Annotated in this window: 46 protein-coding genes, 1 pseudogene and 1 other annotated feature (1 of these 48 running past the window's edge); of the genes and pseudogenes, 5 read left to right on the forward strand and 42 right to left on the reverse strand. The window is 45.1% G+C overall.

Translation table 11 applies throughout. From position 1 onward, the window contains the following. From NSS82_RS25420 to NSS82_RS25435, 4 genes are all read right to left on the reverse strand, one after another. Positions 1-145, reverse strand: partial view of a methyl-accepting chemotaxis protein gene (locus NSS82_RS25420; protein WP_076272671.1) — the beginning only. It extends 767 nt beyond the left edge of the window; the window shows 145 of its 912 coding nt (coding positions 1-145); it begins with the start codon at positions 143-145; the stop codon falls past the left edge of the window. A gap of 756 nt (positions 146-901) precedes the next feature. After that, the gene (locus NSS82_RS25425; RefSeq protein WP_076272672.1) at positions 902-1,273 is read right to left on the reverse strand and encodes a hypothetical protein; all 372 of its coding nucleotides are present in this window, start codon (positions 1,271-1,273) and stop codon (positions 902-904) included. A 97-nt stretch (positions 1,274-1,370) separates the two neighbouring features. Further along, the gene (locus NSS82_RS25430) at positions 1,371-1,550 is read right to left on the reverse strand and encodes a YfhD family protein (RefSeq protein ID WP_036683923.1); all 180 of its coding nucleotides are present in this window, start codon (positions 1,548-1,550) and stop codon (positions 1,371-1,373) included. Positions 1,551-1,586: 36 nt separating this feature from the next. Beyond that, the gene (locus NSS82_RS25435) at positions 1,587-1,946 is read right to left on the reverse strand and encodes a hypothetical protein (protein ID WP_036683926.1); all 360 of its coding nucleotides are present in this window, start codon (positions 1,944-1,946) and stop codon (positions 1,587-1,589) included. Between the two features lie 285 nt (positions 1,947-2,231). On the opposite strand from NSS82_RS25435, the gene NSS82_RS25440 reads away from it, so the two are divergent. Continuing rightward, complete coding sequence (locus NSS82_RS25440) at positions 2,232-6,800, forward strand: S8 family serine peptidase (protein ID WP_081386610.1); 4,569 nt, start codon at positions 2,232-2,234, stop codon at positions 6,798-6,800. Positions 6,801-8,120: 1,320 nt separating this feature from the next. Here the strand turns inward: NSS82_RS25440 and dnaJ are convergent. The 16 genes from dnaJ to gpr form a co-directional block, all read right to left on the reverse strand. Continuing rightward, complete coding sequence (gene dnaJ, locus NSS82_RS25445) at positions 8,121-9,245, reverse strand: molecular chaperone DnaJ (protein WP_038572930.1); 1,125 nt, start codon at positions 9,243-9,245, stop codon at positions 8,121-8,123. 253 nt (positions 9,246-9,498) lie between these two features. Next, the gene (gene dnaK / locus NSS82_RS25450) at positions 9,499-11,346 is read right to left on the reverse strand and encodes a molecular chaperone DnaK (protein ID WP_036677488.1); all 1,848 of its coding nucleotides are present in this window, start codon (positions 11,344-11,346) and stop codon (positions 9,499-9,501) included. Between the two features lie 176 nt (positions 11,347-11,522). Further along, entirely contained in the window at positions 11,523-12,104 is a 582-nt protein-coding gene (grpE, locus tag NSS82_RS25455; RefSeq protein WP_036677491.1) for a nucleotide exchange factor GrpE, read from the reverse strand. Between the two features lie 48 nt (positions 12,105-12,152). Next, on the reverse strand, positions 12,153-13,184 hold the full coding sequence (gene hrcA / locus NSS82_RS25460) for a heat-inducible transcriptional repressor HrcA (RefSeq protein ID WP_036677493.1): 1,032 nt from the start codon (positions 13,182-13,184) through the stop codon (positions 12,153-12,155). Positions 13,185-13,287: 103 nt separating this feature from the next. Continuing rightward, positions 13,288-13,779, reverse strand: a complete 492-nt coding sequence (locus tag NSS82_RS25465; RefSeq protein ID WP_051490987.1) for an N-acetyltransferase — start codon at positions 13,777-13,779, stop codon at positions 13,288-13,290. Between the two features lie 93 nt (positions 13,780-13,872). Further along, positions 13,873-15,045 carry a radical SAM family heme chaperone HemW gene (gene hemW / locus NSS82_RS25470; protein ID WP_076105910.1) on the reverse strand — a complete coding sequence of 391 codons (1,173 nt, stop codon included), beginning with the start codon at positions 15,043-15,045 and terminating at the stop codon, positions 13,873-13,875. Positions 15,046-15,235: 190 nt separating this feature from the next. Then, positions 15,236-17,518: an FAD-dependent oxidoreductase gene (locus tag NSS82_RS25475; RefSeq protein WP_076272406.1), complete on the reverse strand. Its 2,283-nt coding sequence runs from the start codon at positions 17,516-17,518 to the stop codon at positions 15,236-15,238. Positions 17,519-17,537: 19 nt separating this feature from the next. Beyond that, positions 17,538-18,365 carry a carbohydrate ABC transporter permease gene (locus NSS82_RS25480; protein WP_076129699.1) on the reverse strand — a complete coding sequence of 276 codons (828 nt, stop codon included), beginning with the start codon at positions 18,363-18,365 and terminating at the stop codon, positions 17,538-17,540. 63 nt (positions 18,366-18,428) lie between these two features. Next, positions 18,429-19,313: a carbohydrate ABC transporter permease gene (locus NSS82_RS25485; protein ID WP_232061438.1), complete on the reverse strand. Its 885-nt coding sequence runs from the start codon at positions 19,311-19,313 to the stop codon at positions 18,429-18,431. 91 nt (positions 19,314-19,404) lie between these two features. After that, positions 19,405-20,709, reverse strand: coding sequence for an ABC transporter substrate-binding protein (locus NSS82_RS25490; protein WP_038572941.1), 1,305 nt, complete (start codon positions 20,707-20,709; stop codon positions 19,405-19,407). A 95-nt stretch (positions 20,710-20,804) separates the two neighbouring features. After that, positions 20,805-21,572, reverse strand: a complete 768-nt coding sequence (locus NSS82_RS25495; RefSeq protein ID WP_036677509.1) for a response regulator transcription factor — start codon at positions 21,570-21,572, stop codon at positions 20,805-20,807. Continuing rightward, on the reverse strand, positions 21,557-23,362 hold the full coding sequence (locus tag NSS82_RS25500) for a sensor histidine kinase (RefSeq protein ID WP_235219398.1): 1,806 nt from the start codon (positions 23,360-23,362) through the stop codon (positions 21,557-21,559). Before NSS82_RS25500 ends, NSS82_RS25495 begins: the two co-directional genes overlap by 16 nt. Before the next feature lie 105 nt (positions 23,363-23,467). Then, a complete protein-coding gene (lepA, locus tag NSS82_RS25505) occupies positions 23,468-25,282 on the reverse strand; it encodes a translation elongation factor 4 (RefSeq protein ID WP_036677511.1) in 1,815 nt (604 codons plus the stop codon). Positions 25,283-25,422: 140 nt separating this feature from the next. Continuing rightward, positions 25,423-25,908, reverse strand: a complete 486-nt coding sequence (locus NSS82_RS25510; protein ID WP_036677514.1) for a hypothetical protein — start codon at positions 25,906-25,908, stop codon at positions 25,423-25,425. A 35-nt stretch (positions 25,909-25,943) separates the two neighbouring features. Next, positions 25,944-27,284, reverse strand: a complete 1,341-nt coding sequence (locus NSS82_RS25515) for a stage II sporulation protein P (protein ID WP_036677516.1) — start codon at positions 27,282-27,284, stop codon at positions 25,944-25,946. Positions 27,285-27,440: 156 nt separating this feature from the next. Then, positions 27,441-28,442, reverse strand: coding sequence for a GPR endopeptidase (gene gpr, locus NSS82_RS25520; RefSeq protein ID WP_036677518.1), 1,002 nt, complete (start codon positions 28,440-28,442; stop codon positions 27,441-27,443). Between the two features lie 240 nt (positions 28,443-28,682). Here gpr and rpsT point away from each other — a divergent pair, with 240 nt between their 5' ends. Beyond that, positions 28,683-28,955, forward strand: coding sequence for a 30S ribosomal protein S20 (gene rpsT / locus NSS82_RS25525; RefSeq protein ID WP_036677521.1), 273 nt, complete (start codon positions 28,683-28,685; stop codon positions 28,953-28,955). Positions 28,956-29,113: 158 nt separating this feature from the next. Here rpsT and NSS82_RS25530 read toward each other — a convergent pair whose 3' ends face one another. The 6 genes from NSS82_RS25530 to NSS82_RS25555 all read right to left on the reverse strand — a co-directional run bounded on the left by NSS82_RS25530 (position 29,114) and on the right by NSS82_RS25555 (position 34,179). Then, a complete protein-coding gene (locus NSS82_RS25530; protein ID WP_036677523.1) occupies positions 29,114-29,614 on the reverse strand; it encodes a hypothetical protein in 501 nt (166 codons plus the stop codon). A 36-nt stretch (positions 29,615-29,650) separates the two neighbouring features. Beyond that, positions 29,651-30,670 (reverse strand): DNA polymerase III subunit delta, encoded by a 1,020-nt coding sequence (holA, locus tag NSS82_RS25535; protein ID WP_036677525.1) that lies wholly within the window; start codon positions 30,668-30,670, stop codon positions 29,651-29,653. A 276-nt stretch (positions 30,671-30,946) separates the two neighbouring features. Further along, entirely contained in the window at positions 30,947-32,209 is a 1,263-nt protein-coding gene (locus tag NSS82_RS25540) for an anti-sigma factor family protein (RefSeq protein WP_076272405.1), read from the reverse strand. Further along, positions 32,206-32,754, reverse strand: a complete 549-nt coding sequence (locus NSS82_RS25545) for an RNA polymerase sigma factor (protein WP_036677530.1) — start codon at positions 32,752-32,754, stop codon at positions 32,206-32,208. The genes NSS82_RS25540 and NSS82_RS25545 overlap by 4 nt, the downstream gene beginning before the upstream one ends. A gap of 308 nt (positions 32,755-33,062) precedes the next feature. Continuing rightward, on the reverse strand, positions 33,063-33,299 hold the full coding sequence (locus NSS82_RS25550) for a hypothetical protein (protein ID WP_038572950.1): 237 nt from the start codon (positions 33,297-33,299) through the stop codon (positions 33,063-33,065). Between the two features lie 238 nt (positions 33,300-33,537). Then, positions 33,538-34,179 (reverse strand): bifunctional 2-keto-4-hydroxyglutarate aldolase/2-keto-3-deoxy-6-phosphogluconate aldolase, encoded by a 642-nt coding sequence (locus NSS82_RS25555; protein ID WP_036677536.1) that lies wholly within the window; start codon positions 34,177-34,179, stop codon positions 33,538-33,540. A gap of 345 nt (positions 34,180-34,524) precedes the next feature. Here NSS82_RS25555 and NSS82_RS25560 point away from each other — a divergent pair, with 345 nt between their 5' ends. Then, positions 34,525-35,475 (forward strand): sugar kinase, encoded by a 951-nt coding sequence (locus tag NSS82_RS25560; RefSeq protein ID WP_036677538.1) that lies wholly within the window; start codon positions 34,525-34,527, stop codon positions 35,473-35,475. A 476-nt stretch (positions 35,476-35,951) separates the two neighbouring features. Here NSS82_RS25560 and NSS82_RS25565 read toward each other — a convergent pair whose 3' ends face one another. The 7 genes and pseudogenes from NSS82_RS25565 to NSS82_RS25595 all read right to left on the reverse strand — a co-directional run bounded on the left by NSS82_RS25565 (position 35,952) and on the right by NSS82_RS25595 (position 45,940). After that, positions 35,952-36,968 (reverse strand): LacI family DNA-binding transcriptional regulator, encoded by a 1,017-nt coding sequence (locus NSS82_RS25565; protein WP_036677540.1) that lies wholly within the window; start codon positions 36,966-36,968, stop codon positions 35,952-35,954. Positions 36,969-37,040: 72 nt separating this feature from the next. Continuing rightward, positions 37,041-38,159 carry a hypothetical protein gene (locus NSS82_RS25570; protein WP_076272404.1) on the reverse strand — a complete coding sequence of 373 codons (1,119 nt, stop codon included), beginning with the start codon at positions 38,157-38,159 and terminating at the stop codon, positions 37,041-37,043. Continuing rightward, on the reverse strand, positions 38,156-38,650 hold the full coding sequence (locus NSS82_RS25575) for an RNA polymerase sigma factor (protein WP_326058533.1): 495 nt from the start codon (positions 38,648-38,650) through the stop codon (positions 38,156-38,158). Before NSS82_RS25575 ends, NSS82_RS25570 begins: the two co-directional genes overlap by 4 nt. 178 nt (positions 38,651-38,828) lie before the next feature. Then, positions 38,829-40,934, reverse strand: a pseudogene (locus NSS82_RS25580) (glycosyl hydrolase 115 family protein). A gap of 874 nt (positions 40,935-41,808) precedes the next feature. Next, positions 41,809-44,484, reverse strand: coding sequence for a ComEC/Rec2 family competence protein (locus NSS82_RS25585; protein WP_076272403.1), 2,676 nt, complete (start codon positions 44,482-44,484; stop codon positions 41,809-41,811). Between the two features lie 113 nt (positions 44,485-44,597). Further along, on the reverse strand, positions 44,598-45,116 hold the full coding sequence (locus NSS82_RS25590; protein WP_036677545.1) for a deoxycytidylate deaminase: 519 nt from the start codon (positions 45,114-45,116) through the stop codon (positions 44,598-44,600). Between the two features lie 113 nt (positions 45,117-45,229). After that, complete coding sequence (locus NSS82_RS25595) at positions 45,230-45,940, reverse strand: ComEA family DNA-binding protein (RefSeq protein WP_076272402.1); 711 nt, start codon at positions 45,938-45,940, stop codon at positions 45,230-45,232. A 187-nt stretch (positions 45,941-46,127) separates the two neighbouring features. On the opposite strand from NSS82_RS25595, the gene comER reads away from it, so the two are divergent. Then, positions 46,128-46,979 carry a late competence protein ComER gene (gene comER, locus NSS82_RS25600; RefSeq protein ID WP_036677548.1) on the forward strand — a complete coding sequence of 284 codons (852 nt, stop codon included), beginning with the start codon at positions 46,128-46,130 and terminating at the stop codon, positions 46,977-46,979. A gap of 61 nt (positions 46,980-47,040) precedes the next feature. Here the strand turns inward: comER and leuS are convergent, their stop codons facing one another. The 6 genes from leuS to NSS82_RS25630 all read right to left on the reverse strand — a co-directional run bounded on the left by leuS (position 47,041) and on the right by NSS82_RS25630 (position 53,828). Continuing rightward, positions 47,041-49,491 carry a leucine--tRNA ligase gene (gene leuS / locus NSS82_RS25605; protein WP_076141550.1) on the reverse strand — a complete coding sequence of 817 codons (2,451 nt, stop codon included), beginning with the start codon at positions 49,489-49,491 and terminating at the stop codon, positions 47,041-47,043. A gap of 181 nt (positions 49,492-49,672) precedes the next feature. Continuing rightward, positions 49,673-49,935, reverse strand: a binding site (T-box leader). A gap of 72 nt (positions 49,936-50,007) precedes the next feature. Next, positions 50,008-51,075: an AI-2E family transporter gene (locus NSS82_RS25610; RefSeq protein WP_036677553.1), complete on the reverse strand. Its 1,068-nt coding sequence runs from the start codon at positions 51,073-51,075 to the stop codon at positions 50,008-50,010. 179 nt (positions 51,076-51,254) lie between these two features. Then, positions 51,255-51,464, reverse strand: a complete 210-nt coding sequence (locus NSS82_RS25615) for a hypothetical protein (RefSeq protein WP_036677557.1) — start codon at positions 51,462-51,464, stop codon at positions 51,255-51,257. Between the two features lie 14 nt (positions 51,465-51,478). After that, a complete protein-coding gene (locus NSS82_RS25620; protein WP_038572961.1) occupies positions 51,479-52,000 on the reverse strand; it encodes a PRC-barrel domain-containing protein in 522 nt (173 codons plus the stop codon). 92 nt (positions 52,001-52,092) lie between these two features. After that, positions 52,093-53,244, reverse strand: coding sequence for a cysteine desulfurase family protein (locus tag NSS82_RS25625; protein WP_038572963.1), 1,152 nt, complete (start codon positions 53,242-53,244; stop codon positions 52,093-52,095). Between the two features lie 128 nt (positions 53,245-53,372). Beyond that, the gene (locus NSS82_RS25630) at positions 53,373-53,828 is read right to left on the reverse strand and encodes a DUF523 domain-containing protein (RefSeq protein WP_036677566.1); all 456 of its coding nucleotides are present in this window, start codon (positions 53,826-53,828) and stop codon (positions 53,373-53,375) included. A 156-nt stretch (positions 53,829-53,984) separates the two neighbouring features. On the opposite strand from NSS82_RS25630, the gene NSS82_RS25635 reads away from it, so the two are divergent. After that, positions 53,985-54,653: an SOS response-associated peptidase gene (locus NSS82_RS25635; RefSeq protein WP_036677569.1), complete on the forward strand. Its 669-nt coding sequence runs from the start codon at positions 53,985-53,987 to the stop codon at positions 54,651-54,653. A 113-nt stretch (positions 54,654-54,766) separates the two neighbouring features. On the opposite strand, the gene NSS82_RS25640 is transcribed toward NSS82_RS25635, so the two are convergent. The 3 genes from NSS82_RS25640 to NSS82_RS25650 all read right to left on the reverse strand — a co-directional run bounded on the left by NSS82_RS25640 (position 54,767) and on the right by NSS82_RS25650 (position 57,633). Beyond that, positions 54,767-55,864, reverse strand: coding sequence for a glycosyltransferase family 4 protein (locus NSS82_RS25640; RefSeq protein WP_076272401.1), 1,098 nt, complete (start codon positions 55,862-55,864; stop codon positions 54,767-54,769). Between the two features lie 26 nt (positions 55,865-55,890). Further along, entirely contained in the window at positions 55,891-57,099 is a 1,209-nt protein-coding gene (locus NSS82_RS25645) for a glycosyltransferase family 2 protein (RefSeq protein WP_076105882.1), read from the reverse strand. A gap of 159 nt (positions 57,100-57,258) precedes the next feature. Beyond that, positions 57,259-57,633 carry a hypothetical protein gene (locus NSS82_RS25650; protein ID WP_036677578.1) on the reverse strand — a complete coding sequence of 125 codons (375 nt, stop codon included), beginning with the start codon at positions 57,631-57,633 and terminating at the stop codon, positions 57,259-57,261. Between the last annotated feature and the right edge of the window lie 38 nt (positions 57,634-57,671).

The following is a 57,671-nucleotide window of genomic DNA, read 5'->3' on the forward strand; positions in this document are numbered from 1 at the left end:
CTTTTTTATATCCCATGGAATTTGCAAAAACCTCATTCACATAAGCAACTCGGCGATCAAGGTCAAACCGGATAATGGCTAAATTTCTTTCTAAAGATCTAACAACAAGCTCATCAGTAACTCCTTGAGAGTGTACCAGCCCCATTCTAATTCCCCCTGAAAAAATTCATTACTTGATTGGTCGTAGTTAGTATATTCGAACAATTATACATCCTTAATTTGTAGTGTGATATTAGCTATTTTACTTAAAATATTTATAACATCTGCAGACGTTAATATAATTGAAAATAATGATAATTAGGGAAAACTTCCCTAATGATGTGCAAGATTCGAAGGTTGATCTATCTTTTAGGGAAATACTCCCCAAAAACTCATGAAATCAGGCTTTTTCTATCTTTTCGAGCGTTTTTCAGGGAGGTTTTCCCTAATTAATCATTTTCCAACCTCAATCATGCCGAAAATTATATCCAATTCCAACAGAAATGCATCTACAGCTACGTCGACTATGAGACGCCCAAATTCTTCTTAGCGGTAGCCTTACTTATAAGCTAAAAGCTTGCCCTAATTTAGTTCATTTTTCTGATCTCATAACAAAAAAAACCAGCTGCAAATATCAGCTAGGGTTCAACTCTCAATTTCATTTTCAAATTCTATCATTCTCAATCCCGTTACTAATTTCAATTTTCAGATTCCAACCACAAATCAACTTTATTTTACCACTATTTCAGTCGTTCCCTCGTTACGAGCACGCAGCAAAATATGGCAGTTCATCCGAATCAAATGCACTCCAGCCAGGCTGCGGTGCAGTAAGCTACGTCTACCTTCGCTTCATGCAGCAGTTGTCTGCGACCTGTGCGAATATATTCCTTCTCCCATTGTACGTACAGTCAAAAGTATCTTATTAATTGGATTTATAATCTTTTATTTTAATCCCCAAAACCATATCCTTCTGATATGCGTCAGCTTGCTTCAAACCAATAATCCTTGGGTCTGAAGGGTAGTGACGTTCAAGATATAACAAAAATGCGTGATGAAACCTAATTTCAGCATCCAATTTATTCAGTTCGTTCGGATGATTCTCTAGTTCGGTTAATTCTGCTTCCCATCGATACAAATCGCTCGCCTCAGAGCGCTCCATACGAACCTTCTCTGTCAGCTCCCGCAACTCACAATAGGCCCGTTTTACTTTTGGAGAGTACAACTGCTTCTGGTTCAAATAGGTTAATAGTGCGATCAATAAGGCTAATCCTGTCCACAAAATAACGTTATCCATCTTCTCCCCCCACACTTAAGCTCTTCGCCCTAATTATACATGCCCAAACACAAAAATACCCCACAAAGTGAGGTATCCGCCTTAGCTTTTTTAGCTGCTATTCTTTCTTCATAATCTCATTCAGCTGACGTTTGTCCGCTTCTTGTGCGCGATCCTGAGCTTCAATATCATCAAGATCGGCTTCCGCCGCCGAGAATTCTACATCCTCTGCTTTAGCTTCGTATAACATTTTCAATTTCTCCGTCTTGGAGAAGATTTGTGAGTTTTCTCTATCCATTGTTCGTCTCCTTTCTTCTTATTAATGAAGTGCCGATCAGACCATCCCGCCTGCTTCTTCAATTAAGCGCAGAGCCTGATCGTAGGACTCCGTATGCACAATAACCGTAAGCAAAATATCTCTCCCCGTTGGACCTCCGTTACCACCATGACTCATTCCGCTAGAGCTGGTGTCCGCAGCTGCAAGTATGCCTGTGTGTGCGTGCTCAGCAGTCATGGAGTCCATTCTGGCCACATTGCCTGTCACCGGATTTACCCCTGAGCTAAAGCTGGTACCTCCATATCTACTGAAGCGATCAATGGAAACTTCAATGGCCCGAAGTGCACGAAGCTTGCGCGCGACGCCTTCGGCTTCCTCTGGACTTTTAAAATATGCCAAAATATATCTTTCCGACATCTTATCCCCGCTCTCGCTTGAAATTCAGATATCTGTTGCATTCATTTATATTGTCTTAATTTCACTTGTTTTATGCTCTGATTTTCTTATATTCCACTTATCTACTGGGAATTCGACATTTTCCTCAACGCTTCGCTGCAATATGGTACTAAAGTTGTATATTCGATTTGAAGTTATAGCTGTAGAATAAATTTAATTTTCATAATTTTTTACATTTTATATGGAGGAGGAGAACCACAGACACACAATGCAATACAAAAAATTCATTTGGGAGGATGAACTTATTTGAAACGTACCTTTAAACACTCTATTCAAAGATTTGGTATTGGAGCGGCAAGCTTCGGACTGGCTGTGTCTGTTCTTTTTCCATCAGCTGCATTTGCGAACTCATCCCTTGAATCTTCAACCCTGGTTACGGATGTACAGTCTCAAAGTGTGACCCCTCATAACTATGCTGGAGTACTCAAAGGTTCAGCACCAGTTTCAGTGATTGTGGAATTGACTAATAAACCAGTCAGTGTGTATGTAAATGAGGCAAAAACTTATTCTTTACGATCCTCAGTCTCCTCACAACGCAGTAAAATTATCTCAGAGCATAAAAGCTTTATTTCCTCAACACAGAAAATCGATGCCGATATCGGTTTTGAATACAGTGAGATTTTTAACGGGTATTCCATTACACTGCCAGCCAATCAAGTAAACAAGCTGTTAGAGCTTCCAGGCGTTGCGGCTATCTATCCAAATGAAGAAGTACATGCACTAGCAGACAGTGTTGAAGTGGCGACATTACCTGTTACACGTTCCTATTCAGACAGCGGTAAGCTAATAGGCGCGGACAAACTACATGATTTAGGTTACACAGGCAAAGATGTACAGGTAGCTGTTGTCGATACTGGTATTGATAAGAATCACCCTTTGCTAAAAGATAATTATAAAGGCGGCTATGATGTATATGATCAGGATGACGATCCGGCTGAAACAGCCCCTGATGCTAACTTCCCTCCAAGAGCAGGTACTCCTTACGAAACCTCGCATGGTACACACGTTGCCGGGACAATTTTAGATGTGGCACCTGAGGTAGAATTGTATGCATATCGCGTACTTGGTCCCTATGGATCTGGTTCCACAGCAGATGTAATTGCGGGTATTGAGAAAGCGGTCGATGACGGAGCAGATGTTATTAACCTTTCTCTAGGCTCTAGTGTCAACCAAAGCTATTCCGCGAGTTCAATCGCGATAGACAATACCGTAAAATCGGGCGTGAATGTTATTGTTGCCGCCGGTAACGCTGGACCGGATGCAGGAACACTGGGCGAACCCGCTGGTGCCCAACTCGCGCTTAGTGTTGGAGCTTCTACTACTCCGATAAATACCCCTTTCTTTGATATTGGCGATGTTAAAAAGATTCCCGGGACATTAGCCAGTTACTCCCCAGATTTAATCGATAATATTGCTGGCAGTAAGATCGTTTTCGCTGGTCTTGGGAGTCCTTCCGATTACAAAAATCTGGATGTCAAAGATAAGGTAGTGCTTGTTGATCGGGGCTCGCTGAGCTTCTCAGACAAATCTCTTAATGCCAAAGTTGCTGGTGCGAAGCTTTTGCTGATTGCCAATAATGAGCCTGGTGAAATCAGCCCCACCCTTGGTGCGCCTGGGGATTACATTCCTACCTACGGAATCAGTCAAGCCGATGGCAAAAAAATAAAAACTCAGATGGCTGCGGCTAAAGATATAATCAGTTACTATATAGCGCTTGAAGTAAATCAGTTAGCAAACTTCAGTTCTATGGGTCCGGGGATGCCAGATTATCTAATAAAACCTGATGTTGTAGCGCCCGGAGTCAATATCAACTCGACAGTCCCTAGCTGGGATGGGAACTATGACCATGCTTTCGGCTTAAAAAATGGCACTAGCATGGCAACCCCACATGTTGTAGGAGCTGTGGCTTTGTTACTGAGTAAAAACTCTGATCTGAAGCCAAATGAAATTAAAGCCCTGCTGATGAACAATGCTGATCCTATTTTTAAACGTGATGGGAATTCTTACTCCTTGTACCAACAAGGTGCAGGTTTAATTAATCTGGAGAAGTCGATAAACGCTAAATCCATTGCTAAAGTCGGTGAGATCCTTAACAGCGGTCTTCCGGGTACTGTTGAAATCCCTTATTACACAGGTTCCTTATCCTTCGGCTTACAGCCAAAGGGTGTTACCGTAACGAAAGCTGTCTATGTAGAGGACTTTAAAGGGAATGGAGAAACATACACCCTTTCCACCAAATGGCTGACAGAAGCTCCTAATGATATTAGTATTGATTTTGCACCACACAGCGTTACCTCAGGTGTAGATCAATATGCACAATTTACACTCAATGTATCTAAAACAGCAAAAGAGGGCGCATATGAAGGCATCCTGTTACTTACCTCTGATACAGAAACCCTTCGTCTGCCATTTAACGTTGTTGTAGGTGACCAATTTAATGTAGCACCTATTAATCAGCTTTCTTTTGAAAGTCCACAAATTTCACCTAATGGTGATGGTCGCTCAGACGACACCACCTTTACCTTTTCTGTCAATGAAGAGCTGGAAAGCATAAGTTTCGTTGCCTCTTCAAAAGATGCTCCTGCAACAGTTTTAGGTGAAGTTTATGCGATCGATGAGAAGATCTATCGTGGTGTATACGAAGTTCCAAATTGGGATGGAACATTAACAGACCTGGAGACCTCCGCCAAGTCTACTTTAGCAGATGGTCACTACTACATCATTCCCGTGCTTCCCAATGGGCAACTGCTCGAGAAACAAAAGGCCGAGTTCACAATTGATACCGAGAAGCCGCTAGTTTCCGGCATCACCATTGAGGAGTATGAACGTGAAGCGCCAACCGATCCTGGCGTGGCACAAATTAGTGGTTTCATTGATGATGACCTAATGGCCTATTATATTTCTAATACAAACCCTATTGGAAACTGGTTTACCGTATATGCCGAAGGCAAACATTATGATGGGAATGCTTATAAATTTGGCGGTGTGATTGCAAATAACGGTGCCTTTACCATTGATGTTCCTGTTAACGAGGGGCTAAATGAGTACAAAGTCCATGTGGTCGATAAAGTGGGGAATGGTGCAGACGACGATGATTACGTTCAGCGGCTGCTTTATAGCACAGGGGACGGTACTTTCACAGTAACTCCGGCTCTTTCTGCATCCACCATTGAAGTAGGACAATCTGTGACCGTTGATTTAGATTATTCCGTGACAGACGAGGTTTATGGCGTCTATGGGGCTTCATTCGGTGTCATATACGATAATTCCCTTGAAACACCGGTAATCCAGCCAAGCGTACAGCTGGTTACGTATCAAGAGGAGCATTTCTCTAGTGTTCCACTTACAGAATATTCACAAACGTATGACCTTGGAGACGGCCACAAACTGACACAATATAGTGTCAATCTGTCAGGAGGTGCTTATCACGGCTCTGGCTCACTAGCCCAAATAACCTTCGAACCAGCAACAGCAGGAGATTATTCCTTTGAGCTATATGATGTCCAGATTTGGAATGATGCCACAACATCAACTATCCCATCTGGTTTGAGAACAGTAAGTGTAACTGTAAGCACACCTGAAAAACCGACACCGACACCAACGCCAACGCCAACGCCAACACCAACGCCATCAGCAACACCGACACCATCAGCAACGCCAGATCCAACAGAAACGCCAACACCGACACCATCACCTACGTCTTCTCCATCTTCTGAGACCTATGTATCTACAGCAACCAGCACTCCCACTCCTGGACCTTCTTTGAAATCTGGGAAGCTAGTAGAGACAGCTGATCCAGCTGGTGGTAAACCTTCAACGGTGTTTAACATCTTAGATGCTGCATTAACAAATTCGATCCAGAATGCAAAAGATAAGACTTCTGTACTTGATCTTAGCGATGTGAATTTCAATAAGTATAGCCAAGTCGTTATTACTCTTACCCCGGCGCAAGCCGAACAGTTGAAGAAATCGGAGAATGCACTCAGCCTTAACAGTAGTGGGTTCAATGTTCTTATTCCAGCGGCAACCCTTCCGGATTTCATTAGCAGCAGTGGTCTGTTGCTTACGATAAGTCTGGCTGATGCTAGCGATACAGCAGTCTTATCAGGAAGCTCAGCTGCGATCAATATTGGTTCTTCCATTCTGACCATTAAAAATGGTTGGACAACCGGAAAGCCGATTACCCTTCAGCTTAATCTAAAAGACAGCAGTCTACGTGATGCTCGAAAAACTGCCGCCTATGCAGAAACAAAGGATCATAAATGGTCCTATCTGCAACCTGGATCTTTCTCTAAAGAAGGTATTCTACAGTTTACTGTTACTAGCGACGGCTCTTATAGCGTTGCATTCCGTAATGTAAGCTTCAAGGATATCGGCACTCACTGGGCTAAAGGCGATATCGAAGTTCTTGCTGCTCATGGTATCATTGCCGGCAAAGGAACCGATGGCAGCTTCAAGCCTACTGACACCTTAAATCAAGCGGAGCTACTAACGCTCTTCGACCGTCTACTTGGAAAAGGTGACACTTGGAATACTCGTATCAAACAAAGTGGTTCACGTGATGTGCTGACTCGCGAAGAAGCAGCTCTTATCATTGCTGAAGCTCTAGGTGCTGATCTTACAGTAGCTAAGACTCCTTTGAGCTTTAAGGATGCCGACAACATCGCTGCAGAAGCACGTAACGCCGTAGCCTATGCGGTAAGCAAAGGTTATCTCAAGGGCGTTGGCGCGGACAACTTCAATCCACAAGGCACTCTGACTCGTGCACAGGCAGCAACGATTCTGAGCCGCGTGTTCGAGGACCTACGTTCTTAAACAGTATCTAGTTGAACTCTCAAAGAAAGCCCCAGCAGCCATTTGGCTGCTGGGGCTTTCTCGCTTTAGGTCACATCTACGGCGCATACGAGGCAAGGCAACTATCGGACACAGTTGCACTTAAATGCTGGATTATGCGACATTTGCCATGCTAACGGATCCCATAGTCGCTATTAGCACGAAAAACACCAAATATAAGCGCTTTTCTGGGCAATAGCTGCACTGGAGTCCGAAACTTCGCTCAAAAGGAGAAAAATGTGCAAATAGCGTCAACTGGGTCCGTATGCCTCCAGCGTCTTCTGGGTCCTATCCACTCAGATGAATATACTCAACGCTATCGGACACAGTTGCACTTAAACGCTGAATTATGCGATATTTGCCATGCCAATGGACCCCATAGTCGCTATTAGCACGAAAAACACCAAATATGAGCACTTTTCTAGGCAACAGCTGCACTGGAGTCCGAAACTTCGCTCAAAAGGAGAAAAATGTGCAAATAGCGTCAGCTGAGTCCGCAAGCCTCCAGCGTCTTCTGGGTCCTATCCACTCAGATGATTACACTCAACGCTATCGGACTCAGTTGCACTTAAACGCTGAATTATGCGACATTTGCCATGCTAACGGACCCCATAGTCGCTATTAGCATGAAAACATCAATTATGAGCGTGTTTCTGAGCAATAGCTGCACTGGAGTCCGAAACTTCGCTCAAAAGGCGATAAATTTGAAAATAGCGTCAACTGGGTCCGTAAGCCCACGTAGATAATTCAAAACAGATAGTGTGTTAAAAAAAGATGGAGACCAGTCGGGGGTTTCAAGGTTACAGGGTTCGGGGTTCGGGGGGGTTCGGGGTTCGGGGTTCGGGGTTCGGGGTTCGGGGTTCGGGGTTCGGGGTTCGGGGTTCGGGGTTCGGGGTTCGGGGTTCGGGGTTCGGGGTTCGGGGTTCGGGGTTCGGGGTTCGGGGTTCGGGGTTCGCGGTTCGCGGTTCGCAGTTCAGGGTTCGCGGTTCGCAGTTCAGGGTTCGCGGACGGGATACGGGTTCTGAGGTTCGGCGGGGTTTACCGGGGTTACCGGGGTTACCGGGCTTGCCGAGTTCACCACGAGCTGCCAGGCTTTTCCGGGTTTTCCGAGTTAGCCAAGCTCGCAAAATTCCCCAGGTTCCAGCATTACAGCTCAACCAAAGAATTGCATGGGGTCAGTTAACTGGCCCTGCTATAATCTCATGCTAAACAAAAACACAGAGCAGCGATCCCCCAATAACGGGAGGACCGCTGCTCTGCTGTCTTTTTTCTATTCATTTACTGAATGAATGAGTTAGGATATCAGTCCCCGCGAAACGCACGTTTCACACGATCAAAGAAGGACTGTTCGTGTTCATGTGTGTTTTCTCCGTTCAGAGAAGCGAACTGGCGTAGCAATTCTTTTTGCTCTTCATTGAGCTTGCTAGGTGTCACAACAATTACTCGTACATGCTGATCACCTTGGCCAGATCCACGCAGACGTGGGACACCTTTACCTTTGAGGCGGAAGAAAGTGCCTGTTTGCGTTCCGGCAGGAATCTTCAGCTTCACTTTTTCGGTTAAGGTTGGAATTTCAATCTCATCACCAAGTGCTGCCTGTGCAAACGTAAGTGGAACCTCGCACATAATATCATCGTTCTCACGCACGAAGAAATCATGCGATTTAACACGGATAACAATATACAAGTCTCCAGCAGGACCGCCGCGTAAGCCGCCTTCACCTTCGCCAGTCATGCGCAGCTGTGCACCGTCATCAACACCGGCAGGGATACGCACATGGATCTTGCGTTGCTTTTTAACTTTACCCTGTCCGCTGCAAGTTGTACATTTTTCCTTAATAATCTTACCTGTACCACTGCAATGTGAACAAGGACGACGATTACGCATCTGTCCAAGCGGTGTATTCTGTACGAATTCCTGTTGTCCACTACCATGACATACGGAACAAGTCTCTGGTTTAGTGCCCGGTTTAGCCCCGGAGCCGTAGCAGGTATCGCAAGTTTCTGTACGTGGAATAGTAATATCGGTTTCTTTGCCGAATACCGCTTCCTTGAATTCAATGGTCATGGTATACTGCAAATCCCCACCGCGCTGCGGTGCGTTAGGATCACGGCGTCCGCCGCCTCCGAAGAACATATCAAAGATATCACCAAGTCCTCCGAAGTCGCCACCACCGCCGCCTCCGAAGCCGCCCATACCTTGGTTAGGGTCAATATGGCCATATTGGTCATATCTAGCTCGCTGTTGTCCATCACTAAGAACATCATAAGCTTCTTTTACTTCCTTAAACTTAGCTTCAGCGTCATCTGCTTTATTCACGTCTGGGTGATATTGGCGCGCCAATTTCCGGTACGCTTTTTTCACCTCATCGTCTGAAGCATCTCTACTTAGGCCAAGCACTTCATAATAATCGCGTTTATCTGCCACTGCTTTCACCTCCGTGCATACATACTCAAATTCCTTATTACCTGTCAAACAAACCATTATACGATAAAACCTCAGGATCTGACCATCCAGATTCAGCGATGTTTATTCTTACAATATCAGAAGGCGCATTCGCAAAGAGTGTGCAATCTGATATTACAAAAGGAAAGTCAAAACACGGGATGACCCGGTTTTGACCTTCCCTTCTTAACTATATAAGAATTTATCAGTTTCCTATTACACTTATCGTATAAGGTTACCCTTGATTCTTATCTTCGTCAACAACCTCATAGTCAGCGTCAACTACATTATCTTTTTTAGGAGCGCCTTCAGCGGCTCCAGCGCCACCTTCAGCACCTTGCTCAGCTTGAGCAGCTTGTTCGTACAGCTTCATGGACAACTGTTGTACAATCTCAGTCAATGCTTCTGTAGCTGCATTGATTTCTTCAAGATTGTCAGTTTCAAGTGCTGCTTTAACTTTATCTTTAGCTTCATTTGCTTTTTCAACATCAGAAGCATCAGCTTTATCACCAAGATCTTTAATTACTTTTTCAGTAGAATACACGAGTTGGTCAGCACCGTTCTTCGCTTCTACCAGTTCTTTACGCTTACGGTCTTCCTCAGCGTGAAGCTCGGCATCCTTCATCATTTGTTCTACTTCTGCGTCGCTCAGGCCGCTGGAAGAAGTGATAGTGATTTTTTGGCTCTTGTTCGTGCCTTTATCTGTTGCAGATACATTTACGATACCGTTGGCATCAATATCGAAAGAAACTTCGATTTGTGGCACGCCACGTGGTGCTGGTGGAATCTCGTTCAGCATGAAGCGTCCCAGTGTCTTGTTGCCATTTGCCATTTGACGCTCACCTTGCAGCACGTGAATCTCTACGCTAGGTTGATTGTCAGCAAAGGTTGAGAATACTTGGGATTTGCTTGTAGGAATCGTAGTATTACGCTCGATCATCTTCGTGAACACGCCACCTGCAGTTTCAATACCCAGGGAAAGCGGAGTTACGTCAAGCAATACAACGTCTTTAACATCACCAGTCAATACACCCGCTTGAACAGCAGCACCAAGAGCTACTACTTCATCCGGATTCACACCTTTGTGTGGTTCTTTGCCAGTAAGCTTTTTGATAGCATCTTGTACAGCTGGGATACGTGTAGAACCACCAACCAGAACGATTCTAGTAAGGTCTGCAGGGGTCATGCCAGCATCAGACAATGCTTGACGAGTTGGTCCCAAAGTACGTTCTACCAGACCAGCAGTCAGTTCATCAAATTTCGCACGAGTCAAGTTGATCTCTAAGTGCTGAGGTACGCCGTCAACCACAGTGATGAATGGAAGCGATACAGTTGTTGTCAGTACGCCTGACAATTCTTTTTTCGCTTTTTCAGCTGCATCTTTCAAACGTTGTACAGCAGATTTATCTTTGCTCAGATCAATGCCTTGCTCTTTTTTGAATTCGGATACCAGGTAATCCATAACCACTTGGTCAAAGTCGTCGCCACCCAGCTTGTTGTCGCCGCTTGTAGCTTTTACTTCGAAGAAGCCATCACCAAGTTCAAGGATGGATACGTCAAAAGTACCGCCACCAAGGTCATAGACTAGAATGGTTTGATCTTCGGATTTCTCCAGACCATATGCCAAAGCTGCTGCTGTTGGCTCGTTCACAATACGCAGAACTTCCAAACCTGCAATTTTACCTGCATCTTTGGTAGCTTGACGTTGGCTGTCATTAAAATAAGCAGGAACAGTGATAACCGCTTGAGTAACAGTTTGGCCAAGATAAGCTTCTGCATCGGATTTCAGTTTTTGCAGAATCATTGCCGAAATTTCTTGTGGGGAGTAGTCTTTACCATCAATGCTTTCTTTGTGGTTAGTACCCATGTGACGTTTAACAGAGCTGATCGTACGATCAGGGTTAGTAATCGCTTGGCGTTTAGCCGTTTCACCGACGATACGCTCGCCGTCTTTCTTAAAGCCTACAACCGAAGGGGTTGTACGCGCGCCTTCTGGGTTTGGAATTACTACGGCTTCGCCGCCTTCCATAACGGCAACGCAAGAGTTCGTGGTTCCTAAGTCAATACCGATAACTTTACTCACAATAATTTGCCTCCTCTAAAGTTATATGGAGCCTAAGCTCAATAAATTTATAAAAATATCAAAAAAATTCGATTGATAATAAAACTATCCGGGCAACAGCCTGCAATCGGATAAATAGTAGGCAAAAGCACTGCTGCTTTATGGCGAGCAGAAACTGCCCGTCCTATATAGACAGACTACATGCTGACTTTGACCATGGCCGGACGAAGAACTCTATCTTTCAGAAGATATCCCTTTTGAACCTCTTCTGTAACGATACCCTCTTCGTACTCCTCGCTCTCAACCTGCATAATAGCCTGATGGTATTCAGGATTAAAAGGCTGTCCTACTGTTTCCATAGCTGTAAGCCCCTCAGCCTTCAATACTCCATCCAGCTGACGGAAAATCATATTAACGCCCTTCGCGAAAGCTTCGGATTCAGGATTAGCTGGAGTAGTGACTAACGCACGCTCGAAATTGTCCAGCACGGAAAGCAATTCCGTCAGGAGCTTGGAGGTAGCATATTGAGCCAACTCTTCTTTTTCCTTCTGGGTACGACGACGGAAGTTATCAAAATCAGCTTGTGCACGCAGTGCACGACCTTGATATTCATCAGCAAGATCCTGTAGGCGTTTCACCTCAGCACCTGTATCTGAAGCACCTTCACTAACGTTTTCAGCTGTAAATGAGTCGGCATCTGAGACTACTTCAGCCACAGGCTCCTCATTGATCAATTCCTCTTTGAATTCATTAGAATCTTGAACTTGTTCCTTTTTCAAGTTGTCTTCACCTCCTTAAAATCATTCACGAAATCATGTTGACTCTGTTCACTTATACCAGTGCGCCAGCATCGCTGTCAAATCTCGGGATAAAATGCCCAAGATCCCCATCACTCTTGCATATTCCATACGGGTCGGCCCAAGGATTCCAATGCTTCCTAGTGCCTGCCCATCAAGTGAATAAGTGGCGGTGATCAGACTACAGTTAGCGAACGCTTCGTGATTGTTTTCTGTTCCTATTCGTACTTGAATACCTGTGCCACCCACTGTAGGGGCCAGCATTTTGAGCAGTGTCGGTGTCTCTTCCAGCAGATCAAGAATACTCTTCACCTTGTCTACGTCTTTGAACTCAGGCTGTGTCAGCATATTCGTTGCTCCGCTGAGATAGATGCGCTGCTCTTGATCGCTTTCCAGCGCGGTGTCCAGCACCTGCATTAATTCTTCATAATGTGAGATGTGACGCTGCATTTCTTCGCCAAGCTCGGAATAAAGCCGAGTCTTCAGCTTATAGAGTGGTACATTGACCAGTTTACTATTCAGTAGGTTAACCACTTTCTCCATCTCGGAAACAGAAATCTCCGGCGGAATGTTCACCGTACGATTCTCAACTTGCCCCGTACTTGTGACGATAATGGCCACAGCGGTTGTATCATCTAGTGGTAACAACTGAAAATGACGCAATGAAGTATGAAAAACCTCCGGTCCCAGCAGGATGGAAGTATAATTCGTCATATTGGAAAGAATCATCGCCGCATGTTGGATTACCTGCTCCATTGCATTTAGCTTCTCGGCAAAAAAAGCGCGGATCGTGCCCATTTCTGCCGTTTCGGCGGAATTCCACGGTACCAAATGATCCACATAATATCGGTATCCTTTATGGGAAGGAATTCTTCCCGCCGATGTATGAGGCTGCTCGAGATAACCTAAATCCTCCAGGTCAGCCATTTCATTTCGAATCGTAGCCGGACTGTATCCTACATCTCCCCGTTTAGAAATGCTGCGAGATCCTACTGGCTCTGCCGATGAAATATAATCATCCACAATTGCATTTAGTATCATTCTCTGGCGATCAGTTAACATGTTATTCCCTCCTATCGGCTGTGGCTCCGATTCGTTAGCACTCGACTCAGATGAGTGCTAACCACTAATACAAAAATACCAAACTGACATTGACATTGTCAAGTCAGTTCAGTATCTTAAGCACTGCTATTTCATCGCAGGCATGCTGCTTTTTACAATTCACGCAATCTGTCCATACTTTTTCGGGGAAAATCTCTTTCTGGACGACTTCAAATCCATTTCTAAGAAAAAAATCAACAGCATAGGTTAGTGCCATTACCTTTGGGATTTTCTGGTTCCTAGCTTCCTCGACCAGCTTCGCCAATATCATGGAGCCTACGCCTTTACCCTTACCTTCATCATTCAAGCCAATCGAACGAATCTCTACGAGATCATTCCCGAGCTTGAAAAGTGAACCACAGCCTACGAATCTGCCTTCGATTTCAGCAACTACGAATTGATCGATCTGGCGTGTCAGCGCCTGCCGGGAACGGGGCAACATGATGCCTCGCTGTGCATACTCTTCTATCATTAGATACAATGGCTCAACGTCTTCTACCACAGCATTTCTACAAATCACCTGTGCGTCTCCCGCTGGAGACGAATGGCGAATCATTTCCGTCTTGGCAAGCACTTTGGTTCACCCCTCTGTTGATAATATGAATAAATATACAACAGAGTGAATTACAATTCAAGGGGTATTTTAAAATTAAACTTCTGTCAGGGCGCCTACAAATTCAGCAAAAACATCGTTCCCAAACAAGATTCCTTGCTTGCTGAGTCGGTAAACCCCTGCTTCTTGTTCCAACAGCCCTGCATGCAGCATTTTATGCAAGGATTTCTCGAATACTTCCTCTATTGAACGCCCGAATTGCGCCTGAAAAGCTTCATTAGAGACGCCCTCATGCATACGCAATCCGACCATCATAAAGTCTTCCATCGCTTCTGCTTCTGAGATTGGGTATGCATCCAATCGTGGCAGCCCTTTACGTGTTGCTTCTACATATGGATTTACGCCCTTAACATTAATATGCCGCTGACGCCCCACATATCCATGCGCTCCTGCTCCTAGACCATAATAATCTTCATTACGCCAGTAGGTGATATTATGGCGGCTCTCCATTCCTGGTTTCGCGAAGTTACTGATCTCGTATTGATTGTAACCAGCTTCCTTCATAGAGGACATCAACAGGAGGTACATTTGCAATTCATCTTCTTCATTAGGAAGAGGAAGTTTGTTCTTATTAAACAGCGTGTGAAAAAGAGTATTCTCCTCCACCTTCAAGCTGTAAATAGAATAGTGGGGTAAATCAAGCTCCAAGGCCTTACGAATACTTTCGCCCAGCATCTCTACAGTTTGGTTCGGCAAACCAAACATAAGGTCAACCGACAGGTTGTTAAGACCAACTGCACGTGCATTCTCTAGGCTCCGGTATACATCATCTACATTATGAATCCGGCCGATGCCTGTGAGCAGCTCGTTCTGAAATGCTTGAACGCCAAAGCTCACCCGGTTCACGCCGCCTTCTTTCATAACCGTCAGCTTGTCCAGATCCGTTGTTCCAGGGTTAGCTTCCATAGAGAACTCAATATCTTTATCCCAGTTTGGGAAATGCGTGCGAACAGACTTTAAGAAATAAGCCATTTCATCAGGTTTTAAAACAGTGGGCGTGCCTCCGCCGACGAAGATCGTTTTGATAACACCCGGAGGGGTGTTCTTGACGGTCTGCTCCATCTCCCGATCCAAAGCTTCGAGATAATCCATAACTGGCTGATCCTTGAGTACATAGGAATTAAAATCACAATAAAAGCACTTATTGGTACAAAAAGGGATATGAATGTATACAGCCTCAGGGGGACGGCCATTAGTCTTCGTTGTCATTAGCTGTCTCCTTTATATAAAAATATCGTTTGAATAGTGTAATCTAAAAAACAAGAAAAGGGAAGCCTGACGGCTTCCCTTCCCTTCGAGGGAGTTCATTTATAAATGCACTCTATTTTAAAATACATGAAAGTATAAGTTTTACGTTATCCTATATATTTTGTATTTCCAGCAGAAACGGATACCGTACCTATAAGGACGGCAAAACCGTTGCTTCTTGATAAATCCGCATTTCCACAAGTTCGGCATGTACTCCACCGTTAGTTTCATGAATAACGATCCGGACAGCATCTGTAAGGACAGGCTTCTCTAATCGATGAACATTCTTCCGGCGATGGTTGTCTTTGACACGGAGCATGACTTGCCACGCGCCATCAATGAGCAGCTCTACATCATAGTTCTTTACCAGTTCAGGAATCACTAGAAATGGCGTTTCATGGTGATGTAAGTTGATGAGATCTTCATTGACATCATCATTAAAGGTGAAATGAATTTCGGAGACTGGGGCAGCATCCGGGAGACGCGCCTCTACCCACTCCGATCTACCCGCGGTCATCGGCTCAGAAACCCAGCTATGCGGTCCCGCGAAAGGTCGAACATATCCATCAATGACTTTAGATGCAGCATATGCCGATGTTTCTACTGCAAAGCAGAAATGCCTGCGTACAAGTTGTTTCATGCTCCACTCTATCACCGGCTGATCTGGCTGATGATCCTCCAGCGCTGAATCAACAACGGATTTAGCACCTCGCTCAAATGTAATGACACCAGTGATTGGGGTTTCTGAAATATGCAATTGAAGGTGTTCATTAGCTCGAATAATAGCGAAGATATTACATTCGCCGATTGGACTACATTTCTCCTCTTGTATCGGAACTTCAATCCATTGCTGCTCTCCAGCCTGTACTGTTATAACATCAACCTGTTTGCACTCCGCCGGCACGTAATTTTCCGCGCGTCCAGTCGTCCAGATCTCCACGGTCAGCTGCGTCTGAATACTTGCTGACACAAGCAGCCTTAACCCACGGATACTTCCTTCAACCGGAAACAAAATCCCTACATCATGAGAAAGCTCATAAGCTTCGGCTGGGCGATCCAGCAGGATACCATTCATCGTGCTGGATACATGAATCTCGCTTTTTCTGGCGAGGTCCAGTGGATCTTCGTTACGTAATCCAATAATCGAAGCATCTTGCTTTAACATCACCTGTTGCAATTCATGCATATGCTGCTCGCGAATTTCACGTGGGGTCACACCTTTGATGACGGATAAAGATGCACCTGCTCCAGCTGCTTCACCCATGATCGCACAGGTTGCCATAACGCGTGTTGTTCCAAAAGCCACATGAGATGCACTGATATTACGACCCGCGAAGAATAGATTCCGCACATTCTTCGAATATAGCGAACCAAATGGAATATGGTAGATCCCGTCCGCATGCAGATGCTTGGAGCCACTCTCTTGTGCGTACATCCCCTGTGGTGGATGTAGATCAATCGACCAGCCACCAAATCCAATACGGTCTGCAAATTCACGCTGCGCGAGAATATCATTTTGCGTTAGAATCGTATCGCCAACAAACCGTCTGTATTCACGTTTACCCGGAATCGAGCCAACCCACTCAAGCGTCATATTCTCGGCATCAAAATGGCCTGAGTTTTTGATATAATCCCAAATCCCATAAATAACAGAGGATAGCTCATCACGTATACGTTCATTCTCATCCACCGTATCAAGCTCGCCGCCCCACTCAATCCACCAGTAGTGACAGCCTGAATCCCCACTCCGAATGACCCGGCGGATCGGGATAGACGTTGTTGTAATATCCTTCGCGAATGAGGGTGCTACATAACGTACCGGTTTTCCAGTATCCTGTGTATAGAATAATAATGTACTGCCTAATGTAATATTATCAGGCACTTCTGGTGCCCATTCCTCATTAAATTCATGACGGGCTTCACGTCCTAATCGGAAATCCGCTCCTGCTAGGAAGCCAACTAAACCATCACCCGTACAATCGATGAAAGCATCGCTCTCGAACGTGATTAACCGCTCAGATCCCATCATCCAGCCGGTCACACTCTGAATCGTACGCTCCTCTGCCTCACCTTCCGCTTCCGCTTCCACTTCACGTACATCGGTATTTAGGAACAAGCTGATATTCGATTCTGCCTTCACCGCTTCGAGCAAGGTTAGATCCCATAGATATGGATTCCCTTCCGGGTTCCGGTATTGATTCTCGATGAATAGCTCACCCATAATGCCTGTCTCACGTGCATAGCGATTTACACCATGTCCTGTTGCACCACATACCCAAACCCGAACTTCTGAACTCGAGTTACCACCAAGTACAGGACGATTCTGTACCAGTGCTACCTTTAACCCAAGACGTGCTGCAGCAATCGCCGCGTTCATCCCTGCAAGTCCACCCCCGACCACTGTCACATCGGATTTAACCGTTTCTGTTCTCATGTCAGTATCCCTCCTATAGTTAGCCTTTCACAGCCGAGCTAGAAATCCCTTGAATAATATATTTCTGACCTATGAAGAAGATAACAATCATTGGAATGATCGCAGCCGACGAAGCGGCCATCATCCCGTTGTAATCCACATTGTTCTCAAGAATAAAATTCTGCAATCCAAGCGGAATGGTATATAGCTTAGGGCTCTGCAAAAATACAAGCGCATTCTCATAATCATTCCATTGCCAGGAGAAATCAAGAATAGCAAACGTAGCGATTGCCGGCTTCGCTAATGGCAGAATTAAGCGGAAAAATATTTTGTAATGCCCGGCTCCATCCAGAAAAGCAGATTCCGTGATTTCCTTAGGAATGCCCATGAAGAACTGCCGAAGCATAAATACACCGAAGATCGAGAACATGGCTGGAAGGATTAGGGCCAAGTGCGTATTGTAAATCCCAACCCAGTTAAACATGATGAACTTAGGAACAAAAAGTACCTGTGGTGGAACCATCATCATGGATAGATATATGACAAATAGGCCATCCCGCCCTTTAAACGAAGTACGTGAAAATCCGTAAGCGGCAAGGGCAGATAGAAACACAGCTCCCGCAGTTCCAATAATCGATATCTTAAGTGAATTTAAATAATACGGAACAAAATCATAACTTCCTGTCCACACCCGAATATGATTGCTCCAGTTGAGAGATGAAGGCAGCCATTCGTTAAACACCTCGGCAGGTGTCTGAAAAGATGTGCTGAGCATCCATAGAAAAGGCACAATCATAAATAGTCCTAGAACAAACATGATGATCGTTACTGGCAGCTTCACCTTCATGTTTCCTGCTTTTTCATTCATACCGCCTGCTCCTTTAATTTATGGTTTCGGGGTCTCCCGCAAAGCTCCACTTTGTAGGGTTATTTAGTAATGAACCCAGCGCTTTTGGCCGATCCACTGAATGACTGTAATGACGAGAATGACGGCGAACAAGAACCATGAAATGACTGAAGCGTATCCCATATCGTAATAACTGAATGCTGTTTTATAAACGAATAGTGATAAGACCGTCGTACTTCCGCTAGGTCCTCCAGCCGTAATGGCTTGAATAATCGAGAACGATTTCATCGTCATAATTAATCCGGTAATCATTAATAAAAAAGTTGTTGGACTAACAAGAGGCCATACAATTTTCCATGTTGTTTTGAATGTGCTTGCACCATCGATCCGGGCAGCTTCTAGTTGTTCTGTCGAAATTTCCTGTAGTGCTGCTAAATATATGATCATATTGTAGCCAAGCATCAGCCAGATCTGTACGATATCAATGGCATACATTGCGGTTTCCGTATCTGCAAACCATCCTGGCGGCGATGTTATGCCAATCCAGCGAAGCAGTTCATTGATGGGTCCCTGTGAAGGCTGAAATAGCAGCATCCAGACAAATGCAACGGCTACTCCACTAGAGATATACGGTAAGAAAAACATTCCACGTAATACGCCTTTAAGATACACACTGCGGTTGAGAAATAGCGCCACAATAAAAGCGAGCACCATCGATACTGGAACCGATATCAGGAATATCACCGTATATTTGATCGAGGCATAGAAATTATCGTCATGGAACAACCGTTTGAGATTATCCAGCCCGGTAAATTGCCAATTCGGATTTGAAAATTGATAATTCGTAAACATCAGGACAAAGGAAAAGATTGCAGGAATCACAAAGAATAAGAGAATACCAATCATATTCGGGAGAATAAAAGTCATGCCGATCCAGCCTTGTCTGTCCATCCAGCTTCTCCGCTTCACGGTATCGCCGCCTTTCGTATGCTGAAAAATGGGTACACGAAAGAGAAGAACGAAGAATTCTTCCTCCTTCTCTTTTGTGCTAGCTATTTCTTTATTTCATTAACTCTTGCGAACGGGTTTGCATATTTTTCATCGTGGTATCAATATCTTGCTTATTTAAGAAGTATTTTTCATACTCTTCTTTACGTGCATCAATGGCTTGTTGAGGTACATTTAGCTGGAAGGATGGGAATTTGCCGAATACAATATTATTCATTGAATCTGTATCATATTTGTCTTCTACACCATTCAAGAGAAGGCTCATCGCTTCCTTACTGTCTACACTCTTAGAGGCTGGAATACGACCCCCGCTTGCCATTGGCAGCATACCGCCATCCGCATACCATTTTGCGAACTCCCAAGCTGCATCCAGGTTCTTGGACTTTGCATTAAGAGCAAGCATGTCACCCACACCGCCCGAATATTTATAATCCTTTTGATCCTTATTCACTTTTGGAATAGCGGCGAACGCGGTTTTGAAATCATGCGGATAGTCCTTCAAGTTGTTCGCATTTCTAAAAATAAACTCACCGGCTGCCAGCATTGCCGCTTTGCCTTGCAGGAACATGGTATCAACCGGCATTTTACTGGTCAGTTGCTCCCCATATTCCGGTGTGGATTTGTCCACGAACATCATGTTATGCAATATTTCCAGGTGCTGTTTCCAGAGATCATTCCCAAAGTTTGAGGTACCATCCGCCTGTTTCACACCCATTCCAGCCAGCGTACCGTCCATCGTTGTTGAGAAGGAGGAATCTGCCTGCAATAATCCGTACACACCAGGCTTCGTTAGCTTCTTCGCATACTCCTCAAGATCTGACCAAGTCCAGTCCACCGCAGGAATCGGTAATCCTGCTGCATCCAGCATATCTTTGTTCAACCATACAAACGCCATGTTTTTCTTTGTAGGAATCCCATAGTACTTATCATTGATTTTCCACATTGCTGCGTCCTCGCCGATCTGGCTGTCGATGTCATAGTCTGTTTTCGTGCTTAGATCCAAGGCAACGCCTGCATCCATACGTTTCTGTAAATGAGCAAGATCGTAGTTCATGAAAAGGTCTATGTTTTGATTGGTCATTAAGGCAGTGTCCAGCTTTAAGTTGCCTGCATCGTCATTTACATTACGGATATACTCGACCTGAATGTCTGGATGATCTTTATTCCAGTTATCAATTACAGCTTGAGGCCCGGCTTCTGCAGGAACTGCCCCCCACATAGTGAGCTTTATTTTCTCCTTTGCTGTTTCTCCATTTGCACTGCCCTGAGCCTCATTACTTCCACCACTCCCACAACCAGCCAGCATCGTACCTGCTAATAAGACAGAAAGCACTGCAGGATACCACTTTTTCTTCATAGATAGCTTCCCCCTTGGAAGGATTATGTGTTGTGCTCTACATCTATAACTTTATCATCAGAGCGGATTTTGGGGGATGAACTACATTTGGGAACTTATAGAACGTTTTTTGGTTCTTTACGGAATTCATTTGGCGTGACACCACACCACTTTTTGAAGATTTTTATAAAATAATTATCGTTCTCAAAGCCTACCTGCTGCCCAATCTCGCTAATCGTTAGCTTCGTTTCTGCAAGCAGCATTTTCCCAGCCTGAATCCGACGCTCTTGAATATAATTGGTCAACGTTTTCCCTGTCTTTTTCTTGAATAAGTCACTTATATAGCTGGCATCCATCCGGATCAACTCTGACATGGATTTGAGCGAGATGTCCTCAGCATAATGTTCTTCAATATAAGCTATAATTTTGTTCATCTCCACGTGATCTGTCGGTCCCGTTTGTTGCTTCTCCGGAAACCATTTATCGGCTTTCTTCATCTTCACCATTCGCTCCAGCTCGGCCTGAACCTTACCCATGGTCTGCTTCAAACCTTGGAGATCTAAAGATAACTTCAAAATGTAATCCGAAGCCCCAAATACGAGCGCCTGGCGGGCGTATTCAAATTCACTCAATGCGGTCAACATTACAAACCGGCATTCGAAGCCTTCCTCTCGCGCAATTTGAAGAAGCTTCACCCCATCCATCACCGGCATATTGATATCCGTCACTACCACATCAGGCTGAAGCTCACGAATCATTTGCAAGCCTACTTCTCCATTCTCCGCCTCACCTATAATTTCAAACGGGATTCCAGCCTTTAAGAATAGCTTCCGTATACTTTTAACCGCAGGTTGTTCATCATCCACAATTAACGTTCTCCACATGTGAGCTTACCTCCATCGTAAGGTTTTGAAATAAGGAATGGAAAATGGATGATCACTTCAGTTCCTGTATCCGAAGATACAATGTCCATACCTGTCCGTTGATTCTTGAACAACAGCTCTAAGCTCTCCCTAATATTCTGAACACCGATTCCTTTACGTTTCCGTGTAGCCTTATTCAGCTGTGCTCTTTCTATCCCCATGCCGTTATCTCTAACCTGCAGGTACAGCTGTTGTCCAGTCACCTTAGCGGAGATATCAATTCTCCCTTGTTTTACTGACTGACCGAAGCCGTGAATCAAGCTATTTTCAATTAAGGGCTGCAGACAAAATTTAGGGATTAACGCGTATTGCAGCTCCTCGTTGATATCATATTGAATTTCAATCCCATGTCCAAAACGTTGCCGCTGTATCTCCATGTAAGATTCTATTAGTACGATTTCATCCTTTAACAGGATCAAATCCACTTCAGTATTTAAGGTTGTCTCCAATATTTTTCCTAGTGCAACACAAATTCCATAAATTTCATCATCATCTTTATCTAAGGCAATGCTCTTTATCGTATTCAATGTATTTAGTAGAAAATGCGGGTTCATCTGCGAAAGTAATACCTGAAATCGAACGAATTGCTTCTGTTTTTCTTCAAGCTGAAGACGCTGCAACAGCTCATTTAAATCATGAATCATTATATTGAAACTCTGAGTCAGGGCAAGAATCTCTCCCCGCCCTTGCTCGGGTAATTTCATTTTGAGATTCGTCTTAGCGGTCATTTCCATCTTCTTCTGTAGCTTCTTAAGCGGTACTGTAATCGTCGATGATATGAAATAAGTTAATAGAACAAATAGCAGCAGAATGATTCCAAATCCACCAAAAAACCGTCGTTTCTGCTTGTCTACTTCAAGAAAAAGCTGTGCTAGCTGCACCTTTTTAACAACATAGCCATTTAACTCCTCGATGTAGCTGTAGGTGTATAAGCTTTCCTCCTTCGGGTTGACAATGGATGCAGCACGCCCCGTCTGCCGCTGGTTGGCACTCTTCACAATACTCTGCGCAATATCAGAGGAAAAAGCCTCATCCTTAAGGGGATTAAGCATCACTCCCCCCAAGGCATCGAGTAGAAATAAAGCCCCTTCCTGTTTACTCCCTAACGTTGATCTAGTAAACCACTCCTCATAATCGATACTTAATCTTGCATAGGCATAAATATTCAAATCATTATCACGCATAACCTCATAGAGACTAAGCATTTTCTTACTTGTTGTACTTTCCCGGACCACATTATTCTTGTCATTCGGATTCCATATATATCGATTCGTTCCTTCTCGCTTCAATGCTTGAACCCAATCCTCCGATTGGATTTCGTCGTAGCTCAAAGTTTCCTTTGGCATAAAGGAAGTGTATGCGTTTCCATGAAGGTCGATTAAAGTATAATACACCGTCGCTCCACTCATGAAGAATGTATTTTCAATCGCTCCAAACTTGTTTTCAACGAGTTTTTTTCTCGTGATTTCATCAGATTGCTCGGGATTCTTCATTATCGATAAAATCGTCGTATCTTGTTCGAGTAATGACCCTGTTTTCATCACGAGACTCATGAGATCAACAAAACCATTCTTAATACCAATAAGCTGCTCTATGTTCTTCGTTTCCGCATTATCCTGCAGCATTCGTTCTGTCTCTTTAAAGTTATATAGAACGAGTATGGCAATGGGTGTTAGTACCAACAGCAAGAAAGCTAACAAAATCCGATTCTTAAAGGTACTTGGCGTAAGTTTCAAATATAATCGCTTCACGAGGACTCCCCTCACTTTGTATGTGCTTACAATCCTTCCCCCTATTGTAATCTGCTCCTGCTCAAAAAAATAGAGCCGGGATATTCTCCCGGCTCTACCTATTTTTTACTCGTCGATCTTCAGTACTGCCATAAACGCTTCTTGTGGTACTTCTACACTACCCACTTGCTTCATGCGTTTCTTACCTTCTTTTTGCTTCTCAAGCAGCTTCCGTTTACGGGAAATATCACCGCCGTAACATTTAGCAAGTACGTTTTTGCGCATCGCCTTAACGGTTTCACGCGCAACTACCTTCGTACCCACAGAGGCTTGAATTGGCACTTCGAACATTTGACGAGGGATAATCCCACGTAATTTCTCACAAATGATACGTCCGCGGTTGTAGGCACGATCGCGGTGAACGATAAAGGACAAGGCATCGACCTGCTCATTGTTAAGCAAGATATCCATCTTGACCAGATTCGAACGACGGTATCCGCAAATTTCATAGTCGTAAGAAGCATATCCTTTCGTACCGGATTTCAACTGATCAAAGAAATCATAAACGATCTCTGACAGCGGAATCTCGTACGTAATCGTTACACGATTAGTATCTAGATATTCCATATTTACGAACTCGCCGCGTTTGTTCTGGCACAGCTCCATTACAGTACCCACGAAGTCGTTAGGCACAATGATCGCTGCTTTAACATACGGCTCTTCAATGTAGTCAATCGTACCGATCTCCGGATAATGTGACGGGTTGTCGATTTGGATCATTTCGCCATTGGTCAGCATAATTCGGTAAATAACACTCGGCGCTGTTGTGATTAGCGGCAGATTGAACTCGCGCTCAATCCGCTCTTGAATGATCTCCATATGCAAGAGTCCAAGGAAACCGCAACGGAAACCAAATCCAAGCGCGCTTGAGCTTTCCGGCTCAAAGCTTAGCGAAGCATCATTTAGCTGGAGTTTCTCCAAAGCCTCACGAAGATCGTTATAATCGGAGGTCTCAATCGGATACAACCCGCAATATACCATCGGGTTGATCTTACGGTAACCCGGAAGCGGCTCAGCAGTAGGATTCTTTGCGTCAGTGACAGTATCACCGACACGGGTATCTCCAACATGCTTGATCCCAGCTACGATAAAGCCAACATCACCGATGTTCAATTCATCGACAATGGTCATACGCGGCATAAATGCGCCAACTTCAATGACCTCGAAGGTCTTCTCAGTTGCCATCATCTTAATCTTCGAACCCGCACGGATCTTCCCGTCCATTACGCGCACATAGACGATAACGCCTTTGTAAGGATCGTAGTGAGAGTCAAAGATCAATGCTTTAAGCGGCTCTTCTGAATTACCGGATGGCGCAGGAACCTGCTTCACCACCTGCTCCAGAATTTCCTTGATTCCGATACCGGCTTTGGCAGATGCCATAACCGCTTCACTGGTATCCAGCCCGATAACATCCTCAATCTCCTGCTTTACCCGGTCAGGGTCAGCGTTTGGCAAATCAATTTTGTTGAGCACAGGTAGGATTTCCAAGTTGTTATCCAGTGCTAAATACACATTGGCCAGCGTCTGTGCTTCAATTCCTTGAGCCGCATCCACGACCAGCAGTGCGCCTTCACATGCTGCAAGACTGCGGGAAACTTCATAGGTGAAATCGACGTGCCCCGGTGTATCAATCAAGTTGAGATAATACTCTACACCATCGTCTGCACGATAGGTTAAACGCACGGCTTGCAGCTTTATTGTGATACCACGTTCGCGCTCCAGATCCATCTGATCGAGTACCTGTTCCTGCATTTCACGCGTGGTTAGTGCCCCCGTGTATTCCAAAATGCGGTCAGCTAGTGTCGATTTACCATGGTCTATATGTGCAATAATCGAGAAATTGCGAATTTGTTGTTGTCTTTTCTGAACGTCAGTCATTCCTTACCCCCACAGACAGCCTGATATTAATCCACTTATTATAACAGTACAAGCTTACTCCATCAATCCCGCGCTGGCCCAAAACAAAAGAAACAGCTATACACGATCCCGTGAAATAACCGTTTCTTCTAAATTTGCTGTTAATTTTCTGCTGAAGCGAACAATGAAACTACCCAGCGGATTCCCTTCTGGGAAGCCTGCTGCAAGAGACCTGCCGTCTTATCTGCCAGAACATCGACTGTAGGCTTTTGCTCCTCAGGAATTAGAATTTGCTCCGGAGATTTCGTACTATAATCATCCACAACTTGCTGAGGAGGATCTGCGGCTGGCGTTGTATTGCTATTTTGAGGCAAAGGAGAAACAGCCGTATATGCACCTGTGACAGGATCGATTACCATTGGCACATATACATAAGTCTGCCCACCCTGTGTCACACCATTCTTTTGCAGTTGTGGCTGTGGCTGCATGCCTGTTACTTGACTGGTCTGCGTAGTCGGGCTGGCATTCCAGCCGGGTAGAATCTTAGAGACTGTTGACCCACCGCTTCCGCCGAACTGCATCCCTAAGAGGATGCCAATCCCTGCCCAAATCCCAACCATAACCAGTTTTTTTCCGAAACGCGACATGTACACCACTCCTTTTTGATCCTTGGTAATTTATTTTACGAAGCTCCGTTTGATTTCTTTGGTGTTGTAGTGGGATTCGCCACTTTTTCAGGTGCGTTCACCTTCTGAGCGTCATGACTGCTCCAGTACACATCAGCGATAGCATCTGCCAAAATATCAGCCGTCCGCTTTAATTCCTCAGCCGAGTTATCAATTCCGCCCACTTCAATCAAAACACTATTGGGAGACAGGGTCTGATTGTACTCTCCGTTGTTGCCTTTACCCGCAGCTTTTCCCCATATCCCACGAGATATTCCCGGGTAATTCTTTTCAAGCTGTTGATGAATCTTATTGGCAAACTCTTCGTTCTTCTTCCAGTCTTTATTTGCATGTCCAATGATAAAATAGACCTGTGCATAGCTTTTCCCGTCAATAACAGCTGTTGTTTTGCTATGACGCTGCGAATCACGGTGAATGTCGATAAAACTATCCATTTCCTCATTTGCGCTGAGTGCTGATTTAACCAAGATCCGGGAATATTTATAGGAAAAGTTCCAGTTATAGTCGGTGACTTTGGTCGGAAAATCTTCTTTGGCATGAACCGTACCAATCCCGAGCTGTTCCAGTCTTTTCGTAATATATGATCCTACCAGCATTACATTTTTAGTTGAAACTCCGGAGCTGGGATTTTCATTTGCTGCCCCTAACAGAGGATTGTAGGCTTCTCTAGGATGTGAATGATAGATTAGAATCCGTTTGATCGAGGTATCCTTAGTGCTGTCTGTGCCGCTTTGCGGATTACTCTTATCCGTCCCTTCCTCCGCCGCTGATGGATCAGGAGATGGTGCAACCGTCGCTTCAGGCTGCTGTGTTGTAACATCTTCTTGCTTGTCCCCTTCGTCCGGAACAGAAGTTTCCGCATCTCCACTACCCTCAGCCAGCTCATCAGTCCCAGGATGATAATCCACTGGTGCTCCTGTAGATCCACCTGAACCTTTCCGCAAAAGAAATGGATCATCCGCCGCCATCCCCGGCACTTCACGAGAGACTAGACTCTTAGGGTCACCTGGATTCACGCTGGTCAGCAACTGAAATACGAAAGAAGTTACCTTTTCACCTGAAAAAGCGGATGGCTCTTTACCCTGCGGTAAATGCGGCACCTCCATCCCCAGCAGCTCCATGAAAAAACCACTAGACAGGGAGGCGGCAAGCCCCTTCATTGAAGGAATGGGTGAAGAGCTAAGCTTCTGTCCGGCCAATCCACCGGCTCCAAGCAGCATAAAAAATACTAGTGAACCTCCGGCCAACAGCAGCATCGTTCTCCCCAGCGATAAAACATCCAGCATTTTTCCCCTTAAACGGCCGATGTTCCAAAGCTGAAACCATTTTTTATTCATTGTAGTTATGTCCTCCTCCAGCCCTCTGTAATCTCTTATACTCCAAATCTATGAGTGCAAGAGCAATACTAGAACCGAAAATGAGAGAATAGACATAAAGCCCGTACAGGATACCTTAATTCAGCATCCCGCCGGGCTTAACAAACCATAATTCAGTTAGTGGGTATACGCGCCAACATTCTCAGGATCAACCGCATCATGTAAAGCCGCATTCAAACCACTGGCCACGATATTCGCGATCCCTTCAATAAATTCATCGATTTCCTTGGGAGTGACGATCAAATCGTGCCCCAGGGGTTCAAGCACTTCCTTCACTAATGACAAGCGTTCCTGCTCAGAGATATCGTCCAGCATTCCCATGATTTCCTTAGTATGGTTTGCTCCTTGCCCGAAGTGATTTTTCATCATCTCCAGCACATTATTCACAATAGTTGATGCATAGCAGACAGTGGGCACTCCGATTGCGATACAAGGAACACCCAGAATTTCTTGGGTCAATCCACGTCGCTTGTTGCCAATCCCCGAACCGGGATGGATCCCAATGTCGGCAATTTGAATCGTCGTATTGATACGCTCCAGTGACCGGGATGCCAACGCATCTATGGCGATAATAAGCTCAGGTTTCGTGCGATCCACGATTCCCTGCACGACCTCACTCGACTCAATTCCAGTCAGCCCAAGCACTCCAGGAGCAATAGCGCTCACCTTACGATAACCAGGGGAGATCTGATCCGGAACCAGCTCATAGAACTGCCGTGTAATGAGTGAGTTCTCCACCACTAAAGGACCCAGTGAATCCGGTGTAACATTCCAGTTACCAAGACCAACAATCAACACAGATGCATCCTTGCCAATCCCAATTCTGATCAAAAAGTCCTCAAATTCGCGGGCAAAAACTTCTGCCACCTTTTGCTGCAAGCCTGTATCTCCGCCACGCAGAGCGGGTACCTCAAGGGTTACATAGTTGCCAATTGCGCGTCCTATTGCCTGTGATCCGGCAGCATTAGCTACACCAAGACGGGTCACTTTAATCCCATCAGACTCTTCCACTTCTTCGTTCACACCAGGGATTGGCGTTCGTTGTGGGCCTTGAGCCATTTCCTTTGCCTCTAACGCCAAATCGGTGCGCACAGAATATAGCTGCAGATCCGGTTCCATTGTGTACCAGCCTCCTAAAAGTTTTGTAAGCATACACTTCCATGAGTTCATCCTCATTTGGCAAGCTTCTGCCTATGCTCTTTTGTCGATAGTGTGCGAGAGAAAGCCAATGTTTATGCAGGATAAGGAGGTTTAATTTGAAAGCTTTAAGTATTGCTTTTTGCTACCGGTCATGCTAAACTATTTTAAGTTGTGAATCATTTGATAATGATTTCGAATGTCTTACAGGAGGTGAATGCAATGCCAAATATTAAATCCGCGGTTAAACGCGTAAACACGAACGAAAAACGCCGTGCACTGAATGCTTCCCAAAAATCCGCGCTTCGTACAGCTGTGAAAACTGCTGATGTAGCTCTGACTGGTACGGAAGTAGAAACTGCTCAAGCTGCTTTCCTAGCTGCTTCCAAAAAGCTGGACAAGGCCGTAAGTAAAGGTCTGGTTCATAAAAATGCGGCTGCCCGCAAAAAATCCCGCTTGGCGAAGAAATTGAACGCTCTTACGGCTCAAGCCTAAGACGACATTCATAATGAGCAATTGAAGAACCTGACCGCTATGCTTCATACGGTTAGGTTTTTTTGTGTCTATTAATTAATAATAAGTAGTGTTAGTTACTTTTAAGAGATGTGTGTTAAATGAAAGAAGACCACCTTAGAGAGGCGGTCTTCTTTCATTTATTTTTTCTCTTTTTTCATTTCATAATAGTTACCATCCCATAAGAAAATCATCGTTTGATCGTCTTTAACAATAAAACTGCTGCCGGGATTCGTCCAATTATTTATAGATACCGTCTTAACCGATTCCGTTTCGATCCCAAGGTCACTTAATTCATTTCTGTATTCGTTAAAAAAGTCATCCTTAGTGATGTTCTCTTCCTTATATTCAGGGCTCATAATTTCATCTTTATCAAAAGATGCTTTTTCTATCGAATAAGTTACTCGCATTCCAATAAGCTTTTCATCCTCCGCTGCCGAGACAGGTGTAGAACCTACTATACTTTGTACACTCCATTCACCAAAATAAGAAGGTGCATCTGCAGAGGTATTCGTATTCGTATTCGTATTCGCAGGCGACTCAGAGGCAGATCCTGACGATGAATTAGTATCCGTTTTGCCACAGGAACTAATTAGTAGAACGAGTAAAAGCAGTGCCGAATATTGAAATATTCTTTTCATAGTCAGATCATCTCCAATACTTTTTCCCTTCTTAGCTCAGACACCTAAACGCAGCATGAACAGCTCCAGCCCTAGCACTTTGTCTATAGCCCCTGTTTTCATTTTATAATCCAGATCCGCCAATGCACTTAAGATTTGCCGCAATCGTTCACTGGAGAACTTATGGGCCTGCTCCCCAGCAAGCTTAACCGCATAAGGATGCAATCCGATCTGTGACGCAATCTGTCCCTGCGAATAACTATGTGCTGATAAATCCTTAACCTGCAAAATAATGCGGAACTGCCGCGCAACCAGCGCTGCGATCTTGATCGGTTCCTCACGCTGCTTCAGCAGCTCATATAATGTATCAAGCGCCTTATCAAGACGCAGATTAGCGATATCCTCAACAAGCGTAAACACATTTTGTTCTGTTCCACGATGTACCAGACTCTCTACGGCCCCCGCATCCACAGTGCCGCCCTTACCAGCGAATAAACAAAGCTTGTCCATCTCTGCAGATAAACCTTGCAAGCCGGTGCCTGCATTCGTTATAAGAATTTCTGCAGTGCCAGGTGCCATTACACAACCACGCTCACGAATTCCTTTTTCCACCCAGCGCAGCAGCTCTTCTGCTCCCAGCGGATTAAAGGCTAATACTGTGCCCACTGATTTGACAGTCTTCACAATTTTTTTACGCTCATCCAGCTTATCATTATTCACCATAAAGACGATCACACTGAAGTCTACAGGATGCTGCAAATAGTCACTTAAAAGATCTATACGATGCTCCAGTTTGGCATTTTCTTTGCCCGCTGTAAATAACGAGGCATCCCGCACCAGCAATAGTTTACGTTCTACCATAAATGGCACAGTCTCCGCTTCTTCTACCACAGCCTGCACCGGCGTCTCAGAGAGATCAAAGGGAATAACTGCGAAATCACGATCCTCTTTAGCAATCAGCTGTTCTTCCAGCAGTGCCGTGAATTCATTCATTCGAAATTTCTCACTGCCATATAAAACATACAACGGTGAGATCTTCCCTTGTTTGATTTCTTTTATCGCCGTTTTGGCATCCATCCCGCCACTTCCTTTTCCATTCATCTAGCCCATTTTGTCCAGAGTTCTATTGTAGCAAAAAAAACTACAAAAATGCATGCAAAAACGGAGAAACTCTGGCAGCCATGGCCAAAGCCTCTCCGTTTAAGCGGCGCATCTATATAAACGACGGAGTGCGAAGCTCTAGAAACTCCACATCCGGCGGTCATACCGATGTTCTGCAAAACCTATACTTTCTAGTTCCTGTCCTGTTGATATAGTATATTCAGAAACTTCGAAAAAAGTTCCAACCCCACTTTAATTTGTTGAAGATGAGGTTGGAGTGTTCGTTGGGGTCGCTCCAGGGGATGCAGCCGGACTTGAAGAAGCAGTAGCTGCTTCCTGTACAGTGAACACCTTGGTTACATTCACACCATCTTTTTCAGTCACGTACGTAAACTTCGAGCTGTCCGCGGACCATTCACCAGAAATCCAATTTCCTTCGAGCGGATAAGAGTTTACGGCTAACCGTTCTTCCGCTGAGCCCTCTGGCGACTTCTTATAAATTACAAGCTGCAACCCAACAAATTCTATAGCATACTGACCATCAGGAGAAGTCCAAGTCTGCACATTAGGATCTTCAGAACTGCTTAAGCTCATAACTTCCCGTCCGTAGTCATAAGGAATCTTTAAAGAATCCTCCATCAGCGGAGCAGAATCGGCTGCGCTGTCTGAATTCATATCAGCAGTTTGCTCCTTATTATCCACCTTTAGCTGATTGCTACTGGCGTTGCTAGAATCTGAATTTTGAGATTTCGTGGCGACATCCTGCCTTGGCGGAGCAATCTTCTCTGTCGGTTTAGGATCTGCGCTTTGAGGCGGTTCAGTGATCGACCGCCCTCCAGCTCCCGCTCCCGCATCAGCTGCATCCGCCGGTGCACTTGGCATCGAGGCAGGGTCCACTGGTCCCGTCGCTCTATCTAAAGCGGCGTTATCTTCGTTCATCTCCGGTGCATCCGTCTTAAACTGCGCAGCGCCCTCGTTCTCTCCACCAGCGGCAGGAGAAGCTCCATCAGAGTTAGCAGTAATAGAAGCTTGCGATTCCATTGCTGTATCCTTAGTATCATCGCTGGCTGTTTTAGCACTATCCTGCATCCTTTGTTCTACTTCTGCCCCAGGCATTTTATCGGGCATATTAAATATTGCGATCCCTAATAGAACGGCAGCTGCAATAGCTCCAATGCCTGTCCGTGTTGCTATAGAGGTTCCCTTGGCAGGTTTACCGCGGGAGCTTTCACGTGAAAATGGGACAACAACCGGCTCCTCAGATCTCACAGCACTTTGTTCACGACTGCTTCGATCCAATTCTGCAAGCTGAGGTAAAATAGAGTCAACCAGACTAAACGGGGGTTTCACGTCTGGCAACTGCTCCAATTCATTGGAGAGAAGTGTCAGGCGCTCAAAGACTTCCGCGCAGGAAGGACAATTATCGATATGACGGAACATTTCAATAATCTCATCTTGACTCAAATCTTTGTCTAAATAGCGGTGCATCCATTCCATCACCTCCGCGCATTTCATCCCGATACACCACCTTTCTGGTACTCCTGAAGTCTATTCTGCAGTTGCTGTCTAGCCCGAAATAAGTATGATTTCACTGTATTCAAGGGCAAATCCAGACAATCTGCAATCTCGTTGTAAGAAAAATCCTGTAAATAGCGCAGGACGATGACTGTCCGATGATGCTCGGGCAATTGATCAATTGCTTCACGTATATCCTCAGCTAAATAAGAGGATAGAACCTCACGTTCCACATTGTGTTTATCCTGAAACACCATTTCATGTTCATCAATAGAAACTGTAGGTTTAGTTCTTCTGAATTTATCAATGCAAATGTTAGTGACGATTCGCTGAACCCACGTTTTGAACTGGGCCTTCTCCTCATATGAGCCGATTTTTGTATAAACCCGGATCAAGGCTTCCTGAGATGCATCTAACGCATCTTGTTCATTATGCAAAATGTAGAAGGCCGTTTTATATACATGTCCTTCAATTTCTCGCAATAGGGTGATTAGAGCGTCGCGATCGCCCGCTTGAGCGGCTCTGATGAGTCCCTGCTCCACCACGAAGGTTCCCCCTCTCTATGCAATCTTACTGACGCGCAAGACTGCGAATTTGTTGCAACCGTGTAATTAATATTTTTAGAATACCAAACTTTTCTTAGAACGTCATGTTAAGCCAGCCGTTACAACGCGTTATCCCGCATTGCACAGCCAATAATTCCTACTAAGCATACAGGGGAAACAACAATCATTCAAATACTCTTTTTCACTATCTTAGTAACAAAAATGACATCAAAAGAAACGGCCTATCCCCTTGTCGGAAATGAAGCCGTCTGTCTTAAATATTACCCTCCGGAATCGGGCAAGAAACTCTATTTATAGAGCGCAATTTTGCAGAGCATGAAGACCGCGTAGTTTTCCCTAGTCTCATCATCCACCACATAGGCTTCTCCATTCTCAAATAATTGAGGGTTATTGTAATTGCGCTCTAATCTGTAGATCTGCCCTTCCGTCACCTTACAACCATGGAATGCCGACTCAATTTCTACGTACTCAGCATCATCTTCATCCGCTGCTTGATACAGCTTTTTGTCATTATAAGCAGGCATATACTCACTCCCGGCTGGATAATAGATCCTGACGTTCAGTCCATGTATCACTACTCTTCTATTATATAGTTTATTATCTTTATCCCGATTCTATACTTTCTAAAAAGCATAGAATAAAAGGAATATGGACAGCTCAAAGAAAATCAACATAAAAAGGCTGCATGGCCAACATCTGTCAGCCACACAGCCTATAAATAAAAACGCGAATCTGGATTTCAATCTTCGTTCGAACTATACATTAAATCCCTTTTATCTCTTTAAACTTCGCCACATATTGGGCAGCAAGATCGGTAATCTGATCGTATCGGCCATTCTTCGCCGGTGCAGTCAAATTCCCCCCAATGCCCACAGCCATGCAGCCGTTTGCAATCCACTTCTCCATATTGTTCAAATCCACGCCACCGGTCGGCATAATATTCACATGTGGCATAGGACCTTTAACCGCTTTTACATAATCCGGACCGAAAGCACTGCCAGGGAACAGTTTAAGCACATCCACGCCGTACTTCAACGCTTCCTTCATTTCATTTAATGTCATGCAACCAGGCATATAGGGAATGCCGTAAAGATTACACATCTTAGCTGTCTCCACTTCAAAAGAGGGACTAACGACAAACTCTGAACCTGCAAGAATGGCTATTCTAGCTGTTAATGGGTCCAAGACAGTTCCGGCGCCAATCACCGCACGACTCCCGTACTCTGCAACCAATCTCTTAATCGCCACGTCCGCGTCTGGTGTAGTAAAAGTTACCTCAATATTATTTAGACCGCCTTCTATACAAGCAACGGACATCTTAAAAGCTTCCTCAGCACTTTCTGCTCGAATAACCGCTACAACCCCGACGGATGCCACATTCTGTAATACTTTCATTTTCTTCATCAGTAGACTCCCTTTCTCTTGGACGATCATAGATAAACAGGAAATACTTTTTTAGATAAACTATTTTATTAAATTTACTAATTATTGCGTTTTGTTCTATAAGGAAATAGTAATAACAATACGATTAACAGTCAATACATTTTTATTACATCAGAGGGAAATAAGTAATAAAATCTAAGAAAAACCTTTATAAAACAAGGGTTTATGGAAACATTATTTTCTTTTTACGAAAAAAGTTTTTTGGTTAACAATCATTATTTTATTGTACAAAACCGATTTATGTGATAATTTCAAATTACAAATCATTATACTGGGATAAAATCATTACCCTAGGAGGAACTAAAAATGAGTAAACAGCTGGATGCCGTCACTTTCGGGGAGCCGATGGCGATGTTTTATGCGAATGAGGCCGGTCCTCTGCATGAAGTATTTTCGTTCTCCAAAGCATTAGCAGGTGCAGAAAGCAACGTGGCTACAGGCTTGTCGCGTTTGAATCATCCTACAGGTTATGTTACGAAGCTTGGCGAAGATAACTTTGGCACATTCATTGCTCAGGCGATGAAGAATGAGAACATTAATACGGACAATATTACTTTTACTAAAGAGTATTCAACAGGTATGCTTATCAAATCGAAAGTGGTTACCGGCGATCCAAAGGTCGAATACTTCCGCAAAAACTCCGCAGCCTCCACGCTTAGTCTGGAGGATTTTGACGAGGCCTACTTCAATTCCGCAGGACATCTGCATGTTACAAGTATCTCCGCCGCTTTGTCCAAGAACTGTCTTGAATTTTCTATTCACGCTATGGAATTTATGAAGAGTAAAGGAAAGACGATCTCTCTGGATCCTAATCTGCGTCCTAGCTTATGGCCGGATACAGAAACAATGGTGAGTACCATTAATGATCTGGCTACACGCTGCGACTGGTTCCTGCCGGGGCTCGGTGAAGGTAAAATCCTTACCGGACTGAGCACACCCGAAGAGATTGCTGACTATTACCTGGAGCGTGGCGTAAGCTTAGTCGTCATCAAGCTTGGCCCTGAAGGCGCTTACTATAAATCCTCTGCTGGGGAAGGTTACGTGGACGGATTCAAGGTGGAGCAGGTTGTTGATACGGTGGGTGCAGGTGATGGATTTGCGGTTGGCGTAATCAGTGCGATGCTGGAAAAGCTTCCGATTGCTGAGGCCGTCAAACGCGGCAATGCGATCGGTGCGTTAGCCGTCATGTCGCCAGGCGATATGGACGGACTTCCCACCCGTGAGGAACTTGCGAAGTTTATGCAACAAGAAGTCTAATAATCGCAAAAGAGCAGCGATTCTCCGTTATTGGAGGAGCGCTGCTCTGCTTTTTGGGTCGCTGATTGGCTGCTATGGCTATGCTATTGCTATTGCTACTGCTATGCTATTGCTATGCTATTGCTATGCTTCAGCAGTGTAATCACGTACCCCTGGGGCTTTCGGACCCAGAAGACGCTATTTGCGATTTTTTTACCTTTGCGGCGTAGTTTCGGACTCCAGTGACGCTATTCCTTATGAAAAAGGGCATTTAGCATGTTTTCCATGCCGATAACTGCGATGGGGTCCGATAGTACTCCAAATATGGGATTATACTGCTTATAAGATCAGCTGAGTCCGATAGCGACTTCCTGCGCGAAAATATTACTCAATCAAACCCAAGTTTAGTGTTTAGATAAAGTTAGGTCCAATAAAAGGGGGAGTGCTCAACAAGCTAAGAAATAGCTGCTGGGCACTCCCCTTTTTATAGTTCGAACTTATTTGTAAGACTTCACCGACTGCCCTTGCTGCAAGGTCGGCGGGAAACGATATGTAATTGGAACAGAAGCTCCCTTATCCTCGATACAAGAGAGTATAATCTTGGCAGCCTGCATCCCCATCTCGTAAGCAGGCTGTCGGATTGTCGTAATGACCGGATTATATATTTGCGCGAATTCCGCATCATCTATCCCGATGACCGACAACTGTTCTGGAATAGAGATGGCATTTCGATTCGCATATTTCAGAATTTCCGCTAGTGTGATGTCGTTCGTAGCCAGCAACGCTGTCGGCGGCTCCGGCAGTGCTAATAAGTGTTCCAGCCCCGAAGCTAATTCCTCTTTGGATACACTGCAAATATACTCCTCACGCAGCGTTATGCCCGCTTCTTCCATCGCTTTTTTGTAGCCACTAATCCGCTCTTTCCGAGGGGTAATCGCATGCTCCCCAATTGGGAGGGACACCAGAGCAATCCGCTCATGACCTTGCTGTATTAGCTGCCCTACGCCTATCTTTGCCGCCATTTCATTGTCCAGCAATAGACTCTGCGTGGTGATTCCATCTACCAGACGATCCATAAAGACTAGCGGAAAATCAGCCTCTATCAGCCTGCTATAGGCAGACGGGTTATTCCCTGTAGGAAAAATAATCAGCCCGTCCACCTGACGTGCGATTAAGGTTTCTACATACTTGCTTTCTTTCTCCGCATTCTCATCCGCGTTGCATATGATCACTTGGATTCCGTGATGCTGCAGCTCATTCTCAATCGCCCGGATACATTGGATTGACAGCGTATAGTCAATATTGGCTACGATGATCCCGACCATATGCGTCCGATTCTGCTTCAGACTGCGCGCCAGACCATTCGGCTGATAATTAAGCTCCTCAATTACTGCCTCAATCCGGTTTTTCGTCGCTTCACTCATATATTTAAAACGTTTGTTCAAAAATTGGGAGACCGTACTTTTCGAAACTCCCGCTTTTTGAGCCACATCATCAATCGTTAACTTCTTCATCGCTTCGGCTCCACTCTTCTCAAAAGAAAATACTTTATCAAAAAGTATAGCTTTTATTTAGTGATTTATCTACTAGGGAGTATTGTTCATATAATCCATATAAAGCTTATTTTGCTGCTCTTCGGATAAAAAAGCCCAATTCTCATCCAGCCACCCCAATCCAGCTTTCGTAAGAATATCCGCTTTACGTTGTTCCCCACCCACTTTATAATCCATAATTAATGTTTCTCCCTTAATCTCTTTAAAACCAATTGCTGTAGCAGGTGTTGGAATGCTCATGGTCTCCATATCATAAAGTACGGTTTTCTCTTTGTACTTTTTATCCCCTGCATATTCTAAGTAACTAAGTACGAGTTGTCCATGCTCCTTATCAACAGCGATTAATGACTTGTATTCTAAAAGTGTATTATCGAAGGATGCAAGCGCTATTGGAACTACAGATTCTCCCGCCGCTGCTTTTTTAACATTAAGCATTGAAAATTTAACATCCTCATACATTCCTACACCAAGAGTCATTTTGAAGGAAATTAACAGGACGTAATCGCCTGCTCCAAAAAATCCACTCAAATATTGATACGTACTTGCCCCTCCCCCATAAAGAGGAAAAGTATAAATCCTAGTAGCCGAAGAAGCCGATAGCTCCGTCTGGTCCTTAGAGCTCAGGTAAAGAGTGAACGGTTCTGTAGGATGTGTGTACTTTGGCTTCTTGTAGTCAACCATCGGGGGTGGCGGCGACCAAAGAATTCCCGCTGTTGTCTCAACGGCATACGCTTTGCTCTTATCTCTGTTCATTGGCAAAGGCATGTAGTATTTCTTACCGCTAATCTCAAATTCTACTGGACTTGTCGGAGGCTCTAACGCTTTATCATTAGTTGCAGAACTAGAAGAAGGCAGTATGCCTGCGCCTTGTGACTGAACGGATGGCGAATGGATTGGCCCTGTGTTTTTCCATACACCCATAGGCAAGGTAAGCGCACCTATCAACAAAACCGTAGCCAGACTGGTTAGAAGCACATTTTTATTCATCCAATAACGTTTGTAACCTGAACTTTTATTCACAGCAGCCTGTTCGATCCGCATCATTAACTCAGGCGTGAAACCATCTTCAATGAAAGGTCTTTTGCCTGCTTCCGCATACCAATCCGTCTGCCCGATCATCACTGGATTACTATCATCCGCGTTGCGTTTCATTCCCTCTCCTCCTTCTGGATAGCCTCTTTAACCTTCTCTCTCGCCCGCGCGAGCCGAGATTTCACGGTTCCTTGTGCTACATTCAGCAAATCTGACATTTCGGCAATGGATAATCCATGTTGAATATCTAGCACAAGCACCTCTCTGTTCTTCTCTGGAAGGGTCATAATAATTTCCCAGATACGGTTCGCATACTGATTGCCGAGAGCTTCTTTTTCCGCAGAAGGAGCATTAACAGTAGTAGGTTGATCGCCCAAAGCTATGAATCTGCGCCAAAAGCTATTTTTGCTCCAACTGAAGGCCGTATTTCTGGTAATTGTAAGCAGCCAGGTTTTCATCGAAGATTGACCCCGGTATTTCCCAACATTCTTATACGCCTTCAAAAATACTTCTTGGCTGATATCATTTGCCTGCTCTCGACTTCTAGTTAAGAAAAAAGCATAATTCCACACATCCGAGCCATGCGCCTCCATCATTTCCCGCAAACTCATTGCGGGCGCGTACGCTGCTGTATATGGTATATCTTCGCTTAGCATGTTTCGCCTCACCCCTTGCCTAATAAGACTTTCCAAACTTGAAAAAGTTCCCTCTAAAATAAAAAAATAGGTCATTCATTAAAAAACACCACCGATGAACGTTTTAAGCGTTCACTAGTGGTGTGCGGATATTTTAAAGAGAGCTGAATTTCTCCTCCAGCCGCCGTGCAAGCTCATCGTCCGGTAACGGATTACGATGCGTATTTTCCAGATAGATATGCTTTTCAGTCTCGGGCATCAAATATTCCTTATACCATAAAAACATATCCGGACTATCCCCCTGAATCCGCAAAAATTTGCGGGCTGTTTCTACATGATCTATAGTGTTGGCAATATTGGTCAACCAATCAGCCCGATAAAAATGCTTCCACTGACCGATCTCTGCCCGTAAAAGAGCCTGCTGGCCCTCCTTATAATCCCAAACCGCATGTGAAGCTTCGATAAACGCCTCTGGAAATCGCTCTTCTTGGTAACACATATACGCCTGGCAAAGAGAGGATAACCCTCTGCACCCGCTCCAATGCAGCTCAATTTGAACTAGCAGTTGAACATGCAGCCTGTTTCGCTCTTTTTCGGGTAAAAGTTCCATCACCTCTAGGCACTGCTTTCGCAGCAGATACCAGACTAGTACAACTCGCTCAGCTCGATCCCTGAACCATCGAACCTGCTCTACAAAAGGAACATCCCCTGCGGCCCAGCGCAGACGTTCATCGCTCTCCGTCTTATTTTGCAGCCAATGCCCTATAATCTGCCTTGCCGGATGATGATAGAATTCATCGCCTGCGCGGTCGTCAGCATTAGGACCATATACTATGGTGTTTTTGAAGTAGCTTTTGTACAATTGGGCAATTCGCCCCTGTTACGCTGTGTAGAAACGGTTAACGAAGGTCTGAAGCTGTTCATCAGCATCTGCTGTTCCATCCATCCACAACTTTGCTGTCAGATCTAATGTATAGAGATGAGGCAAAATATTCCCTGAATTCACCAGCAGATATTCACTAGCCCCTGCCGCAAATGCACCCTGTAATTCCTCCACTATAAAGGACGGATCCGTAGGGAATTGTGTTAGATGATTGGAGGCCTGCAAATCGTGGAAGGTGACGTGGTAATATACCCCGTTTTTGCCTTGATCACCTGCCTCGGGTAGAGCAGGCACGCGCAGATTCAGATGGCCATGTCGTCGCGACACCATTTTGCCGTATCCGTTATCCGCCCATATTTTAATAACACCTTCTGGAACTTCGATCTTTCCCTGTTTATACAGCTCCGCAATTTCTCCGTACATCGCCATACAGCACACAGGCTGGTCCACATATTCACAGATCATATCGTATTGCTTGCGAACCACAAATGAGATCAAATCGCCCCGTTTCTCCGGAGTATCAAAAGAGGGGTCATTCTCCCAAAAAGGTTTATCGCCCTGTCCGCGGAAGGAGAGCACCCAGAGTGTTTTTTCATCTTTTTGCCGCTCGATGGCTTCTCTCCACAGCTGTTCAAACAATTCTGGATATTCTTTATAGCTAGCCTGCTTGCCCGGAAAAGCACGCAGGAACATTTGCGCGCCAAGCGGCTCCGCATGATGATGTGTGATCCACAGTCCCATATCTACCGCAAGCTGATGATGAACTCCGTCTCTCGGCAAATCCGTCCCCGGGATTACCATATTTCCACCACAGCGCAGCAGCGCTTCAAAAACAGGCTCCCATACCTCCGCCGTCGGAGGATAATCCTCCTTCCAGCCGATAAGACACACTTCATCATTCACGAACCAACCTCGGTAACGTACCTTTGGCTGAATGCTGTTGTAGTCAGAAACAGGCAGATTGATCGCATCTTTCTTAGCAGGAGGAAGCTCCGCCCAGAACCAGAAGGGATCGACACCAAGCACGTGGCGGCTGTAATGAAGCATCCCATAAATAATGCCCAATTCATCACGGCCGATAATATGCAGGACCCGATTCTCTTCACTACCTGCAAAATGCAAACAAAAACCCTCTGCCCATTCCGGGCAGCCATCATCCTGTGTTGCATAACGAATAATTACAGTAGCTGCTGCTCCTTGTAACGGAGCTTTTCCGAACACCTGCTCATGATCTCTGGCGATCATTCGCCAAGCATGTCCAATTGGATTACTACATTCCACTTGAACATCGTATACACTTTCCGCTGTGACTCTAAATTCTGCATATGTATTCACTATCGCTTCATCTCCTAATTCGCTACAAAACACGGAGGACATAAGCTTCTCACCACCGGGCTTTGAAACATAGTTTAAATAGGCATAGAGTTTACCAGAATCTTCTATCTCTATTATAAAGCGTTTACATAGATTGTGCATGCACGCGTAATAATTACTGGAGGAGGACGGCGGTTACTGGAGCTGGAGCTACTGCATTAGAGCAGTTGGTGCTAGACAGGACAACAGTTACGACAGTTACTGCATTAGAGCAGTTGGTGCTAGACAGGACAACAGTTACGACAGTTACTGCAATAGAGCAGCTGGTGCTAGAAAGGGACTACAGTTACTGCATTAGAGCAGCTGGTGCTAGAACAAATGGACTGGATCATCAGCAAGTAATCGGAATTTGGGTGGAAGTTAACATCGTTACAACGATAATATGTAACAGAGGCGCTTTGGTATGTTCATATGGAGCGTTCTATTGCACTTTGTGCAACTAAAAAAGATCTTTCCAGCTCATAAAGTGATTTAGTTGCACTTCATGCAACTATTTCTGCTCAAAATTAGAGAAATAGGCATTTTTCCAGATTCCAAGTGTACAAAGTGCAACTAAATGAAGATCCAGCTACTTTAAAGTGCGATCTATTGCACAAAGTGCAACTAAACGAGTTTTTAGGTTCTATGGTGTCTATGGGGAAGAATGCAACGGAAGGAGCTACATAGATTCTGCTATATTGATACATGATGACCTACTCTGCACTAACGCGACAGAAGGAGCTACTTGAGCTGTCTACTACCTAAATTAATTCGGATAGGAGCAACTTTGCCCGCTTACACAAACCGCAACAGTAGAAGTCCGTGTGCACTCACAAATCCCTCTTTCATACCCCAGCACTCAATCACATTACTCTACTACCTTCCTCTACTACCTTCCTTAATCCGCTCCCTCCGCCAACTTATGACGCACCATAATCCCGTCGGCCCGCACACGCATCTGAATCTCCCCCTGCTGATCCGTTCTAAAAATAGCAGCATGATTAACTTCCAAACGTTCCAATACCTCAGCTTTCGGATGACCATATAGATTATTTACTCCCGCAGAAATCACCGCAGCCGATGGATGCCAGAACTGCAGCCAAGACTCGCCTGTTGAAGTTTTGCTCCCATGGTGAGCTACTTTTAAAACGTCAATGGAAGGTCCTGCGTTAATACCCTTTTGCAGTGCTTGCTGCACAATCTCCTCCTCGGCTTCCAGATCCATATCTCCGGTAAATAGAAAATTTCTTCCGTTCATCTCTAAACGAAAAACTACAGAATCGTGGTTCTGATCCTCTAGCATTGGGATGCCATTCAGCATAGAAGCACCTGACGCTGCTCCCTCTCTATCTTGTTCCTCCGGCCATAAAAAGGACAGCTTTGTCTTATCATCCGGGGAAAGCCTCATTCCCTGATGCACGGCATACAGTTGAACATTGTTCTCCAGCGCAGTCCGCATCATCTCCATATAAGATTCACGGTCAGCGAGTGTGCCATTAAAAAGCAGTGCCGAAACCGGAATCGCCTCCATAACGGCTTGGAGTCCCCCGGCATGATCCTGATCCCCATGAGTCAAAATAATCGCGTCCAGACGGTGGATCCCACGTTTTTTAAGCAAGGGCACCAACACTTTAGCCCCTACCTCGAACGGGCTGCGGCGAATCCGCCATTCTTCTTTTTGCCCAAAATTTAACGTTCCTCCACCATCTACAAGGATATGAGCTCCTTTTGGTGTAGTGATGAGGATACTGTCGCCTTGCCCGATATCCAGATAACTAATCGTCCCTTTACCTTCCATTCTTTCTGACTGATAACCCTTGTACAGCATTAGGCCCAGTCCAACCGCAGATAGTAGAACAATCGCTCCGCTCCAACGTACAAACATAGGCGCATCCAAAAAATACTGTGCGCTCCCCGCTCCCCCAAACCCGCCGTGCTTGTTCACAGCTAAACCAATCTCAGCTAACGGCCTCGTCTCATCCTCCATATACTGCGGTGTTGCGCGGGCTTCCATTCTTAGCTTGGCAGCATACAACAGCCCGTACAACAAGACATAATACACTCCGATCCACAGCAGTGAAGGCGAGCGCCAAATCAAAACTCCACCAGCAAAACCATTGATCCATTCAACCGCATAAAAAGTAACGTTATTCAGCAGCTCCGTAATATGTGCCAAAAAAATTGCAGCATCTCCCCACAATCGTCCAAGCAGTAGCGCCAGCGTTCCTAAAGGCAATACAATAAAAGTAATAAAGGGCACAAAAACCAGATTAGCCACTAAAGACAGCAGCGAAAATTGATTAAAATAATAGATCGTCAATGGAAATGAGACCAACTGGGCAACTAGAGTCACAGAGACGGCGCTTTTAAGCCAGCGTGGCAGTGCCCTCAGCAGAGGGTCCATAAGCGGAACGTAGACCATTAATCCTAAGGTCACCAGAAATGACAACTGGAAACTGACACTGAGCAGCATGTAAGGATTCCAAATCAGCATAACCAGTGCCGCTGCAGCCAAAATATTCAGTCCATCCTTCAGCATGCCAACTCGTGCAGCGAGCAATGCAATCATACTCATTAATCCCGCACGTACGATAGACGGACCCGCACCTGTCAAAAGGACGTATATGGGAACGAGCACTAAGGTGACTGTTAGCGTGGTCTCTTTTGTCATCCGTAAGCGCCTGAATATAAATAAAAGAACACCAACATACACTGCAACATGCATGCCTGAAATGGCGAGGATATGTGTCAACCCAAGTTGTGAGAACTGCTTAAAGGTATCCGGATCGAGATCATCCTGCATCCCAATCACCAAACCCTTCATATATCCAGAGTGGCGCTCTTGAAACAGCCGATCCGTCTCTGCTCCAAGAACTGCCCGCGCTTTATCATTCCAGCGTAAGATCATTAACGGACGCCATGAATCTGGAGCCGTTGCTTGCACGTTCTCTGCCCCCTGACCCTTTAGAAGCCAGTGGATCTTCTGCGTATGTAAATAGGCTCGATAATCAAACCCTCCGTAATTCCGCGCTGTCGCTGGCTCTTCAAGTACGCCGTTTAGCGATACCTGATCCCCTCTGCGCCACTCCGCGGCAATAGCGATTTCTTGCTCGGCAAGAAGTTTGATCTGCACCATAATTAACTCCCCATGCCCCCTTTTATCTTGTTCGTCCCGCGGATCAGGCGAAGCGGCCTCTTCCTCAGTAATCAACGATAACTCTGAGAGCTTCATCGTAAAATCAACCCGGTCCCCGTCCCGTTCCACAACGGAAATAATCGTCCCCTTAGCCTCCACGGCAGTCTCATTCAACTCCGAAAATAATTTCCCCAGCACTTCAGGCAGGTGACTTACATTGCGGCCTTCATTCCATTCCCAATATCCAGCGGATATAATAATCGCCAAACAAAATACCGCCAGCTGTTTCCAGCTCATGTTCACCCAAACTCTCATACTAACCAGTAACAATAGTAATCCAGCCCACGCCAACCACAAGCCAATCCCTGAGTATAAACATGCTGCTGCACTTCCAGTCACCCAACACACTGTAAAACTTAATAAGGGTCTCTCCTTCACGTCTCCATTCTCCTCCTTTCGCAAGATAAAAAAAGAACCTCTGCATACGCCATAAAGGCGTACGAGAGGTTCTTCCTCAAGTCATCTTATTCAATTAGGGTTGTACAATACAGCTAATCCGCTACTTTAATCATCGTTTCACTTGGTGGCTCATAATTTTCCAATTGGCGAAATACGATGCCTTTGGCAGCCATCATTGCCTCTACCTTTTCCATATCCTTACGGTAAGGACGATAATACACAATCTCCACAATACCGCTATTAGCCAGCATATTTGCACAGGTCCAGCAAGGCTCATCCGTCACATAGACGGTGCTGCCTTCCCGGTCAATCCGGTCTGTGAATAGCAAAAGATTCTGTTCCGCATGAATCGTGCGAATGCAGCGCTGTTTCTTCACCATAGTCTCTACGCCATCCACGATCTCCATCTCATATTGCTCCGAGAGCATACAACCTGCCTCTGAGCAATCAGGTACGCCCATTGGCGCCCCATTGTACGCGGTACCAAGCAGCTTTTTACCTTGCACCAGCACAGCACCTACATGTCGTCGTGAGCAGCGTGAACGAGTTGAGACCATACAGGCAATGTCCATGAAATAAGTATCCCAGTCTTTACGATAGGCAGTAGTCATAATCAATCTCCATATCCTTCTAAATAGTTGTTAACTATTGTAGCACATCCCCGCAAGTTTTCACTAGGACAACGGTTGTGGCACTTCCAACGATCTTCATTTCCTATTTATCTTCAAAATATTACTAAAGCTTTTAACTTCTCCAGCATTTTAGGTCCTATCCCCTTTACCTTCCCCAGATCAGATAGGCTGCGAAAGGTCCCTACACGGTTGCGGTAATCCATAATTGCCTGAGCCTTCTTTTCTCCGATGCCCGGAAGATCCATCAGCTCCTTAACACCCGCAGTATTCACATTTACTTTACCTTCCTGTGAAGCTGCTGATGCGGAAAGCTCAGTCGCCTCCTTAGCCGCAACAGCTTTATCCCCTGCCGACGTTTGCTTCCCTGCAATGTTTGGCGTTTGAACTTCTGCCCCTGTTGGTGTTTGACCTTCTGCCGTTGGTGTTTGGCCCGCTCCTTTTGCTCGCTCCCCCGCAGCGGCTGCCGTAGCTTTTTCATCTGCCGAAGTTTGGACAGCTTGTTCTGCTTGTTCTGCTTGCGCAGCCTCCTTAACCTTCTCACCGTCTTCAACATTCCCAGCAGCTTCAGCCTGCCCTGCATCTTTCTCTAAATGTTGCTTATTTCCTTTCGTCTGATGACCTCCCTCACTGCCCCCAGCAGCTGGAGCGTCACCAGACTCAGCGATTCCAACAGCTTGCTCCATACCAACATTCAAAGTCTCCCACCCGGCAATCCCGGAATCGCCCTTGCTTCCCGCCGCCCAGAATAGCCCACTTCCTATTACAGCAGCAGCCACTCCGAGCACGATACTCCCTTTATTCATATCACTTTCCTCCTCACAAAAATTCTTCTTATGCCTTTTTGTGAATCTTCATACATTCCTGCGGCTGGAAACTCCTTTAATAATTCATACAAAACCTGTCATCTGTCCAAGTCTATCCTGCATACATATAACGAAGAGCATTCATGTCAGTTAGTAAAAAAGCAACGCTAGAAAGGAGGAACCACAGGTGAAAGTAGGATTTATCGGAACAGGCAGCATGGGCAGCCTGCTGATTGACGCCTTTCTTTCTTCCGGAGCCCTGAATCCGTGCGATGTACTCGCCAGCAACCGCAGTCTGAATAAACTGCTGGAGCTAGAAGATCGTCATCCCGGCATAAACTTATGCGGAAGCAATAGTGAAACAGCGACTGGAAGTGACATTGTTTTTTTATGTGTAAAACCGCTGGAATTCAAAACCTTAACAGATGAGATCGGCCCTTATCTCCGCAGCGATCAAATCGTCGTATCCATTACAAGTCCCGTTCAATTGCAACATCTGGAATCCGCTTTGCCGTCCAAAATAGCCAAGATCATCCCCAGCATTACACACTGTGTCAAAAGTGGGACATCACTGTGCATATTTGGCAGCAGGCTTAATAAAGAAGACAGGCTTGTGCTGCTGCAGCTGTTGTCTTTCATAGGTGTTCCTTTGGAAATTCAAGAGGCCCATACCCGAATCGCTTCTGATTTCTCCAGCTGCGGACCTGCGTTCTTGAGCTATTTCATTGAACGCTGGATTGAAGCTGCGGTGGAAGTTACCGGGATTGAAGAGACGTTAATCAGCCGGCTTGCAGGTGAAATGCTGCTTGGAACAGGCAAGCTGCTAACAGAAGGAGAATTCACCCCGCAAGAGCTCCAAGAACGTGTAGCTGTCCGTGGCGGGATTACCGCAGAGGCACTGAACCATCTTCGCATTAGCCTTGAGGGCGTATTCGAACGTCTCATCATGACTACGCATGATAAATACGATGAGGATGTCACCAAGCTGGATGCATTATTTGGGCATGACGGTATTATTCAAAGTCCTGTAGACCGTTAGAAAACAATAAAACCCGCAGCACGGAGTTCTCCGTTGCTGCGGGCATTATTGCGTTCTTCGCTTAACCCACTACGATATTTACAAGCTTGCCAGGAACCGCAATGATCTTGCGTACGGTTTTACCTTCTACTGCTGCACTCACATTCGGGAGTGACAACGCATGAGCTTGCATCTCTTCTTGACCCATATCCTGCGGGATCAACGCGCGTTGTACGATTTTACCATTTACCTGAATAACGATTTCAACCTCAGCATCCACCGTCCATGCTTCATCATACGTTGGCCAAGCCACGTAACTGATACTTCCTTCGTGACCGAGCAGCTGCCACAGCTCTTCAGCGATGTGAGGCGCCAGTGGTGACAACATTTGTACGAAGTGTTCAGCAGCTTCTTGGGACAAAGTTTCTTGCTTATAAGCATCGTTAATAAAAATCATCAACTGGCTAATTGAGGTATTGAAACGCAGATGCTCGAAATCATCAGTGACCTTCTTAATGGTCTTGTGCCAAGTGCGTTTGAACTCGTCAGTGCCACCGTCTGCTGTGATTTTGGTGCTCAGCTTACCATCTTCACTCACGAACAGGCGCCATACACGGGACAAGAAACGGTGAACTCCTTCTACACCCTTTTCATTCCAAGGTTTGGTTGCTTCCAGAGGGCCCATAAACATTTCATACACACGTAGTGTATCTGCACCAAAAGCTTCCACAATCTCATCCGGGTTGATGACATTTCCGCGTGATTTACTCATTTTTTCATTATTATTTCCAAGAATCATACCTTGGTTAACCAGCTTATGGAAAGGTTCTTTTGTTTCAACAACGCCGAGATCATAAAGCACCTTGTGCCAAAAACGTGCATAGAGCAAGTGAAGCACGGCATGCTCCGCTCCACCAATATACAGATCTACTGGAAGCCATGCTTTTTGCTTCTCAGGGGAGCACAGCTCTTGATCGTTTTTCGGATCAATATAACGCAGGTAATACCAGCAGCTGCCCGCCCATTGCGGCATGGTGTTCGTCTCGCGGCGAGCCTTCATGCCAGTCTCAGGATCAATAGTTTCCACCCACTCTGTTACATTCGCAAGTGGAGATTCCCCTGTACCCGAAGGTTTGATCGCATCTACATCCGGCAGTACCAGCGGCAGCTGATCAACCGGAACAGTCTTCATTGTGCCGTCTTCCAAATGCAGAATTGGAATGGGCTCTCCCCAGTAGCGTTGGCGGCTAAACAGCCAGTCACGCAGACGATAGGTTACTTTGCCTTTACCTACGCCCTTTTCTTCCAACCAAGCAATCATCTTCGCAATCGCTTCTTCATTCTTGAGTCCATTCAGGAAATCAGAATTGACATGCGGACCATCTCCGGAATAAGCCTCTTCTTCAACGTTGCCGCCTTGAACGACTTCCACGATATTCAGGCCGAATTGTTTAGCAAATTCCCAGTCGCGTGTATCGTGACCCGGAACTGCCATGATTGCTCCCGTTCCGTAACCAGCAAGCACATAATCTGCAATCCAGATTGGCGCCTTCGCACCATTCACAGGATTAATTGCATATGCGCCTGTGAAGACACCGCTCTTCTCTTTTGCCAAATCCGTACGCTCCAGATCGCTTTTACGAGAAGCTTTTTCACGATATTCTGCCACAGCAGCACGCTGAGCTTCAGTGGTAATCACATCAACAAGCTCATGCTCTGGTGCCAGTACGCAGTAACTTGCTCCGAACAGTGTATCTGGACGTGTAGTAAACACGGTCAGGTTAGCCTTGTGACCTTCAATGTTAAAGTTCACTTCTGCACCTGTTGATTTCCCGATCCAGTTGCGCTGCATATCCTTGATGCTTTCGGACCAATCCAGTTCTTCCAGATCCTCCAGCAAACGCTCAGCGTACTCTGTAATTCTCAGAATCCATTGACGCATCGGTTTGCGCACGACCGGGTGACCGCCGCGCTCACTTTTACCATCGATAACCTCTTCGTTGGCAAGTACCGTACCCAGTGCCTCACACCAGTTAACAGGTACTTCTGCTACATAAGCCAGGCCTTTGTTATACAACTGGATAAAAATCCATTGTGTCCATTTATAATAATCCGGATCTGTCGTGCTGATCTCGCGGTCCCAATCGTAGGAGAAACCCAGCGATTTGATCTGACGACGGAAATTATCGATGTTCTTATCGGTAAAATCACGTGGATGCTGGCCGGTATCCATCGCATACTGCTCTGCCGGAAGTCCAAAAGCATCCCAGCCCATCGGATGCAATACATTGAAACCGCGCATCCGCTTGTAGCGAGAAACGATATCAGTCGCTGTGTAACCCTCTGGATGACCTACGTGCAGTCCTGCACCTGAAGGATACGGAAACATATCCAGTGCATAAAAATTGGGTTTTTCAGGATCTTCTCCTGTCTTAAAGCTTTTGTTCTCATCCCAGAACTTTTGCCATTTCGGCTCAATAGTCTGCGCCCGGTAACCACCAGCGGGTGTGCTATTTGTTTGATTGTCGCTCATTGTCTGCTCCTCCTTGGAGTGTTACTTCTTAGATTTCTTATTTCTTAACCAAGCATATACACCTTCGGTGTCCTTATAAGGACGGTAAGCGTTTATGCGGGAAATATAAGACATGAAGTATTGCGTAAAACGTATACTCTCTTATATTTACAAAAAAACCTCCCATCCCTAGCGTATTATCGCTAGGGACGAGAGGTTATAATTCCCGTGGTACCACCCTAGTTAGCGGCGAATATACTTTATTCTGCCACTCACTTTGCACCCTTTAGCGGGGGTGAGGCGACGGCGGTTCATTCATGACATCCATTATCTCTTATGGATATCCTGTAAACTTGCACCGTTACTCCGAGGTGAGTTCACTCTGTTCCGTTAACCGACTCGCACCTTAGTGTCGGCTCTCTGCAATAACGGTATAGAATTAATACTCCTCATCATCGAACAACTATATACTGAGTCATCAGTAATATTCCCCAACATTATATACAAAACTGTTATCAATAGTCAATGATTATCCCTTTATACGGGCTTTCGTTTGATTAAAAACGCCATAAAGTGTTGAATTACGACTTTTGCAGCTGCAAAGAACGGTACAGCAAGGATAAGTCCAATCATCCCTGCCAGTTCACCACCTACCAGCAATGCGAAGATAATAAGCAGCGGATGCAAATGTAGCGTCCTGCCTACGACCTGTGGAGAAATAATATTGCTCTCCACAATTTGGCATAAAGTGTTTACCACAGCAACCAGTAGAACTAATCGAAAAGAGACGGTCGAAGCCATCACAATGGCAGGTGCAGCCCCTAGAAAAGGACCCATATACGGAACAATATTAAATACTGCCACCACACTGGCGAACAGTAAGGCATAAGGCATTCCGACGATGGCATAGCCGATATAGGCAAGCACACCTATAATGATGCAGACCAGAAATTGTCCGCGAATGTAATTGCCGAGCGCAGCATCGATATCTTTTAACAAAGTAACAATAGACTTGCGGCGTGCGCGGGGCAGACAAGAGACCACCGTCCGTTCAAATACGTCAAAATCCTTCAAAATATAGAACACCAGAAACGGCACGATAAAAGCATTGAACAGCAAGTTAATCGTTGTCCCTATATTATCGAGAAAATGCGAAATCCCTTCGGCCAGACGATTCTCCAGTTGAAAAAACCAGTTGTTCATCCCCATTTCAACCCCAGGCGGTATTAGCCTTGTATTCATATGGCTCATCAGCCCCTGGGCTTGCAGTGTGATCTCAGGCAGATGTTCATTTAATTCTTCAAGCTGCTCAATAAACATCGGGATAAGGTTGATGGCGATCACGGTAATCGCCGTTAGAAACACTGCATATATAAGTAGAACAGCTACGCTACGCGGCATCTTCCGTCCGGCCAGCATACTAACCACGGGATTCAGCACATAGGAAATAATCATAGCTGCCAGAAATGGAGCGAGGATTGCCTTTAAAAATACAAAAATCCCCTGCAGCATCGGACGAAGCAACCAAACAAAATACAAAATGATCAGGGATAGCAGCACTCCGATCATCCAGCGGAACCATTTACTTTGGGACCATTGTTCCATGAGAGTACCCTCCTGCGGTAGAGCCTGGACTAGCTTCGTAAATAAGTATATGTATGGCCGCAGCAAAATAACCATCAAACACACAAAAAAGCGTCAATAACCTTGCAACTGATTTCAGCTGAAAGGAAATTGACGCTTAAGTACATAGAGCAGTCTTGCTTACAAAGCAAGATTCATAGTTAAGACGACGCATGAATTTGCGGGAAATCCTGAGTCATATCATCCCCGGAGAACAGGTCGTCCAGCGAGCTTAGTGTGCCGTCTTCTTCAACTTGATAAACCGACATTTTTTCGCCATTTACCGTCAATTCGATGAAACAGCCCCAGCAATAAAACTGGTGGGAACCGATCTTTCCGATATCTTTGGAGTTGCAGTTTGGACACTTCATATAATACATTCCACCTATCCGTTAACAATATTAATGGCTTTTTGTAGCCGTTCTTCGCTCATCGCAGGAACCATTAATGCATTCTCACCAATGGACATCTCGTCAGAACAAGGCAGCCATTTGCGGCCTTCGATCAAATCAGTGACAAGCCCGTCACTAATTTCCAGCGCTCCTATTGTGTTTCCCAACTTTTGGTCAAAATAAACATCAGATATTCGTCCGAGTATAGTTCCAGTTGTAGTTAGCACTTTCAAATCCTTAAGTTTGTTCTTTCCAAGTAGAAAAGTACAAGGTATATGATCGGCATCTATCTTATCAATCGACTCTTTATTACGAATCATGACAGCATCCTCGCCGTAGGCCACAATATCTTCCCATGCCACAAATTTCACATGGCCACCAAAAAAAGATTTGCTTTCCAGTTCAATACCCGTAATATTCCAGTTTGAATCGAGCAGAATATCGACAATTTTGCCGATTGCGTTACCCTCTTCAACTTCATATACAGCCAAGCCGATCAGATCTTGAAGTTTCATGGCTGCTCGGTCTCCTCACTTTGAGTGTAATTACGAGTTCTCAAAAAGTGAAAGCCCGAATGATCAGGATACCTACCATAGCCTAGAAGTAACTAGTCTCTGATACGCAGCCGATTCAGAATGGTTTCAACTTTTCGAGCAACGTACTCAATTTCTTCAGTAGTATTACCCAAACCCATGCTAAATCGAATCGCTGACCCTAAAATATTTTCTGGAAGCTCCATTGCTCTCAGAACATGGGATATTTCCAGTGATCCTGACGTGCAGGCTGAACCGCTTGCTGCCGCAATCCCGTCCATATCCAGGTTCATCAGCATAACATCTGTTCTAGCTCCCGGGAAGCTCAAATTCAGTATACTAGGCAAAAAATGCTCGGTATTGCCGTTAATTGAATAACTTTCCCGTCCAATCAGCGCATCCAGCTCTTCAAGTAGTCTATTGCGCAGGAGCTGCACTTTTTGTCGACGTTCTGATAGACCTGTAACTGCTATTTCAACAGCCTTGGCAAATCCAGCAGTACCTGCTAAATTTTCTGTTCCGGCTCGTCTGCCGCGCTCCTGAAGGCCACCGTGGAGTCTTGGATGCAGCGGTGCTCCACTCCGCACATAAAGGCCACCGATCCCCCCAGGTCCATTGATTTTGTGAGCTGTAAAGCTCATGTAATCTACCGGAAGCTCCCGCAGTGTGATCGGTAAGGCACCAAGAGCTTGTACAGCATCAACATGGAACAGAATACCCCGCTCTCTGGCAAACTGGCCAATTTCCTGAATCGGCTGAACGGTTCCTACCTCATTGTTGGCATACATTACACTGATTAGCACTGTGTCTTCCTGCACCGCTGCTTCTACATCTGCAACGGATACTCGGCCTGTAGAATCCACAGGAAGATAAGTAACCTTAAAGCCTTCCTTCTCCAGCTCTTCGCAGGTATGTAGCACTGCATGATGCTCTATCGCAGAGGTGATAATATGATTGCCTTTCTGGGCAACAGCAGCGACAGCTCCATAGAGTGCTAGATTGTCACTTTCGGTTCCGCCGCCAGTGAACACCCACTCTTCCGGCGAGCAGCCTAAAAAGGCGGCGATAGTATCGCGCGCCCCATTTAATATTTTCTTGGCTGAACGTCCGAACTGATGTACACTGGACGCATTTCCATATTGTTCTGTCATTATATTCAGCATGACCTTGGCCACCTCCGGATGAACCGGGGTTGATGCGGCGTGGTCCAAATAGATGGTTTTCATCATTCATTTCTCCACTTCTAGGGTATAGGAAAACAGTTCGTTTTTAAGAACTATTAAATTATACCGCGCGAGAAGTTAGTTTTCCACAAACTAAAGAACACAATATTGTAATCAATTCCCTGCACAGGCTAAGGTAATGACAGCCAATTCTCTTCAGAGGTAACTTCTATGCCGTTTTTTCTAAGTAAAGCTGCAGTCACGCCGTTCCCAGCGATCTTCTTCCCTTTGAACTCTCCGTTATAAATCATGGTGCTGCCGCAAGAAGGACTGTTTTCCTTGAGGACTACCATCGTAGCTGAAACTTCTTGAGCTTTCTCAAGCGTAATATAAGCCCCTTTTAAATATAATTCTGTTACATCTATGCCCGATCGGTCCACTACTTTAGCCGTTCCTGCAAGCACAGCCTCACCATCCCCGCCGACAATTTCAGCTGGCTCTCTAGGCGTAGAGAATCCCCCTAATAATTCCGGACACACAGCAATAGCTTGATTCTCATTCAAAAGCTTCTGAATTTTCTCATCCAAACAATCCGTGCCATTATATCTTACCTTCATACCAGCTAAACAAGAGCTTACCAAAATCACCTATATGCACCGCTTTCTTCATTCATTGTGCTTCGTTTATAATAAGATACAACCCTTAACAGCCGTTCAAGCTAAGAAATATTTCGAGCATAACATGCTGATTACAAGCTGTAAACAAATCCAGCCTCAAAAACGACCGAATGGGAAGTGTATAAAATGTGCGGACGATATACGATAACCGTCACCATGGAAGAGCTGATGGTCAGATATTTTGCGAATGATTCAACCATTATCCACTATGCTCCAACATATAACGCAGCACCCATGCAGCAAATTCCGGCAGTCATTAACACAGGATCCAGCAATAAACTTGGGGAACTGCGCTGGGGTCTGGTTCCTTCATGGGCCAAAGATGACAAAATCGGCAGTAAAATGATCAATGCCCGGGCAGAGTCACTCCTTGAGAAGCCTTCTTTCAAGCGATTAGTAAGCTCCCGCCGCTGCATCATTCCATCTGATGGCTTCTATGAATGGAAGGTTCAGGGCAATAGCAAACAACCCATGCGAATCGTGATGCGCGATGGGGGTATTTTTTCAATGGCCGGATTGTATGATATTTGGATGGACCCTGAAGGTAATAAATTAAGTACCTGCACGATTATAACGACTACCCCAAATGAACTTATGGCTGAAATCCATAACCGTATGCCAGTTATTTTGAAGCCTGAGGATGAGCCAGAATGGCTGAGCCGGGACAATCAGGACGCAACTTCGTTAATAAAGCTTCTTAAACCCTATGATCAGCATCAAATGAGAGCCTACCCGGTTTCTACTGCAGTGGGAAATGTTCGGAATAATACGAAGGAATTAATCAATGAGATATAGAAAACAATATTATTCAAATGGTAGGAATGATTATCACCCTTTTATTGACACTAATTCTGACCTCGTTGTTTATCCATGAAAAAACATCTTAACCCTGCGGATTAACCGCAGAGTTAAGACCAGCGCCGCTCAATATGAATTCTGCGTCCCATCAATTGATGATACATCTGTAGAAATCTGTCTGCATACAGCTCAGAGGATATGTTAGTCCGGATATGCCATTCTCCATTCATCCTGATTCTGGCCCGTAGTTCTGGATCATTCATTAAGGATAGAGCAGCAACCACAGCTTCATCCAGCTGCCCTCTAGTGTATATTTTTCCAGTGTGATTGTTAATGACGAGTCTTCGAACGCCGTCTGAATCTGTAGTAAGTACAGGACAACGGCACAACATCGCCTCAGCAACCGCGTATCCAAACCCTTCCAAAATAGAGGTAGAAAGGAGCAAACCTCCCGAATCACCAATAATACTCATATAATCTGCCATTTGCTCATGAGGAATATTGGAATACGAAATCAACCGTGAAGAAATCCCCGTCTCAGCTACAAATTGATCAAAGCTTTCTTTTTGCTCTGGATCAAACAAAGTATCATCCTGAAAAATCCATAAATAAAGTTCGGGATGGATCGCCAGCAGCCTTTGCCCGATTTGCAGAAATTCCCGCCAATTCTTATTCGTTTGAATGCGTCCTACCCAGCCGAGGATAGGGAAACTTTTCGCGGGATAATTGGTATATCCAAACTGATCGCAATCGATCGGATCATCAAAACAATATTGTGGAATGGTTGGAAATCCGCCTTTGAAAAGCGCCTGCAAATGGGTTGTTTCTGGATACAGCAGTGCATCGGTGAGCCTGTAAATGCGCTCTGTAAAATTATTAACGACCTGCTCAGCTTCATCTAAGGTGCCTAAACCCTGCACTTCAAAAACAAGCGGCCCTTTATACCCGAACCCTCGAATCCGCTCTGCTAAGTTAATATCCGTACACACTACAATTAAGTCAAAAGCTTCACGAGCAAGCATTGCCCTGATCTCGTCATCGCTATTGGTAATATGCGTTTGAATGTTACGGATATTCTGCTGTCCTTTTCCATGGTGTGTATACAGTAAATGGCACTCTACACCGCGAGCATGTAACGCTTGGCAGCGAACTCGGTTCAGGGTTTGCATACCTCCACTCGGGTTATAAAAAGTGAACAAAATCTTCATTATGATCACTCATTCGCAAATTATTTTTAGGTAAAAGAGGTCTTCAACAAATCATACAGATCTGCGCTGCGAAACAGCTCATTATAATAGTGGCCTTTGGTCGATGGGACATGTCTGTGTCGAAATCCAATCAGGCTATGATCATCCGTATAGTAATTGGAAATCGTATCCCCGCCCGTAGTTACCAAAGCTTCCAGCATGTACTCAATATCGAGCGCTCCTATAAAAACTTTTGGACCTAAAACTATCGTGAATGGAGTGGATAGTTGTTCTATAGCACTGCAAATCGCGTGTGACTCCACAGCTCCAGGCAGCCAGGCGAACGCTGTCGCAGGATGAGGTATGGTTTCCAATAGAGCCGATGGCTGACGCGTAGTTGATAAATCCAACACCCGGCATTCATAATTGCTATACGTTTGTTCGTACAGATTCTCTATCCGCGTTATTTCATCCGCACAAGCATTCACTACAGGATATAGAACGGTAATCATCGCCGGAATTCCTCTGCGAAACCGTGCCTGATGGCGGGTCAAATGATAGGCATATCTCCATCTACGATGATTTTCAACCGAATGTAATTGGGCAGATACACTAAAGGTAGAATCCACACGATAATTCACCAGTTCCACCGGTATAAAGCGAATTTCACAATGTTCAGCCAGTCTCAGCCAGTAATCATAATCCTCCACCGGTTCCATTCCATAAGCTCCAACAAGCTTCGCAATCTGTGCTTTGTACATAAAAGAAACGCCAATAAGCGAGTAATCCAGCAATCTCTCTTTAGGCTGTGACTGATAATTACGCTGAGTAGCTAATTGATGTTCGTTATGAAGAAACCTTCCCTCGTTATCGATGCTTTGAAAAGAACTGTACACGATGCCTAACTCCTGTGGACCTCTAACTAGCGCCCCCCGAAGGATTTCGAGGAAACGGGGTTCATAAACATTGTCGCTGGAAACCCAACTTAGATATTGAATACTAGGCTCACTATACAAAAGATCAAAGCCGGTATTCAGTGCATGTGCTATACCCCTGTTCTGTACGTAAGAGATAACCGTTACCCTTGGATCTTCGACAATAATGGATCTCACGAGCGGTTCCATTTCTGGTGCACCATCGATCACAACAACCAGCCGAAAATTGGTAAAAGATTGGTGTAGAACAGACTGCAGAGCTTGCCGTAAGAACTCCGGCTTTTGGGTATACACAGGCATAACTACTCCTACATCCGCCATGATTTTTTACCTCTCTCTACATTGGAGTATAAAATCAGTATATTTTGATTCCTCCCATCTGACTGTGTGAATGCCCTTAAAATACTTTATTACGCCTAAAAAAGCAGCAATCGCCCTATTTCTTTCAGCGACTGCTGCTTAATGGTCTAAATATTACTATTATACAGGTATAGAAAGGGCGGTAATCTCCGTCATTTCAGATTGAAGCACCCGCTGATCGGTAACTAGATTTCCGAACTCATCCAGCCCATAAACAGAGGTGACTACTTCTGCCAAAGGATAAGGACTACTAATTTGCACCTCGTAAGCCAGATTCCCCCCAATGAAAAACTCTCTAATATCAGAACTCTTTGCAGGAACGAAATAACCTGTGACATAAAGCGGGGTAAGAGCTGGCAAGGAATATGGAACACCGAAGACTTCGACAATCATCATTGCACTCGCATTACTTGTGTTACGAACACTGACCACTACATTACTCGCTGCAGTACCAGTTGCTCTCGTATTCGTAATAAGACCTGTTGTATAAGGCATTTTCTCACTCCTCCTCTTGGTTTCTATCAACTTATTCA

The organism is Paenibacillus sp. FSL H7-0735, from assembly GCF_038008505.1.
Taxonomy (GTDB): domain Bacteria; phylum Bacillota; class Bacilli; order Paenibacillales; family Paenibacillaceae; genus Paenibacillus_AQ; species Paenibacillus_AQ odorifer.

Bases quoted from the DNA above. Each gene is read 5' to 3' on its own strand.
- NSS82_RS25595 (WP_076272402.1), bottom strand. From the start codon at position 45,940: ATGAATAAAGGGAGTATCGTGCTCGGAGTGGCTGCTGCTGTAATAGGA.
- NSS82_RS25475 (WP_076272406.1), bottom strand. From the start codon at position 17,518: ATGAGAACAGAAACGGTTAAATCCGATGTGACAGTGGTCGGGGGTGGA.
- rpsT (WP_036677521.1), top strand. From the start codon at position 28,683: ATGCCAAATATTAAATCCGCGGTTAAACGCGTAAACACGAACGAAAAA.
- NSS82_RS25625 (WP_038572963.1), bottom strand. From the start codon at position 53,244: ATGAAAACCATCTATTTGGACCACGCCGCATCAACCCCGGTTCATCCG.
- NSS82_RS25565 (WP_036677540.1), bottom strand. From the start codon at position 36,968: ATGAAGAAGTTAACGATTGATGATGTGGCTCAAAAAGCGGGAGTTTCG.
- NSS82_RS25480 (WP_076129699.1), bottom strand. From the start codon at position 18,365: ATGAATGAAAAAGCAGGAAACATGAAGGTGAAGCTGCCAGTAACGATC.
- NSS82_RS25635 (WP_036677569.1), top strand. From the start codon at position 53,985: ATGTGCGGACGATATACGATAACCGTCACCATGGAAGAGCTGATGGTC.
- gpr (WP_036677518.1), bottom strand. From the start codon at position 28,442: ATGGAACCGGATCTGCAGCTATATTCTGTGCGCACCGATTTGGCGTTA.
- NSS82_RS25435 (WP_036683926.1), bottom strand. From the start codon at position 1,946: ATGTCGGAAAGATATATTTTGGCATATTTTAAAAGTCCAGAGGAAGCC.
- lepA (WP_036677511.1), bottom strand. From the start codon at position 25,282: ATGACTGACGTTCAGAAAAGACAACAACAAATTCGCAATTTCTCGATT.
- leuS (WP_076141550.1), bottom strand. From the start codon at position 49,491: ATGAGCGACAATCAAACAAATAGCACACCCGCTGGTGGTTACCGGGCG.
- NSS82_RS25490 (WP_038572941.1), bottom strand. From the start codon at position 20,709: ATGAAGAAAAAGTGGTATCCTGCAGTGCTTTCTGTCTTATTAGCAGGT.
- NSS82_RS25515 (WP_036677516.1), bottom strand. From the start codon at position 27,284: ATGAATAAAAAATGGTTTCAGCTTTGGAACATCGGCCGTTTAAGGGGA.
- NSS82_RS25560 (WP_036677538.1), top strand. From the start codon at position 34,525: ATGAGTAAACAGCTGGATGCCGTCACTTTCGGGGAGCCGATGGCGATG.
- NSS82_RS25590 (WP_036677545.1), bottom strand. From the start codon at position 45,116: ATGACTACTGCCTATCGTAAAGACTGGGATACTTATTTCATGGACATT.
- NSS82_RS25610 (WP_036677553.1), bottom strand. From the start codon at position 51,075: ATGGAACAATGGTCCCAAAGTAAATGGTTCCGCTGGATGATCGGAGTG.
- NSS82_RS25650 (WP_036677578.1), bottom strand. From the start codon at position 57,633: ATGCCTTATACAACAGGTCTTATTACGAATACGAGAGCAACTGGTACT.
- NSS82_RS25530 (WP_036677523.1), bottom strand. From the start codon at position 29,614: ATGAAAAGAATATTTCAATATTCGGCACTGCTTTTACTCGTTCTACTA.
- NSS82_RS25495 (WP_036677509.1), bottom strand. From the start codon at position 21,572: ATGTGGAGAACGTTAATTGTGGATGATGAACAACCTGCGGTTAAAAGT.
- NSS82_RS25540 (WP_076272405.1), bottom strand. From the start codon at position 32,209: ATGAAATGCGCGGAGGTGATGGAATGGATGCACCGCTATTTAGACAAA.
- hrcA (WP_036677493.1), bottom strand. From the start codon at position 13,184: ATGTTAACTGATCGCCAGAGAATGATACTAAATGCAATTGTGGATGAT.
- NSS82_RS25570 (WP_076272404.1), bottom strand. From the start codon at position 38,159: ATGAAACGCAACGCGGATGATAGTAATCCAGTGATGATCGGGCAGACG.
- hemW (WP_076105910.1), bottom strand. From the start codon at position 15,045: ATGACAACGAAGACTAATGGCCGTCCCCCTGAGGCTGTATACATTCAT.
- NSS82_RS25425 (WP_076272672.1), bottom strand. From the start codon at position 1,273: ATGGATAACGTTATTTTGTGGACAGGATTAGCCTTATTGATCGCACTA.
- holA (WP_036677525.1), bottom strand. From the start codon at position 30,670: ATGGATGCCAAAACGGCGATAAAAGAAATCAAACAAGGGAAGATCTCA.
- NSS82_RS25645 (WP_076105882.1), bottom strand. From the start codon at position 57,099: ATGGCGGATGTAGGAGTAGTTATGCCTGTGTATACCCAAAAGCCGGAG.
- NSS82_RS25465 (WP_051490987.1), bottom strand. From the start codon at position 13,779: ATGATTCGCCATTCGTCTCCAGCGGGAGACGCACAGGTGATTTGTAGA.
- NSS82_RS25550 (WP_038572950.1), bottom strand. From the start codon at position 33,299: ATGCCTGCTTATAATGACAAAAAGCTGTATCAAGCAGCGGATGAAGAT.
- NSS82_RS25430 (WP_036683923.1), bottom strand. From the start codon at position 1,550: ATGGATAGAGAAAACTCACAAATCTTCTCCAAGACGGAGAAATTGAAA.
- NSS82_RS25620 (WP_038572961.1), bottom strand. From the start codon at position 52,000: ATGAAACTTCAAGATCTGATCGGCTTGGCTGTATATGAAGTTGAAGAG.
- NSS82_RS25615 (WP_036677557.1), bottom strand. From the start codon at position 51,464: ATGAAGTGTCCAAACTGCAACTCCAAAGATATCGGAAAGATCGGTTCC.
- NSS82_RS25510 (WP_036677514.1), bottom strand. From the start codon at position 25,908: ATGTCGCGTTTCGGAAAAAAACTGGTTATGGTTGGGATTTGGGCAGGG.
- NSS82_RS25640 (WP_076272401.1), bottom strand. From the start codon at position 55,864: ATGAAGATTTTGTTCACTTTTTATAACCCGAGTGGAGGTATGCAAACC.
- NSS82_RS25555 (WP_036677536.1), bottom strand. From the start codon at position 34,179: ATGAAGAAAATGAAAGTATTACAGAATGTGGCATCCGTCGGGGTTGTA.
- NSS82_RS25575 (WP_326058533.1), bottom strand. From the start codon at position 38,650: ATGAGTTTGCGGGAAATGATGGAGGCGCATGGCTCGGATGTGTGGAAT.